Annotated in this window: 58 protein-coding genes and 1 pseudogene (1 of these 59 only partly in view); 39 read left to right on the plus strand and 20 right to left on the minus strand. The window is 53.0% G+C overall.

From position 1 onward, the window contains the following. The 10 genes and pseudogenes from VFA_RS04070 to VFA_RS04115 all read left to right on the plus strand — a co-directional run. A pseudogene (locus tag VFA_RS04070) lies at nt 1-180 on the plus strand (beta-ketoacyl-ACP synthase II); the annotation flags it as partial. Between the two features lie 85 nt (nt 181-265). Then, the gene (pabC, locus tag VFA_RS04075; RefSeq protein ID WP_004725012.1) at nt 266-1,069 is read left to right on the plus strand and encodes an aminodeoxychorismate lyase; all 804 of its coding nucleotides are present in this window, start codon (nt 266-268) and stop codon (nt 1,067-1,069) included. Then, complete coding sequence (mltG, locus tag VFA_RS04080) at nt 1,066-2,079, plus strand: endolytic transglycosylase MltG (protein WP_004725014.1); 1,014 nt, start codon at nt 1,066-1,068, stop codon at nt 2,077-2,079. The genes pabC and mltG overlap by 4 nt, the downstream gene beginning before the upstream one ends. Next, complete coding sequence (gene tmk / locus VFA_RS04085) at nt 2,079-2,708, plus strand: dTMP kinase (protein WP_004725016.1); 630 nt, start codon at nt 2,079-2,081, stop codon at nt 2,706-2,708. The genes mltG and tmk overlap by 1 nt, the downstream gene beginning before the upstream one ends. Before the next feature lie 9 nt (nt 2,709-2,717). After that, nucleotides 2,718-3,683 (plus strand): DNA polymerase III subunit delta', encoded by a 966-nt coding sequence (holB, locus tag VFA_RS04090; RefSeq protein ID WP_004725018.1) that lies wholly within the window; start codon nt 2,718-2,720, stop codon nt 3,681-3,683. Beyond that, complete coding sequence (locus tag VFA_RS04095) at nt 3,674-4,441, plus strand: TatD family hydrolase (protein WP_004725019.1); 768 nt, start codon at nt 3,674-3,676, stop codon at nt 4,439-4,441. The genes holB and VFA_RS04095 overlap by 10 nt, the downstream gene beginning before the upstream one ends. Before the next feature lie 445 nt (nt 4,442-4,886). Then, entirely contained in the window at nt 4,887-6,506 is a 1,620-nt protein-coding gene (locus VFA_RS04100; RefSeq protein ID WP_004725020.1) for a PTS transporter subunit EIIC, read from the plus strand. After that, complete coding sequence (locus VFA_RS04105) at nt 6,506-6,961, plus strand: hypothetical protein (protein ID WP_004725021.1); 456 nt, start codon at nt 6,506-6,508, stop codon at nt 6,959-6,961. The genes VFA_RS04100 and VFA_RS04105 overlap by 1 nt, the downstream gene beginning before the upstream one ends. A 316-nt stretch (nt 6,962-7,277) precedes the next feature. Beyond that, nucleotides 7,278-8,708 carry a PTS glucose transporter subunit IIBC gene (gene ptsG / locus VFA_RS04110; RefSeq protein WP_004725022.1) on the plus strand — a complete coding sequence of 477 codons (1,431 nt, stop codon included), beginning with the start codon at nt 7,278-7,280 and terminating at the stop codon, nt 8,706-8,708. A 290-nt stretch (nt 8,709-8,998) separates the two neighbouring features. Beyond that, nucleotides 8,999-9,403, plus strand: a complete 405-nt coding sequence (locus VFA_RS04115) for a hypothetical protein (protein ID WP_004725024.1) — start codon at nt 8,999-9,001, stop codon at nt 9,401-9,403. A 57-nt stretch (nt 9,404-9,460) separates the two neighbouring features. Here VFA_RS04115 and VFA_RS23640 read toward each other — a convergent pair whose 3' ends face one another. The 3 genes from VFA_RS23640 to VFA_RS04125 all read right to left on the minus strand — a co-directional run bounded on the left by VFA_RS23640 (nt 9,461) and on the right by VFA_RS04125 (nt 12,077). After that, on the minus strand, nt 9,461-9,559 hold the full coding sequence (locus VFA_RS23640; RefSeq protein ID WP_086027259.1) for a MetS family NSS transporter small subunit: 99 nt from the start codon (nt 9,557-9,559) through the stop codon (nt 9,461-9,463). After that, a complete protein-coding gene (locus tag VFA_RS04120; RefSeq protein ID WP_004725026.1) occupies nt 9,559-11,019 on the minus strand; it encodes a sodium-dependent transporter in 1,461 nt (486 codons plus the stop codon). The genes VFA_RS23640 and VFA_RS04120 overlap by 1 nt, the downstream gene beginning before the upstream one ends. Before the next feature lie 497 nt (nt 11,020-11,516). Further along, nucleotides 11,517-12,077 carry an outer membrane protein gene (locus VFA_RS04125; RefSeq protein ID WP_004725031.1) on the minus strand — a complete coding sequence of 187 codons (561 nt, stop codon included), beginning with the start codon at nt 12,075-12,077 and terminating at the stop codon, nt 11,517-11,519. Between the two features lie 152 nt (nt 12,078-12,229). Between VFA_RS04125 and cydH the strand changes: the two genes are divergently transcribed. Both cydH and VFA_RS04135 read left to right on the plus strand, forming a co-directional pair. Continuing rightward, nucleotides 12,230-12,319, plus strand: coding sequence for a cytochrome bd-I oxidase subunit CydH (gene cydH, locus VFA_RS23755; RefSeq protein ID WP_038150903.1), 90 nt, complete (start codon nt 12,230-12,232; stop codon nt 12,317-12,319). A gap of 18 nt (nt 12,320-12,337) precedes the next feature. Then, nucleotides 12,338-13,525, plus strand: a complete 1,188-nt coding sequence (locus VFA_RS04135) for a patatin-like phospholipase family protein (protein ID WP_038150907.1) — start codon at nt 12,338-12,340, stop codon at nt 13,523-13,525. A gap of 81 nt (nt 13,526-13,606) precedes the next feature. On the opposite strand, the gene pyk is transcribed toward VFA_RS04135, so the two are convergent. Further along, nucleotides 13,607-15,052, minus strand: a complete 1,446-nt coding sequence (gene pyk, locus VFA_RS04140) for a pyruvate kinase (protein WP_004725038.1) — start codon at nt 15,050-15,052, stop codon at nt 13,607-13,609. A 291-nt stretch (nt 15,053-15,343) separates the two neighbouring features. Here pyk and mlc point away from each other — a divergent pair, with 291 nt between their 5' ends. Together mlc and VFA_RS04150 are read left to right on the plus strand one after the other, a co-directional pair. Then, nucleotides 15,344-16,567, plus strand: coding sequence for a sugar metabolism global transcriptional regulator Mlc (mlc, locus tag VFA_RS04145; protein ID WP_004725039.1), 1,224 nt, complete (start codon nt 15,344-15,346; stop codon nt 16,565-16,567). 123 nt (nt 16,568-16,690) lie between these two features. Next, nucleotides 16,691-17,632 (plus strand): chemotaxis protein CheV, encoded by a 942-nt coding sequence (locus VFA_RS04150; protein WP_004725040.1) that lies wholly within the window; start codon nt 16,691-16,693, stop codon nt 17,630-17,632. Between the two features lie 81 nt (nt 17,633-17,713). On the opposite strand, the gene VFA_RS04155 is transcribed toward VFA_RS04150, so the two are convergent. The 4 genes from VFA_RS04155 to VFA_RS04170 form a co-directional block, all read right to left on the minus strand. Next, on the minus strand, nt 17,714-20,785 hold the full coding sequence (locus tag VFA_RS04155; RefSeq protein ID WP_004725041.1) for an error-prone DNA polymerase: 3,072 nt from the start codon (nt 20,783-20,785) through the stop codon (nt 17,714-17,716). A 7-nt stretch (nt 20,786-20,792) separates the two neighbouring features. After that, the gene (locus tag VFA_RS04160) at nt 20,793-22,253 is read right to left on the minus strand and encodes a Y-family DNA polymerase (protein WP_004725042.1); all 1,461 of its coding nucleotides are present in this window, start codon (nt 22,251-22,253) and stop codon (nt 20,793-20,795) included. 2 nt (nt 22,254-22,255) lie between these two features. After that, nucleotides 22,256-22,930, minus strand: coding sequence for a translesion DNA synthesis-associated protein ImuA (imuA, locus tag VFA_RS04165; RefSeq protein ID WP_004725043.1), 675 nt, complete (start codon nt 22,928-22,930; stop codon nt 22,256-22,258). A gap of 127 nt (nt 22,931-23,057) precedes the next feature. Continuing rightward, nucleotides 23,058-23,801 carry a YciK family oxidoreductase gene (locus VFA_RS04170; protein ID WP_004725044.1) on the minus strand — a complete coding sequence of 248 codons (744 nt, stop codon included), beginning with the start codon at nt 23,799-23,801 and terminating at the stop codon, nt 23,058-23,060. A gap of 89 nt (nt 23,802-23,890) precedes the next feature. On the opposite strand from VFA_RS04170, the gene sohB reads away from it, so the two are divergent. Continuing rightward, nucleotides 23,891-24,952 carry a protease SohB gene (gene sohB / locus VFA_RS04175; protein ID WP_004725045.1) on the plus strand — a complete coding sequence of 354 codons (1,062 nt, stop codon included), beginning with the start codon at nt 23,891-23,893 and terminating at the stop codon, nt 24,950-24,952. 117 nt (nt 24,953-25,069) lie between these two features. Next, a complete protein-coding gene (locus tag VFA_RS04180) occupies nt 25,070-25,321 on the plus strand; it encodes a DUF2999 family protein (RefSeq protein ID WP_014204693.1) in 252 nt (83 codons plus the stop codon). A gap of 119 nt (nt 25,322-25,440) precedes the next feature. On the opposite strand, the gene rrtA is transcribed toward VFA_RS04180, so the two are convergent. After that, complete coding sequence (gene rrtA, locus VFA_RS04185) at nt 25,441-25,986, minus strand: rhombosortase (protein ID WP_004725047.1); 546 nt, start codon at nt 25,984-25,986, stop codon at nt 25,441-25,443. Nucleotides 25,987-25,989: 3 nt separating this feature from the next. Here rrtA and VFA_RS04190 point away from each other — a divergent pair, with 3 nt between their 5' ends. Beyond that, the gene (locus VFA_RS04190; protein ID WP_038150914.1) at nt 25,990-26,601 is read left to right on the plus strand and encodes a tRNA-uridine aminocarboxypropyltransferase; all 612 of its coding nucleotides are present in this window, start codon (nt 25,990-25,992) and stop codon (nt 26,599-26,601) included. Between the two features lie 20 nt (nt 26,602-26,621). Here VFA_RS04190 and VFA_RS04195 read toward each other — a convergent pair whose 3' ends face one another. From VFA_RS04195 to VFA_RS04205, 3 genes are all read right to left on the minus strand, one after another. Continuing rightward, complete coding sequence (locus tag VFA_RS04195; protein WP_004725049.1) at nt 26,622-27,950, minus strand: anti-phage deoxyguanosine triphosphatase; 1,329 nt, start codon at nt 27,948-27,950, stop codon at nt 26,622-26,624. 103 nt (nt 27,951-28,053) lie between these two features. Next, nucleotides 28,054-28,638 carry a 5'-deoxynucleotidase gene (gene yfbR / locus VFA_RS04200; protein ID WP_004725050.1) on the minus strand — a complete coding sequence of 195 codons (585 nt, stop codon included), beginning with the start codon at nt 28,636-28,638 and terminating at the stop codon, nt 28,054-28,056. 96 nt (nt 28,639-28,734) lie between these two features. Further along, nucleotides 28,735-29,949: a pyridoxal phosphate-dependent aminotransferase gene (locus VFA_RS04205; RefSeq protein ID WP_038150916.1), complete on the minus strand. Its 1,215-nt coding sequence runs from the start codon at nt 29,947-29,949 to the stop codon at nt 28,735-28,737. A 225-nt stretch (nt 29,950-30,174) separates the two neighbouring features. Here VFA_RS04205 and VFA_RS04210 point away from each other — a divergent pair, with 225 nt between their 5' ends. From VFA_RS04210 to VFA_RS04240, 7 genes are all read left to right on the plus strand, one after another. Continuing rightward, entirely contained in the window at nt 30,175-31,482 is a 1,308-nt protein-coding gene (locus tag VFA_RS04210) for an isochorismate synthase (protein WP_004725052.1), read from the plus strand. After that, the gene (gene menD / locus VFA_RS04215) at nt 31,479-33,191 is read left to right on the plus strand and encodes a 2-succinyl-5-enolpyruvyl-6-hydroxy-3-cyclohexene-1-carboxylic-acid synthase (RefSeq protein WP_004725053.1); all 1,713 of its coding nucleotides are present in this window, start codon (nt 31,479-31,481) and stop codon (nt 33,189-33,191) included. Before VFA_RS04210 ends, menD begins: the two co-directional genes overlap by 4 nt. Beyond that, a complete protein-coding gene (menH, locus tag VFA_RS04220) occupies nt 33,181-34,017 on the plus strand; it encodes a 2-succinyl-6-hydroxy-2,4-cyclohexadiene-1-carboxylate synthase (protein WP_004725054.1) in 837 nt (278 codons plus the stop codon). The genes menD and menH overlap by 11 nt, the downstream gene beginning before the upstream one ends. Continuing rightward, entirely contained in the window at nt 34,010-34,876 is an 867-nt protein-coding gene (menB, locus tag VFA_RS04225; protein WP_004725055.1) for a 1,4-dihydroxy-2-naphthoyl-CoA synthase, read from the plus strand. The genes menH and menB overlap by 8 nt, the downstream gene beginning before the upstream one ends. 149 nt (nt 34,877-35,025) lie before the next feature. Continuing rightward, entirely contained in the window at nt 35,026-36,021 is a 996-nt protein-coding gene (gene menC / locus VFA_RS04230; protein ID WP_004725056.1) for an o-succinylbenzoate synthase, read from the plus strand. After that, nucleotides 36,018-37,409 (plus strand): o-succinylbenzoate--CoA ligase, encoded by a 1,392-nt coding sequence (menE, locus tag VFA_RS04235; protein WP_004725057.1) that lies wholly within the window; start codon nt 36,018-36,020, stop codon nt 37,407-37,409. Before menC ends, menE begins: the two co-directional genes overlap by 4 nt. Before the next feature lie 73 nt (nt 37,410-37,482). Beyond that, nucleotides 37,483-37,662 carry a hypothetical protein gene (locus tag VFA_RS04240; RefSeq protein ID WP_004725058.1) on the plus strand — a complete coding sequence of 60 codons (180 nt, stop codon included), beginning with the start codon at nt 37,483-37,485 and terminating at the stop codon, nt 37,660-37,662. On the opposite strand, the gene VFA_RS04245 is transcribed toward VFA_RS04240, so the two are convergent. From VFA_RS04245 to VFA_RS04255, 3 genes are all read right to left on the minus strand, one after another. Further along, complete coding sequence (locus tag VFA_RS04245; RefSeq protein ID WP_004725059.1) at nt 37,622-38,545, minus strand: YeiH family protein; 924 nt, start codon at nt 38,543-38,545, stop codon at nt 37,622-37,624. The two genes, VFA_RS04240 and VFA_RS04245, sit on opposite strands and share 41 nt — an antisense overlap. 134 nt (nt 38,546-38,679) lie before the next feature. Next, nucleotides 38,680-40,551 carry an MFS transporter gene (locus tag VFA_RS04250; protein WP_004725060.1) on the minus strand — a complete coding sequence of 624 codons (1,872 nt, stop codon included), beginning with the start codon at nt 40,549-40,551 and terminating at the stop codon, nt 38,680-38,682. A 16-nt stretch (nt 40,552-40,567) separates the two neighbouring features. Further along, on the minus strand, nt 40,568-41,158 hold the full coding sequence (locus VFA_RS04255) for a TetR/AcrR family transcriptional regulator (protein WP_038151387.1): 591 nt from the start codon (nt 41,156-41,158) through the stop codon (nt 40,568-40,570). 170 nt (nt 41,159-41,328) lie between these two features. Here VFA_RS04255 and VFA_RS04260 point away from each other — a divergent pair, with 170 nt between their 5' ends. Both VFA_RS04260 and VFA_RS04265 read left to right on the plus strand, forming a co-directional pair. Next, nucleotides 41,329-42,204, plus strand: coding sequence for a Tim44 domain-containing protein (locus tag VFA_RS04260; protein ID WP_004725062.1), 876 nt, complete (start codon nt 41,329-41,331; stop codon nt 42,202-42,204). A gap of 143 nt (nt 42,205-42,347) precedes the next feature. Beyond that, nucleotides 42,348-42,665: a DUF1244 domain-containing protein gene (locus VFA_RS04265; RefSeq protein ID WP_004725063.1), complete on the plus strand. Its 318-nt coding sequence runs from the start codon at nt 42,348-42,350 to the stop codon at nt 42,663-42,665. 102 nt (nt 42,666-42,767) lie between these two features. Here VFA_RS04265 and VFA_RS04270 read toward each other — a convergent pair whose 3' ends face one another. From VFA_RS04270 to flgA, 5 genes are all read right to left on the minus strand, one after another. Next, nucleotides 42,768-43,625: an AraC family transcriptional regulator gene (locus VFA_RS04270; protein WP_004725064.1), complete on the minus strand. Its 858-nt coding sequence runs from the start codon at nt 43,623-43,625 to the stop codon at nt 42,768-42,770. 102 nt (nt 43,626-43,727) lie between these two features. Further along, the gene (locus VFA_RS04275) at nt 43,728-44,372 is read right to left on the minus strand and encodes a lytic transglycosylase domain-containing protein (protein WP_004725065.1); all 645 of its coding nucleotides are present in this window, start codon (nt 44,370-44,372) and stop codon (nt 43,728-43,730) included. 68 nt (nt 44,373-44,440) lie between these two features. Then, on the minus strand, nt 44,441-44,884 hold the full coding sequence (gene flgN / locus VFA_RS04280) for a flagellar export chaperone FlgN (RefSeq protein WP_004725066.1): 444 nt from the start codon (nt 44,882-44,884) through the stop codon (nt 44,441-44,443). Nucleotides 44,885-44,906: 22 nt separating this feature from the next. Continuing rightward, nucleotides 44,907-45,188: a flagellar biosynthesis anti-sigma factor FlgM gene (gene flgM / locus VFA_RS04285; RefSeq protein WP_004725067.1), complete on the minus strand. Its 282-nt coding sequence runs from the start codon at nt 45,186-45,188 to the stop codon at nt 44,907-44,909. A 184-nt stretch (nt 45,189-45,372) separates the two neighbouring features. Further along, on the minus strand, nt 45,373-46,074 hold the full coding sequence (gene flgA, locus VFA_RS04290; RefSeq protein ID WP_004725068.1) for a flagellar basal body P-ring formation chaperone FlgA: 702 nt from the start codon (nt 46,072-46,074) through the stop codon (nt 45,373-45,375). 175 nt (nt 46,075-46,249) lie between these two features. Between flgA and flgB the strand changes: the two genes are divergently transcribed. The 13 genes from flgB to VFA_RS04355 form a co-directional block, all read left to right on the plus strand. After that, nucleotides 46,250-46,612: a flagellar basal body rod protein FlgB gene (gene flgB, locus VFA_RS04295; RefSeq protein ID WP_004725069.1), complete on the plus strand. Its 363-nt coding sequence runs from the start codon at nt 46,250-46,252 to the stop codon at nt 46,610-46,612. 2 nt (nt 46,613-46,614) lie between these two features. After that, nucleotides 46,615-47,049, plus strand: coding sequence for a flagellar basal body rod protein FlgC (gene flgC / locus VFA_RS04300; protein WP_004725070.1), 435 nt, complete (start codon nt 46,615-46,617; stop codon nt 47,047-47,049). Further along, nucleotides 47,049-47,729, plus strand: coding sequence for a flagellar hook assembly protein FlgD (gene flgD, locus VFA_RS04305; RefSeq protein ID WP_004725071.1), 681 nt, complete (start codon nt 47,049-47,051; stop codon nt 47,727-47,729). The genes flgC and flgD overlap by 1 nt, the downstream gene beginning before the upstream one ends. Nucleotides 47,730-47,757: 28 nt before the next feature. Beyond that, complete coding sequence (gene flgE, locus VFA_RS04310) at nt 47,758-48,954, plus strand: flagellar hook protein FlgE (RefSeq protein WP_004725072.1); 1,197 nt, start codon at nt 47,758-47,760, stop codon at nt 48,952-48,954. A gap of 11 nt (nt 48,955-48,965) precedes the next feature. Continuing rightward, nucleotides 48,966-49,697: a flagellar basal body rod protein FlgF gene (locus tag VFA_RS04315; RefSeq protein WP_004725073.1), complete on the plus strand. Its 732-nt coding sequence runs from the start codon at nt 48,966-48,968 to the stop codon at nt 49,695-49,697. Between the two features lie 27 nt (nt 49,698-49,724). Beyond that, nucleotides 49,725-50,510 carry a flagellar basal-body rod protein FlgG gene (gene flgG, locus VFA_RS04320; RefSeq protein ID WP_004725074.1) on the plus strand — a complete coding sequence of 262 codons (786 nt, stop codon included), beginning with the start codon at nt 49,725-49,727 and terminating at the stop codon, nt 50,508-50,510. 29 nt (nt 50,511-50,539) lie between these two features. Next, nucleotides 50,540-51,211: a flagellar basal body L-ring protein FlgH gene (gene flgH, locus VFA_RS04325; RefSeq protein ID WP_004725075.1), complete on the plus strand. Its 672-nt coding sequence runs from the start codon at nt 50,540-50,542 to the stop codon at nt 51,209-51,211. Further along, nucleotides 51,211-52,332 (plus strand): flagellar basal body P-ring protein FlgI, encoded by a 1,122-nt coding sequence (locus tag VFA_RS04330; protein ID WP_004725076.1) that lies wholly within the window; start codon nt 51,211-51,213, stop codon nt 52,330-52,332. Before flgH ends, VFA_RS04330 begins: the two co-directional genes overlap by 1 nt. Nucleotides 52,333-52,341: 9 nt before the next feature. Beyond that, nucleotides 52,342-52,866: a rod-binding protein gene (locus tag VFA_RS04335; protein WP_004725077.1), complete on the plus strand. Its 525-nt coding sequence runs from the start codon at nt 52,342-52,344 to the stop codon at nt 52,864-52,866. Between the two features lie 5 nt (nt 52,867-52,871). After that, entirely contained in the window at nt 52,872-54,245 is a 1,374-nt protein-coding gene (gene flgK / locus VFA_RS04340; RefSeq protein ID WP_004725078.1) for a flagellar hook-associated protein FlgK, read from the plus strand. 9 nt (nt 54,246-54,254) lie between these two features. Next, entirely contained in the window at nt 54,255-55,154 is a 900-nt protein-coding gene (flgL, locus tag VFA_RS04345; protein WP_004725079.1) for a flagellar hook-associated protein FlgL, read from the plus strand. 11 nt (nt 55,155-55,165) lie between these two features. Then, the gene (locus VFA_RS04350; RefSeq protein WP_004725080.1) at nt 55,166-56,206 is read left to right on the plus strand and encodes a hypothetical protein; all 1,041 of its coding nucleotides are present in this window, start codon (nt 55,166-55,168) and stop codon (nt 56,204-56,206) included. A gap of 780 nt (nt 56,207-56,986) precedes the next feature. Next, nucleotides 56,987-57,333, plus strand: partial view of a hypothetical protein gene (locus VFA_RS04355; protein WP_004725081.1) — the beginning only. 739 nt of this gene lie beyond the right edge of the window; 347 of the gene's 1,086 nt are visible here — the first part of the coding sequence; the start codon lies at nt 56,987-56,989; its stop codon lies off the right edge, out of view.

The following is a 57,333-nucleotide window of genomic DNA, read 5'->3' on the forward strand; positions in this document are numbered from 1 at the left end:
GTGATGTCTCTGGTTGACCAAATCGTTCCGCCAACCATCAACCTGGATAATCCAGAAGAAGGGTTGGGCGTGGATTTGGTTCCGCACACAGCACGTAAAGTGGAAGGCATGGAATACGCGATGTGTAACTCGTTTGGCTTTGGTGGCACAAACGGTTCACTGATCTTCAAGCGCGTATAATCACCGCACTTTCATTGAACTTTACTTGAGTTGAAACGGCTTGATGCTTAGCATTAAGCCGTTTCTTTTTTCAGGGAGAAGAAAAATGTTCTGGCACAACGGTGAACCCCGTGACACGGTCGCAATCGCAGACCGCTCTTTCCAATATGGTGATGGTTGCTTTACCACCATCCTGACGAAGCAGGGGGAGATTCAGCATTGGCCGTACCACATGGAACGGATGGATGCGTGCCTGAAGCTGTTGGCGATTCCGCTGCCAGACTGGTCTCAGATTCGTCGCTGGTTAGACCAAACCACGCTGGATGAGGCGAAGGCGGGTCTCAAGCTGCACATCAGCCGGGGTGAAGGGGGGCGTGGTTACAGCCCCACACAAGTGACGCAACCCAATGTGACGATAAGTCACTTTGCGTTTCCTGCCCACTACACCCAATGGCAACAGCATGGTCTTCAGTTAGGGGTGTGTCACCTTCGAATGGGGATCAATCCTTTACTGGCGGGACATAAACACAATAATCGTCTGGAACAGGTTTTACTTAAAGGCGAGATGGACCGCGCCGGGTTTGCGGATGGGGTTTGTCTAGATATTCAAGGCCACGTGGTGGAAACCACCATGGCAAACCTGTTCTGGGTGAAAGACAAAACCTTGTATACTCCGACGTTGGCGTCTGCTGGGGTGGCTGGCATTGCGCGGCGACTGATTCTGGAACTGGCACCAACGTTGGGTCTTGAGGTAGTGGTGGGGCGCTTTGCACCTGAGCATCTCGAGCAAGCCGACGAAGTCTTTATTTCAAATGCGATTGTGGAAGTCGCACCGGTCACTGAACTTGCCGGGCAGCACTATTCCATCGGTTTTTACACACGACGATTTCAGGAGAGCTTTAATTCGTGATTAAAAAACTCGTTTCATTGGTCTTTACCTTACTCGCGCTGGCGGCGGTGGGGTATTTCTACGTCACGAAGCAAGTGGACGTTTACCTCTCACAGCCAGTCAAGATTGAAAGCGAACAACTCGTGACGGTGCCCTCCGGTACCAGTCTCAATGGTGCATTAGCCTTGATGACCAAACAGGGCTGGATTGATGCACAATTTGCGGAGAAATTGGTGCGCCGTTTCCATCCAGAACTGACGCAAATTAAAGCGGGAACGTATCAGTTGATGCCGAAGATGACGCTGGTACAAGCGTTACAAGTGCTGGTGGCAGGGAAAGAGCATCAATTTGCGATTACCTTTGTCGAAGGCAGTCGCTTTAGTGAATGGTTGGCCATTTTGCAGCGCAACGAGCACCTCAATCATCAATTAACCGATCGTTCTGAAGCGGAGATTGCCCAACAACTAGGCATTGAACCGCAGAAACTGGAAGGGCTGTTTTTGGCTGAAACGTACCATTTCACCAAAGGCGCCAGCGATCTGGATATTCTCAAACGCGCGCATCGCAAGCTCCAAGTGATTTTGGATAGCGCTTGGGCAACACGCCAGGACAATCTACCGTTGAAAACCCCTTATGACGCACTGATCCTCGCCTCGATCATCGAGAAAGAGACGGCTGTGGAATCGGAGCGTGAACGGATTGCGTCTGTGTTTGTCAATCGTCTGAATAAGCGCATGCGTTTGCAAACTGATCCGACCGTCATTTACGGCATGGGCGACACCTACGATGGCAATATTCGTAAGAAAGATCTGCGCGCTCCGACCCCGTACAACACTTACGTGATCAATGGGCTACCGCCCACACCGATTGCAATGCCGGGGGAGGCGTCAATTCGCGCCGCGTTAAACCCTGAGCAGAGCGCATACCTCTATTTCGTTGCCAGCGGCAACGGCGGGCATGTGTTCTCAAAAAATCTAACCGATCATAACCGCGCGGTACGCGCCTACTTAAAACAGCTTAGACAACAGTAATGAATTCAAAATATATCGTCGTAGAAGGCCTTGAAGGGGCAGGTAAAAGTACAGCTATTCAAGCGGTTGTGGAAACACTGCATGCGCATGGCATCCAAGACATCACACGCACGCGTGAGCCGGGTGGTACGGTGTTGGCAGAAAAAATGCGTGCCTTGGTGAAAGAAGAGCACGAAGGCGAAGTATTGCAAGACATGACCGAGCTGCTGTTGATGTATGCGGCGCGGGTTCAACTGGTTGAAAACGTGATTAAGCCGGCGCTGCAACAAAGGCATTGGGTGGTGGGCGATCGCCATGATATGTCGTCGCAGGCGTATCAAGGCGGGGGGCGTCAGATTGCCCGCGAGACCATGCAGAGCCTCAAGCAAACCACACTCGGCGCATTTAAGCCCGATTTCACACTCTATCTAGACATCGACCCAAAAGTCGGCTTAGAACGCGCGCGTGGCCGCGGCGAGCTGGATCGCATCGAAAAGATGGACATCAGTTTCTTTGAACGCACGCGTGAGCGTTACCTGGAGCTGGCGGCGGGGGATGAATCGGTGGTCACCATCAACGCTGAACAGAGCATTGAACAGGTGACTCACGACATCAAACAGGCGCTGGAAAGCTGGCTGAATCGCGCGTAAGGAATGATCATGCCACAACTTTATCCTTGGCTTGCCGAGGCTTGGCAGAGCTGGAAGCAGCAACTTGATGAACAACGCTTTGCGTCGGCGACGTTGATTTCGGCACCGGCTGGGCTAGGCACCTCTCAAATGGCAGACCAGTTTGCGCGTGCACTGATGTGTCAAACGCACCGCAGTGAGCCCTGCGGCTTCTGCCATGGCTGCGACTTAATGCAGTCAGGCAGTCATCCGGATTACCATGTGATTCGCCCAGAAAAAGAGGGGCGCAACATCAGTGTGGATCAAATTCGCCAATGCAATCGCTTGGCGCAGGAGTCTTCTCAGCTGTCTGGGTATCGCTTGATAGTGATTGAACCGGCGGAAGCGATGAACGAGTCCGCGGCGAATGCCTTGCTGAAAACCTTGGAAGAGCCTGCCGAGAAATGCGTGTTCGTGCTCTTAACGTCGCGTATCAATCACTTATTGCCCACCATTGTGAGCCGCTGTCAGCAAATTACCATTGCAGAACCGGCCGCAACGTTGGTTGCTGAATGGTTGGCGGACGAGTTGCAGCAAGCGGTTCCCCCGTTTGCGGCACACATTCATGGTAATGCGCCGCTACTGACTCGAGAATTCATCACGTCTGATGGTATGAAGCAGTATCAGGCGCTGGAAGCGGTGTTTCTTCAAGCCATTCAAGGCGACATTCTTGCGTTGCTCGAATGTGCGAAATTAGCGGCGAATGAACCGCAAAGCCGCTTGAATTGGTTGTGGTATGTGCTGACGGATGCGCAGAAGGTGCATTTTGGATTGGCGCAGAACTACATGACGCCAGGCGGTCCGGCAGTCGCCAAGGTTTGTGGTTATGCGCTTTTGCAGCAGCAGACCGAAGCATTGGCTAAACTGTCTGAACAACTGCGCGTCTTCAGCGGCTTAAACAGCGAGCTGATGATCACCGATTGGTTACTGAAATTTAATGAGGAAGCATGTTTGTAGATTCCCACTGCCACCTAGATAAGCTTGATTATCAGGAATTGCACACTGGCATCGAAGATGTGATTGAAAAAGCACGTCAAGCCAACGTCAAACAGCTGTTGTCGGTTGGCGTGACGTTGGATTCATTCCCCGACATGCTGGCGATGATCGCGCCGTTTGACAACGTGAAGGCGTCGTGTGGTGTTCATCCGTTGGACGTGGAGAGTGATTTTGAACTCGATCGTTTCCATGAGTATGCCAAGCATCCTCAAGTCGTCGCGATAGGCGAAACTGGGTTGGACTACCATTACCAACCGGAAACCGCAGATCTGCAAAAACTGCGCTTCAACCAACAGATCGAAACCGCGGTGGCATTGAATAAACCACTGATCATTCACACTCGCAATGCGCGTCAAGACACCTTAGACATGTTACGCAACGGTGGCGCTGAACGCTGTGGCGGGGTCATTCACTGCTTTACGGAAGACTTACCGTTTGCACAAGCAGCGATGGATCTCGGCTTCTATATCTCGATCTCTGGGATCGTGACCTTCCGTCAGGCAACAGAGCTAAAAGAAGTGGTGAAGCAGTTGCCACTTGAACGCTTGTTGATCGAAACCGATTCTCCTTACTTGGCACCGGTGCCACATCGTGGAAAACAGAACCAACCGGCTTATGTGGTAGAAGTGGCTGCCTTTATCGCGCAGCTGAAAGGACTTTCATTGACCGAGGTTGCTGAAAAAACCACCCAAAACTATCACGATCTTTTTTTGCGGTAAAAAGTAAATTGTGACCCAAAATAGCGCAATTTTAGTCCCAATCTGTGTGTTGATCGGTAATGAGGTTTTATTTTGGCCTTGTTTACGAATTTTGTTGAAAATGTGGACAAAAAACACGACATTGTAATTTTGTTACGAAAAATAACAATGCAACCGATTTTATTCACTCAGCAAAATTAATTGTTAGTAATTTTTATATCAATAAAAACAAACAGATAGGTTGAATGTAAAGGATTTCAGAGCGGGCAGGGGACTGTGATCTGTCTATTACTTTGAAACTAAATTTCATTCCAAACTAGAAAGCTTGAGGGGCATCAAGATATATTTAGAGCCGAAAAATATAATACATACCGTGTTACATTTTCATTGAACGCTGACACGATGGCTACGGGGGTGTGCCGTCAGGGTTCAATCATTCTAATAACTTTATCAGGAGCATAAATGTATGAAAGCTTTCTTTAGTAAACTTTCACAATCCATTATGTTACCCATCGCACTGCTGCCTGCTGCGGGTATCATGCTGGGTATCGGGGGGAGTTTTACCAACCCTACAATGATCGAGGCATACAACATCGGTGTGCTTCAAGACGGAACTGTACTAAACAGCTTCCTTCAAGTGATGACCGCCGCAGGTGGTATCGTATTCGCTAACCTTCCTGTGATGTTCGCTCTGGCGATCGCGGTTGGTTTTGCGCGCGCTGAGAAAGGTGCTGCGGCACTGGCAGCGCTGATCTCTTACCTGGTTATGAACGTTGCGATTGCGAAGACGCTGGTTGTAGCCAACATGATCAACCTAGATACCAACACCGTGATTCTGATGGGTAGCGAATACCCAGGGGTTGTTGCGGACATGTTGGGTATCTCGAACACACTAAGTATGGGTGTGTTTGGTGGTCTGATTGCAGGTGCAGTGACTGTTGTGCTTCACAACAAATACCACGATGCAAAACTGCCTGATTACCTAGGTTTCTTCGGCGGCGCACGTTTCGTTCCGATCATCAGTGCATTTGCTGCGCTGTTCTACGGTATCGTTCTGACTTTCATCTGGCCTTTCTTCGGTGCTGCATTCGGTGCAATCGGCGCGGCTCTTGGTGAAATGACAGCGTCTGGTCACGGTTACATTGCGTCTCTGATCTTCGGTATCATCGAACGTTCTCTGATCCCTGTTGGTCTGCACCACGTATTCTACCTACCACTATGGCAGACAGAAATCGGCGGTACTGCTGAAATCGCTGGCGAGTTGGTTAAAGGTACTCAGAACATCTTCTTTGCATCGCTTGCAACAGGTGACTTCTCACAATTTACTTCAACAAACTTCATGACAGGTAAATTCCCATTCATGATGTTTGGTTTGCCAGCAGCGGCATACGCAATGTACACACTTGCGGATGATGAAAACAAGAAAGCGGCAGGCGGTCTGTTGTTCTCTATCGCACTGACTGCATTCCTGACCGGTATTACTGAACCAATTGAATTCACATTCCTGTTCTTGGCTCCAGCGCTGTACTACGCAATTCACGTTCCTCTAGCAGGTCTGTCATTCATGTTGATGGATATGCTGAACGTAAAAGTGGGTATGACTTTCAGTGGCGGTTTCATCGACTTTACCTTGTTCGGTATTCTTCCTGGTGTTACTGGTGCGGAAAACAACTGGTACTTCATCCCACTACTTGGTATTGCTTACGCGTTCATCTACTTCTTTGTCTTCCGTTGGTTCATCATCAAGTTTGATGTGAAAACACCAGGTCGCAAAGGTAGCGCAGTTGCTGTGGTATCGAAAAAAGATTACCAAGCAGCGAAAGGTGGTGCAGCTGGCGACAACCAGAAAGCAAAAGACATGATCGAAGCTCTGGGTGGCAAAGACAACATCGTTGATGTAGATGCATGTATCACACGTCTGCGCATCACAGTGAAAGATGGCTCTCAAGTGAAAGACAACGATTACTGGACACAACAACTGGGTGCTCGTGGCCTGGTTAAAGTTGGCGACACTGGTATTCAAGCAATCTACGGCGCAGAAGCTGCAGGTTACAAAGCGCAAATCAACTCTCTGCTTGGTAAGTAATGAGTATTGGTGACAAATTCAGAAGAACCGGCGCCTTTATCATCGATGTCATGGTGGCAAAGATGTTCACGCAAGTGGTGGTGACGGTTCTGCTGGCGATCGTTTCCGGGCTTTTCAGTCACAAAACTGGCGGGCTATCGTTAAACGATACGATGGCTCTGCCTGTGCTGCTGATGCTCGTGATACTGATGCTGTTGGTCTTTATCGGCATATATCTTGGCTTCGGCGCTATCTGTTTTAACTTGATAGGTAAGTCGGTAGGGAAGTATTTGCTGCGCGTTGACAGCGGTCAGTGGATCACGCCCAAGGATTTGTCGACCTACTTGGCTCGCGAAAAAGAGAAGATTGTTTTGTTTTGTGCCACGTTAGGTTTGTATGCGGCCTATTCGGCCATTCAGCTCTACATGTACGATGTTGAGCCGTTGCATGAAACCCGAGCACGAAAAAACGCTTAAACAATTTGCTATCACAAAGCCCGCACATCGTGCGGGCTTTTTCTTTTTGTGGCGTTTGAGTTTCTTGTATTGGGCATCACCCGTGAAGGGTATTGGCCGATAATGTGACTGGAAATAATTTAACAAAGTCATCGAACTACGATTTCTGTAACAAATGTCTAGCATAGTTATCAAAGTTTGCGTGGTATCAATATTTAATTAGAAGTGAAAAATATAATCCACTTGTGGTGACATTTGTAATGGGTGCTAACATTTAGGCTACGGGGGTATGCCGTTAGAACCCAGGAATTCTAATAAGTTAATCAGGAGCATAAACATGTTTAAGAACGCTTTTGCTAACCTGCAAAAAGTGGGTAAGGCGCTGATGCTTCCAGTATCGGTGCTCCCTGTTGCAGGTATTTTGCTTGGAGTGGGTGCGGCGAATTTCAGCTGGTTGCCTGACATTGTGTCAAATTTGATGGAACAAGCCGGTGGCTCGGTCTTTGGACAGATGGCATTGCTGTTCGCGGTTGGCGTGGCATTAGGGTTTACCAATAACGATGGTGTTTCTGGCCTGTCTGCGATTGTTGGCTACGGCATCATGGTTGCGACCTTAAAAGTGATGGCCATGGCGATGGGTGTTGAGAAGATCGATACCGGGGTGCTGGGGGGCATCTTAGCCGGTGGTGTGGCAGCATGGGCATTCAACCGTTTCTATAAAATTCAATTGCCAGAATACCTTGGCTTTTTCGCGGGCAAACGCGCGGTGCCGATCATTACGGGTTTTCTGGCCATCATTTTGGGGGTTGTTCTCTCCTTTATTTGGCCACCAATCGGTTCTGCTATCGCAACGTTTTCGGATTGGGCTGCGCACCAGAATCCTGTATTGGCATTCGGTATTTATGGTGTGGTTGAACGTTCACTCATCCCATTTGGTCTGCATCACATCTGGAACGTGCCATTCTTCTACGAAGCTGGGACGTGTGTGAACGGCTCTGGTGAAACGGTTCACGGGATCATGACGTGTTTCTTGACGGCTGACGACGCCTCTCGCGCAGCAGGCAATGGGTTCGGTCAGTTAGCAGGAGGCTACTTGTTTAAAATGTTTGGTTTGCCTGCGGCGGCATTTGCGATTGCGCATTGTGCCAAACCAGAGAACCGCGCCAAAGTGATGGGGATCATGGCGTCTGCGGCGCTCACGTCATTCCTGACGGGCATTACCGAGCCCATCGAGTTCTCATTCCTGTTCATTGCGCCGGTGTTGTATGCAATTCATGCGGTGCTTGCTGGTTTGGCGTATGTGCTGACAAACTCACTGGGTGTGGTTCACGGTCATACCTTCTCGAACGGATTTATCGACTTTGTCGTGCAGTCACCCCGCGCAGAGAACATGCTGCTGCTGGTGGGTCTAGGCATTGGTTACGCGGTGTTGTACTACGTGGTGTTTACTTTCGTGATTCGTGCATTGGATCTGAAAACGCCAGGTCGTGAAGATGAAAGCGTTGATGAGTCGGCAACCGAAGGCACTGAACTCGCTGGTGAATTGGTCGCGGCATTTGGTGGTAAAGCCAACATTACCAACCTTGATGCGTGTATTACGCGTTTGCGTGTGTCGGTCGCAGATACCGCACACGTGGATCAGGACAAACTGAAAAAACTCGGCGCAGCGGGCGTGGTGGTGGTCTCGGGTGGGGTGCAAGCGATCTTCGGCACCAAGTCCGATAACCTCAAAACCGAAATGGACGAGTGGATTCGTAACCACGGTTAACGAACTCGATGGTTGAAAGTGAAAGGGGGCTGCGGCCTCCTTTTTCGTGGACAGCGTTCTGTTTACCAAAAAGGAAGGCGCACAAAAACGCTCGACTCGCTGTCGGTGGCTCGACATTTGATGCCAGAGTGTGTAGGCCGAGTCATCGGCTCACACAATGTGCGATGTGCTCGACGACGCGTGATATCTCTACAATAGCTTTATTTTCCCTTTACTCGCGGTTGACATACCCCGCCCATCCTCCGGCTAAAGTTTGCATCGACATCAGAATCAATACAGGACATGAATGTATGAACAAATTAGGGATGACGGCACTGCTTTTGGGTTTGCCTCTGACGGCGTTTGCGCAGCAAGATAACAATCTGAAAGTCGGTCTAGCAGTGGACCAACAGTTGAGCGCCGTGCTCGAAGTGAACAACCAATATCGTTTTATTCTGGGGAATGACGGTGCCGCGTTTGATTACATTATTCAGCGCGGTAGCTTTAACAATCCGGATATACCTTTTGATTGGTATGTGGGTGCTGGCGGCTGGGCTGAATGGGATGATGATTTCGGGGTTCGTGTGCCGCTGGGTTTGGATTGGCAAATCAACCAGAACTTCAACCTATACGGTCAGGTTCACCCAGAACTCAACCTGCACTCTGGCCCTGAATTGCAATTGGGTGCGGCCTTAGGCATCACCTACCGCTTCTAAAGCGAGGATAAAAAAGCCGGCGTGATGCCGGCTTTTTTGTGTCTAAATGGTCAGCGTTTATTGCTGTTTATCCATGGCTTTTTTAATGCAGATGGCTGCGCCACCCCAGGTAATGCCTAAACCGATGATCATCATGATGATGGCACTTGTAGTCATTAGTAGCTCTCCTTGCGGTTGGTAAGGTTAACGGCAACACCGACAACCAGTAGCGCTGCAATCATCACCCAACCCAGTGTTAGGTCATAACCGCCGTAGCCTTCAGTCAGTAGCGTTCTTAACTTGGTTGCGACAATGATCGCCAGAATGACCGGTGAGATAAAGCGCAGACAGATATCAAACCAAACACCCACACTGAAATCAGAAATCGAGTTCACGTATTTACGTGCATCAGAGATTTTCACCAACCAAGTCATCAGCACCAACTCAACCAGACAGCTGGCCATGATGCCCACGTTGTTTGCAAAGTGGTCCACCAAATCAAGCAGCAACAGGCCGCCGTTGGTCGCAAACGCCATGGAGACGATGAAACCGACACCAATCACCACGTTAGCTGCTTTCTTACGGCTCCAGCCCAGTTTATCGATGATGGCTGACGTAACCGCTTCCAGAATCGAAATGTGCGAGCTCAAACCAGCAACCACAAGAGCAAGGAAGAACAGTGGGCCAAGGATGTATGGCGCTGGCAGCAAGTTGATGGCTGCTGGCAAAGTGACGAAAGCCAAGCCGACACCTGCGGAAACAACTTCCGTCAGCGGTTTGCCTTGCTCTTGAGCCATGTAGCCCAGCACGGAGAAGATCATGATACCGGCCAGAATCGAGAAGCCGCAGTTGATCAGTACCGTCATAAACGCGTTGTTGGTGATGTCTGATTTCTCAGGCAAGTAGCTTGAGTAAGCCAGCATGATGGCAAAGCCGATACTCAGGGTAAAGAAGATCTGACCGTAAGCTGCTGCCCATACTTTCACATCCCAGATTTTGCTGAAGTCGGGTTCGAACATGTAGTTCACACCATCCAAAGCACCTGGAAGGAAGATCATGCGAGCGATGAGCAAAATCACCATCACGAACAGCACGGGCATCATGATTTTCGATGCACGTTCAATACCGGACTTCACACCGCCAACGATAGCGGCATAAGTGATGGCCCATGCAATCGCCATCGCAATGGCAATTTTCCATTGGATACTACCTAGATTCGTCGGTGAGTTGTCACCAAGGTTGAGGTAGTTACTGAAGAAGAAGGCGTTGGTGTCCGTTCCCCAGCCTTGGCTAAATGACAGGCCAAAGTATGAAATCGCCCAACCGATAACCGCCACGTAGTACACGGCGATGATGGCGGCAATTCCCACTTGGAACCAACCAAGCCACTCAAATTTTGCATTGATGCGTGCTAGGGTTTTCGGGGCCGAACCGCGGTGTTTTTGACCCATAGAGAATTCTAGGATCATGAACGGAATACCCGCAGTGATCATGGCAAACAGATAAGGAATGAAAAAGGCACCGCCGCCGTTTTCGTAGGCCATGTATGGGAAACGCCAGATGTTACCCAAACCGATTGCCGATCCGACAGCTGCCAAGATAAACCCGGCACGGGATCCCCATTGTTCTCGCTTCATAGATTACTCCTTTACAACTCCCTGAGGTATGAAGCTTTTCTGCAGCTTGTGCTGCTTATTTCATCATGATAGTTAATAACCAATCAGAATGTGGTCTGAGTGTTAAAAGTTTGCTCTATCATCCATGAATCAGCAAAAAAGTTAGTTTTAAATATTATTAGCTGGCAGAAAACTCAGAATATTGTTCTTAGTTTTACGATGTGTGTTTGCGAAATCTGAAATAATCAGCTACGCATTGGTTTTGAGACTACAGAGATCTTTCGCACAAGGCAATAGATTGTAAACATGATTTTGTTCTGCGTTGTTGGCCTCTTTGTTGTTTTTTTGCGCTTTAATTAGTTATATGTTTGTTATAAACAGAAATCAATAAATGATTCGACTGGTATGAACTCTGATTGCAATTGATATAACTGTATTTAATGAAAGTGCGTATGACTGAAAAATATACACTCGCCAGTGAATCTCTCCATTTTTTAACCTTGGTCGCAAAATGGATGTTAAAAATGGATCGTCAGACCGAGGTTGGCGGAGAACTGATTCATCCAGTCTGATTGGAAGCGAATCACACAACGGTCTGAATCGCCGAACGTGCACACCGTACTGGTGTCGTTATCGACCACCGTCCCTAACCAACGAAACTGAGTGTTGAGTGCGATGTTCGGTGACAAACGATAGTCGAGCCCGGCAAAGATGCTGGCGGAAAACCCGTATTTGTCGTCGACCCAATCTGCATCGGCATATGAGGCGCCAAGACCGAGCCCAAGGTAGCTGGAGAGTTTGTCATCGGCAGGATAGTAGATGCTGCTTTGAAAGTGGAGGTAGTGCATGGTGATGGTGTCGCTGAGCGTGTCGATGTCACTGCGCTGGGTGGCATAAAACAGCCCCAAACGGCCGGTTTCATAAGGCACTTCTAACGCCAAGGCGTAGCTTTCCGAACCTTGAATGGCGTGGCTTTGACGTTGGCTGTCTTCCACCTTGCCGCCTGCGGTGTAGCCAACAAAAGGCGTCAGATACACTGCGGCCTGAGTGGGCGTGATGGCCAGTGCCGTGATAAGCATAAAATACCGATAACGCATGGCAAACCTCGAAATTTTTCTCGACCTGTTGAGTAATTGTGATAGTAACTTCATAATCGTGCACGAAAAACCAGCAATTCTTGAACATGTCTCGCACCCCTGTTATTAATTCGTTATCACGAAGGAGGTGTTGTATGGAACGCGATTTCAAATTTGCACTTTGTGTCGTAGTGACCGTGTTTGCAGTTTTGATTGGCTTTGGAATTATCGCCATCACAAGTTAAGCAATAAGGGTTCTGCTTATGATGAATAGTGGAACTGTCTCTGAATTGGACACTCGAGTCGACTTAGCTCGACTCTCCAAATTTATTGGCGGAAAAAATGCGTTGGTCGCTCAAGGGGGCGGGCAACGAGGGATTTTTACTGCTGGGGTGTTGGACGCATTTATGCTGTCCAACTTTGACCCATTTGAAGAATTTTTTGGCACGTCAGCCGGCGCGCTCAATCTCAGTGCATTTCTGTGCCGTCAGCCCGAGCTGGGCAAGTCGTTTATTGTCGACCTCACCACCGACCCGCAATTCTTTCACCTATTCAGTTACATTCGGCGTAAGCAGTATTTAAACCTCGATTGGGCGCTGGATAGGATTTGTGACTTTCCTTATCGTCTCGACTTAGACATGGGGCGTCAGGTGCTGGGACAACGAAAAGCGTTTGCCGCGGTCACCTCGACACGCACACTGAGCGATTTCTATTTTCCGATTCTTGGCCCGCAATGGCGCGATGTGCTGATCGCGACTTGCGCGATCCCACGGTTGTACCCGCGGGAAGTGGAGTTAGCGCATCAGCCGTACATCGATGGTGGAGTTTCCGCTTCGATTCCCGTGCAGGAAGCGTGGCGCCGAGAAGCGCGCTTTATCGCGGTCATTCGTACCGAAAGCCTGGATGAAGATCCGGGAGCGCCCGTGCCGTTAGAAACCGACCATGAGCCGGTGCAGTGGTTTCGAGATTCGTTTAACACCATTCAGCACCAGTGGCAAAACAAGCTGGTGCAGTGGAAAGAAGATTGGAACAGCTTTTTCTCGCAACAGATTGAAAAATCGAAGTTGGCGAAAATGGAACACAAACATCTTGGCACACTTAATGGCGGTCGCTGGCTGTTTGGCGCCGATGATATTTATCGGTTAAGTCATCTCATTGGCGACAAATTTGATTCGGGCCTCGCCGATATGTTGATGGTTCACTATCAAACCTATTCGCTGACGTGTGACTTTTTACGAACGCCGCCCGATGACACGTTTATCGTGCAAATTGCGCCCAGTTCGCCGCTCAAATCCAGTTCGCTGCTCAGCAGTGTCGAGGATTTGATGCATGATTATGAATTGGGCCGTGAAGCGGGCATGCGGTTTGTCAGCAGTTATCTGAATGCCAATGAGCTGAAATCACAGCGGCTCAAGCAAGCGGCGGGTCTTCATCCTGATCGCGGGGAATAGCGCACCGTCGTCACCTGTTTCACGTTCATTGCTGTATCACGAAGAAAGGCCCGCCAAGCGGGCCTTTTTGCTGAGTGCGGGTTAAAGGACGGGCAATATACGCATGCAGTTGGTGGAACCTTCCACCTCCATGATGTCCCCTTGTGTGATGATCACCAGATCGCCAAATGACAACAATTTCTTCTCTTTCAGGGCTTCCAATGCCGCTTGTGCGACTTCAAAGCCCGTGCCGCTTTTGCTGTCGAAGTAAAAAGGCATCACACCACGATACAGCGCGCAGCGGTTGAGCGTTGCTTCATTGCGAGACATCGCAAAGATTGGCAGCACGGAATTTAAGCGTGAGGTCATCAGAGCCGTGCGACCGGATTCGGTCAGTGTGACCATCGCTTTGACGCCTTCCAAATGGTTGGCCGCGTAAATGGTCGACATGGCTACCGTTTCTTCTGCAGTCGTGAAGGAGCGGTCAATGCGGTAGTTCTGCTGATTGGACTCAATCATTTTTTCCGCGCCGATGCACACTTCAGCCATCGCTTTCACTGTTTCGACCGGGTATTTCCCTGCAGCCGTTTCACCGGACAGCATGACCGCATCGGTGCCATCGAGTACGGCGTTGGCAACGTCCATCACTTCGGCCCGTGTTGGCATCGGGTTCGTGATCATCGATTCCATCATCTGAGTGGCGGTGATCACCACGCGGTTGAGCGCTTTAGCGCGATGAATCAGCTTTTTCTGCACCCCAATCAATTCGGGGTCACCGATTTCCACCCCAAGGTCACCGCGAGCGACCATGATCACGTCGGATGCGCGCACGATGTCATCAATATTTTCGTCACTGGCGACGGTTTCGGCACGTTCCACTTTCGCGACCAGACGCGCCTCAAGGCCGGCATCACGCGCCAGACGGCGAGCGTAGTCCATGTCCGCGCCATTGCGAGGGAATGACACGGCAAGGTAATCTACTTTGATGTCTGCTGCGAGTTGAATGTCGCGCTTGTCTTTTTCTGTCAGCGCGTCGGCAGATAACCCGCCGCCTTTTTTATTGATGCCTTTGTTGTTCGACAGCGGGCCGCCCACCAGGACGGTGGTGTGCACTTTGCTGCCTTCAACCGCGACCACCAACAACTGCACGCGGCCATCGTCGAGCAGCAGAATATCTTCACGTTGCACATCTTTGGGCAGGTTTTTGTAGTCGATGCCTACCGCATCTTGATCCCCTTCGCCGGGTGCGAGATCCGCATCCAGCACAAAACGTTCACCTTCAACCAGTTCAATTTTGCCTTCTTTAAACGTCGAAACGCGGATTTTCGGCCCTTGCAGGTCGCCCAAAATCGCCACGTGGCGACCCAATTTGGCGGCAATTTCGCGGACTTTTTGCGCGCGAATTTTATGATCTTCGGCCGAACCGTGTGAGAAGTTCATCCGTACGACGTTTGCTCCGGCGCGAATGATCGCTTCCAGATTTTCTCCTTTGTCTGTTGAAGGCCCTAAAGTGGTGACAATTTTCGTTCTTCGTAATGCTGAGGTCATTCTGATCTCCTGAAATGATCGGACAGAGGAAGTAAAACGTTTTAAGTATATGCAAGATATTTGAAGAGTTTGGGAGCTCTGAACGATATTTACGCTTTGCAACAAGATAATTAATGACGAAAAATAACCGCTGAGCTGGCATTCAATCAGGGAATCAATGGATGACTATTTGACTGAAAACACAAAGTTCCGAGTATATGCGTGATGCCTGTCACGGCTATTCACCAAATGACTTCACAATTACTTCGCAAAGTAAAAAAATTGGCAGGTTACTGAATTCTGGAGCGCCCCATGTACATGGCTCAACCAGGCCATATTGATCACATCAAACAGGTCAATGCTGGCCGTGTATATAAACTCATCGACCAAAAAGGTCCTATATCACGCATCGATCTGTCGAAAGAGAGTGAACTTGCGCCAGCAAGTATCACCAAAATCACCCGCGAATTGATTGAAGCGCACCTGATACACGAAACCACTGTTCAAGAAGCCATCAGCCGTGGTCGTCCTGCGGTGGGGCTACAAACCAACAACGAAGGTTGGCAATTTCTTTCCATGCGTCTCGGACGTGGCTACCTGACCATCGCGCTCCATGAGTTAGGCGGCGATGTCCTGATTGACACCAAAATTGATATTCATGAAATCGATCAAGATGACGTGCTGCAACGGCTATTGTTTGAAATTGATGAATTTTTCCAAACCTATGCTGAGCAACTGGGTCGCGTGACCAGCATTGCGATTACGTTGCCGGGCTTGGTCAACTCCGATCAAGGCATCGTGCTGCAAATGCCGCATTACAATGTGGAAAATTTGGCATTGGGGCCAGAGATTTACAAAGCAACCGGTTTGCCAGTGTTTGTGGCCAACGATACGCGCGCTTGGGCATTGGCGGAGAAGCTGTTTGGTCATTCGCAAGATGTTGATAACTCGGTTTTGATTTCAATTCACCACGGTTTGGGTGCGGGGATCATTCTTGATGGTCGCGTGCTGCAAGGGCGTCATGGCAATATCGGTGAGTTGGGCCACATTCAGATTGATCCGCGGGGCAAACGCTGCCATTGCGGCAATATTGGCTGTTTGGAAACCGTGGCCAGTTCACAAGCGATTCGTGAGCAAGTGGCAGAACGTATTGCCGCTGGTGAAGCGTCATCGCTGAGCGAAAAAGCGCACGATGACATCACGATTGAAGACATTTGTGCGGCAGCAGCGGCTGGCGATCCGCTCGCGGTCGATGTGGTGGAAACCTTAGGCCGTTATCTCGGTTCGGCTATCGCGATTGTGATTAACCTGTTCAACCCGGAAAAAGTGCTGATTGGTGGCGTCATCAATCAGGCGAAAAACGTGCTGTATCCTGCGATTCAGCGCTGCATCGAAGAGCAAAGCCTGCCGGTTTATCATCAAGATTTGCAACTGGTGGAATCTCGCTTTTATAAGCAAGCGACCATGCCGGGTGCCGCGTTGATCAAACAAGCCTTGTATGATGGTTTATTATTGATGAAAGTGGTGGAAGGATAAGTTTTTCTTCGTTTTTTCCTTTCCCCGGTTTACATTTGCCGTTCAGGTTACATTTACCAGCCACAAATATAGCTATACTGTGTAGCTATAACAGTGCGTCTCTACTTCTTCTTGGGATTTTGTATGTCGGGTATCTTAAATACGGTCGATCAGCGTACCAATCTGGTGGGGGAAAACCGCCTCGAACTGTTGCTATTTAGCTTAAATAGCCGCCAAATTTTTGCTATCAACGTCTTTAAGGTTCGGGAAGTCATCAAAATGCCGAAAACCACCAAAATGCCGGGGTCGCACCCGAATATTACTGGTGTGGCATCGCTACGTGGTGACCCGGTGCCAATCATCGACTTGCGCCGCGCAATCGGGTTTCCACCGTCGCGTCTGGAAAACCCAGAGCAAAATCTGATCATCACCGAATACAACCGTACTGTGCAGGGCTTTCTGGTTGGGCAGGTGCGCAACATCATCAACACGGCATGGACCGAAATTCAGCCGCCACCCAAATCGGCCGGCCGCGCTAACTACCTGACCGCGATTACGCACATTAAAGAGCAAGATCAGACTCAAATCGTTGAGATCATCGACGTTGAAAAAGTGCTGGCCGAGATCATCGACTACGATGTGTCGATCTCAGAAGAGGTGTTGGATCCAGCGCTGGTGGATGAAATGGTGGGTCGCAACATTTTGATCGTCGATGATTCCTCAACGGCACGTAATCAGGTCAAAGGCACGCTGTCACAACTGGGATTGAACATCATCGAATGTCGCGATGGTCTGGAAGCGTTGAAGCTACTCAAAAGCTGGTGTGATAAAGGCAAAGACATCAACAAAGAGCTGCTGATGATGATCACCGATGCCGAAATGCCGGAAATGGATGGTTATAAACTGACGCATGAAGTACGCAGCGATCCGCGCATGGCAGACCTGTTTATTACTCTCAATACGTCTCTGAGTGGCAGCTTTAACGAAGCCATGGTGCAGAAGGTTGGCTGTAACCGGTTTATCTCCAAGTTCCAGCCGGACCGATTGGTGGAAGCGGTGCAAGATCGCATGCGCGAAATTCTGTAATCGTAGCTCCATACATTTCAATTCGAAAGCGCTGAATGGTCAGCGCTTTTTTTGTCGGTGAAGCCGACACAGCGCGCAACGTTAATGAAAATCCCGCGACTGAGTGTGTAGCTGTTGGAGCTTTGGCGTCAGGTCGATAAGCCGCCCAGCAATGACGTGAATCACACTGCCTTCGCGTTCCAAAATCCCTTTCACCATCAGCATTTTTGCACTGATATAGGCGCTTTTTTGCGCCCGCGCAGTGGCCTGCCATACCACCACATTGATGTTGCCAGTATCATCTTCCAGCGTGAAAAAAGTCACGCCCGCCGCCGTGCCAGGGGACTGGCGTCCGGTGACGATTCCTGCCACGGTGACCAGTGATTTATGCGGCAACTGCGCCAAATCGCGCATACGGCTAAAACGCCCCAGCTCGCCGGCAGTATCGAGCAAGGTCACGGGATGCTGGGTGAGCGACAAACCGAGTGAAGCGTAGTCTTCGATCAAGGTATCCATATCACTCGGTTGTTGATACAGCGCCGGCGCGGCTTCGTCGAGTTGCTCAAATAGCGGCAAATCGGAGAGCGAATCCATCATCGACCAGCGGGTTGCATAGCGATTATGGGCAAAGCTGTGCAGCGCGTTGGCTGATGCAAGCGATTCCATGTCCTTTTGGGTGAGCCCGCAACGTTTCAGCTGCGCTGGGTGATGAAACCCTTGCGCCGGACGCGCGTTCAGCAGCAACCGCGCGCCTTGTTCGCTGAAGCCTTTCACCTGTCGCAGGCCAAGGCGCATTGCCTGTTGCTGTTCATGCTCCACCACCTGATGATCCCACTGCGAGGCGTTCACGCACACCGGCAGCACCTTGATGCCGTGGCGCTGCGCGTCCTGCACCAGTTGCGAAGCGCTGTAAAACCCCATCGGCAGGCTATTGAGCAGCGCGGTATAAAATGCTTCCGGATAGTAGTATTTCAGCCACGCCGAGCAGTACGCCAACACGGCAAATGAGGCGGAATGACTTTCCGGAAAACCGTATTCACCAAAGCCGCAGATTTGATCATAAATCCGCTCGGCAAACGCCAGTTCATAACCCCGCGCCAGCATGCCATTGATCAGCTTGGTGCGAAATTTCGCTAGCTCGCCAGTTTTCTTCCATGACGCCATGGCACGGCGTAATTGGTCAGCTTCACCGCCCGAAAATCCGGCGGCGACCATGGCAATTTTGATCACTTGCTCTTGGAAAATCGGTACGCCCATGGTGCGTTGGAGCACCGCTTCCACCTCTTTTGACGGGTAGGTGACGTCTTCAATGCCATCGCGCCGTTTGAGAAACGGGTGCACCATGTCACCTTGAATCGGCCCGGGGCGCACAATCGCAATCTGAATCACCAAATCGTAATAGCAGCGCGGTTTCAGGCGCGGCAGCATGCTCATCTGAGCGCGCGATTCAATCTGAAACACGCCAATGGTGTCGGCGCGCTGAATCATACCATACACGTTGGCATCATCCTGCAGGCGAGTGATGTCGGCAATGCTGAGTTTGCGCTGATGGTGCTGCTCAATGCAGGTAAAGCACTTGCGAATCGCGGTTAACATGCCAAGCGCCAACACATCGACTTTAAACAGCCCGAGACTCTCCAAATCGTCCTTATCCCACTGAATAATGGTGCGTTCCGGCATGGCGGCGTTTTCAACCGGCACCAGTTCGTACAGCGGGCCGGAGGAAATCACGAAACCACCGACGTGCTGCGATAAATGACGTGGAAAGCCGATCAGCTCGTTGACCAGTTCAATAAACTGCTGTCCTTTGAGCGACTGCGGTTCCAAGCCCAGTTCAGTGAGCTGCGCTTGCCAGCCCAAGCCGCGATCGCGGCGGTTGACGTTTTTGATGAAAAAATCGAGTTGCGCTTCATGAATGCCGAGCGCCTTCCCCACATCGCGCACGGCACTTTTAAAGCGATAGCTGATCACCGTCGCCGCCAAAGCTGCTCGCTCACGGCCATATTTGCGATACAGATATTGAATCACCTCTTCGCGCCGCTCGTGTTCAAAATCGACATCAATATCCGGCGGCTCTTGGCGCTCTTTACTGATGAATCGCTCAAACAGCACGCTGATCTGGCGGGGGTCCACCGAGGTGATTTCAAGGCAATAACACACCACGGAATTAGCCGCCGAACCGCGCCCTTGATAAAGAATGCCGCTGCGTTTGGCGAACATCACAATGTCGTGAATGGTGAGAAAGTAGTAGGGGAGATCAAGCTCATCAATCAGCGTTAGCTCTTTTTCAATTGTGGCGTTGATGTCGGCGGGCACGCCGTGCGGAAAGCGCAGCGCTTTGCCTTGCTCAACGAGCTGGCGCAGATAAGCCATCGGCGTGTGGTCATCGGGCACCAACTCACTGGGGTAGCGGTAGTGAAGCGAACCCAACTGGAATTCGCAGCGCTCAGCAATGCGCACACTCTCTTGGAGCCATTCGGGCGGAAACAGTTTACTCAGCTTGGCCTGACTGCGCAGCGCGCGCTCGGTATTGCTCACCAAATGAGCCTGAATGTGTTCAACCGGCTGGCCGCGTTGAATGGCGGTCAGAATGTGCTGCAGGGGCAGGCGGGTCGCGTTGTGCATCAGCACGCCGCCGCACGCGGTTATGGGGAGATCGAATGCTTGTGCCAGCGTGCGGCAATGGTCGAGGTAAGCGTTGTCTTGCGGCCCAAGGTGGCGTTGTACGCCCAGCCATAATCGGTGGGGATGATGCTGAGTCAGCCATTGTCCCCAGTGTTTGTCACGCTCGGTGTGGCTCGGCAACCAAATCACCAAGCAGTGGCGCGCCGACATCACATCCCATTCCGACAGTTTATATTGGCCTTTCTCACTGCGCCGCCGAGCATTGGTGATGATGCGGCACAGTTCGGCATACGCGTCCTGATTCGGGCACAGCAACACAAAGCGGCACTCGTCATTGAGCTGAAACAGGCTACCGACAATCTGCTTGATGCCCAGTTGTTGCTGCTTTATGGTGGTGTGGGCGCGAACCACGCCAGCCAGTGAGCACTCATCAGTAATCGCAATGGCGTGATAGCGCAGAAAATCAGCCTGAATGACCAACTCTTCGGGATGAGATGCGCCGGTCAGAAACGAGAAATTACTCTGACAGAACAGTTCTGCATAAACCATGATTGCCTCAGCTGAATTGGCCGTGAATAAACCATTGCTGCTCGGGCGTGCGAAACACCCACAGCCAGCGCCCTTGCTCGGTGCGAGCGATAAAATAATCACGAATCATATTGTGACCGTCCCACCAACCGGTCGCGATGCGCTCCGGACCATGAATCAACGAGACCGCTTCGCACAGCGGCTGCGGCTCGGGTAACAGCAGGCTGGGGCGCAATTCGGCGCGCCGTAGTGGCTTGGTTGTTGTCTTGGTTGGATGCCCATTGGGATGGGCATTGGGATGGGCATTGGGATGGACATTGGGATGGACATAGCGACTGCGTTTTTCCGGCCTTGGATCATCACTCAGTTGCAGCTTGTGCACGTGTGATGGGCCGAGTTTGGCTTGCAAAAGCGTGATCAGTTCCAACGGACTTTGCTGGCCTTTGATGCCCGAGAAAAAATCTTCGGCAGTCTGCTCGGCAAGGCCCGCCCGTACCACGTGCAACGTTAGGCTGACGACCGGATGTTCCAGCAGCAGTGATTCCATGCTCAAGCGGCACAACTGCGCCCATTTTTCCGCCTGATAATCGCCGCGTGCGGAGGTGAACGTCACACTGTGCTGAATTTTGTCACGCTGCGTCAGCGTGAGTTTCAGTTCGAATGCGACCTGATTACGCAGCGTCAGAAACAGCTCCAACCGTGTGAGCAGGCGGCGCAACGGTTTTTCCAGCCACTGCACGTTGTCGATTTCATACAGCAATTCCAGATGGCTGTGAAACGCTTCCGGTGGATGATAAAAACTGACCGGGTGTTTGAATTGTCCCAGCAGCCGGCCAACATAGTTGACTAAATCGATGTCAAAGCGACGCGCGATCTCCTGCATCGGCAGCGCGAGCAAGCTATCGATGTCTCGAATGCCGACGCGCGCCAGTTTATCGGTGTGTTTGCTCTCTAGTTCGGTGGCGGTCAGTGGAAAGCAGCCGACCTTTTGGCGCAAGATGGTCGTATCCGCTTCAATCAGATTGGCGCCACTTTGGGCGAGCAACATGGCGCTCAACGGTGAGAAACCACACCCGTAGTGGTAACGCACGCCGCGCTGATCCAGATGATGGTTGAGTGTGCGCCAATAAGCGGTTAGCCCACCATAGAGTGACAGCATATTGGTTGCGCGCAGCAAGAGCCCCTGCGGTGGATACAGGACGATATCGGAAGTGACCAAATAGAGCCACTGCGCAATTTCTTCCACCGCGCGTTGCTCAATCTCGGCATCGTAAGGGTGCACTTGCAGCCCCGCGCACAATGCGGCCGCGCTGCCAAGCCCCATGCCCAGCGTGATGCCTTGGTTGAAAGCCAGTTCGTTGGCTTGCACCACTTGATGGACGCGCCCATCGACAATCACCACCGGAGCTGTAGGCTCCGTTTCTGCCGCCGGTGCAAACACGGTATCGAGTTGCAGCGCAGGAAAATGAAGATAGATCCACAGCGTCATCATCAGCCTTGCTTGCGCAGCGGAAACGGCACCACCACCGACGTGGGTCGGGGCAATGTGAGCGCTTGCCAGCGCTCAGCCATCGAGACCGAGAAAGCGCCCAATGGCCAGCCGCCACGACGTTTGGGAACACGCACTTCCACGCCTTGAGGATGGGCGCTCAGGACGAGTGTCATGGTTACGGGCAAAGAAAACAGGCTGTCTTGGCGCGAGCGGAACAGGAACTGCAAACAGTCACCAGTTTCACACGCCACTTGCAGACGGCGCGCGTGATGCACTTCCAGTTTGTCCTGCCACAACAGCACTTGGCTGCAAGCGCCGCTGCGCGCACATTGTTCGGCTGACCACAACGCTTCCTTGGTAGTTTGCGGGGTGAGAATCAACACGTTATCGAGATGGATTCCGGCGTGTTGCAGGCTTTCGGCGTGCACTTGCCCCGGCGGGTTGATCAGCACCGTCAGGCGCTCATGATGCTGCTGCAGGTAAGGAAACAGCAGGCGCAGTTCACCGATGCCGCAGGCCGACTGAATATCAATCACGCCGTGTGCTGGAAAACCGCCAGCCAACTGGTGGTCGAGTTCGGCAAAGCCTGTGGCATGAGAAGGCGGCTCGCACGGCGTGTCGGAGCCTTGCCATAACCAGTGTTTGTTTTTGAGGTGTTCGATCAGTTCATACATAACAATTTACCTGTATATTTGTACAGTATATTTCGTTATGTTGAACATTCAAGAGAAAAGTCGCGGGGCAGAAAGTATAAAGCCCTGCTGATTGAGCAAGGCTTTGAATTAAGAACGAGTTTTTGGTTTATTTTTTGGGCTGCGCGTCGATGCACTGACCGTTGACCGCTTGCCCTTCTGGCGCCATCAGATAGACGTACAGCGGCATGATATCCAGCGGCGTTTTCAGTAATTCAGCATCTTCTGCCGGGAACGCTTTGGCGCGCATGCCCGTGCGGGTGCCGCCGGGGTTAATGGCGTTGACGCGAATGGTGCTATCGCTCAGCTCGTCGGCCAGCACTTGCATCATGCCTTCGGTCGCAAACTTTGAAATTGAGTAAGTGCCCCAGAACGCGCGACCGACGTGACCCACCGTTGAGCTGGTGAACACAATGCGCGCATCGTCAGATTTGTGCAGCAGGGGCAGCAGGGCTTGTGTCATCAAAAATTGAGACTTCACATTCACTTGCATTACATCATCAAACGTATCTTCGCCGATCTGATCAAAGGGGCTGAGCACCCCCAGAAGGCCAGCGTTGTGCAGTACACCGTCCAGACGACCAAATTGGCCTTCAATGGTGTCTACCATATCAACGTAGTTTTGTTTGGTGGCACCTTTCATATCCAGCGGGACGATTGCTGGCTGCGGGTAGCCTGCGGCTTCGATTTCATCGTAGGTGTGTTCTAGTTTTTTCACTGTGCGGCCAAGCAGGATCACGGTTGCACCATGCGCGGCGTACGAGATCGCGGCCTGTTTACCGATGCCATCTCCTGCACCGGTCACCAGAATAACTTTATCTTTCAAGGCATCTTTAGAAACTGAATAATCCACGTTACGTTTCCTTATTCTTATGATTTGCTTTAAGTCTTCGTGACAAGGTGGTTACAATACACCAATTCGCATTGAAGAGGATGAACACATTGGAATTTTTGTTGGACTATGGCCTGTTTTTGGCCAAGATTGCGACGATCGTCGTCGCTGTCGTGGTGTTATTAGTCATTGTGAAGTCCGTGGGCGGAAGACACAGCGCAGCCAAAGGCGAGCTGGAAGTCACCAACCTGACTGAGCAACACAAGCAGACAGTGGAACAGCTTGAATCTCATCTCCATGATGACGCTTTTTTGAAAGCCCGCGACAAAGCGGAGAAAAAAAGCGAAAAGGAAAAGAACAAATCTCGCGAAAAAGAAGTGAAAAAAGCAGCGAAAGGCGGCGAACTGGACGCGAAACGCGATCCACACCTGTTCGTGCTGGATTTCCACGGCAGCATCGATGCCAAGGAAGTGACCTCGCTGCGTGAAGAAGTTACGGCCATTTTGGCGGTCGCACAACAGGGCGATGAAGTGCTGCTGCGTTTAGAAACAGGCGGTGGCATGGTGCACGGCTACGGCTTGGCATCGTCTCAGTTGGATCGCTTGAAAGCTGCCGGTTTGCCGCTGACGATTGCGGTCGACAAAGTGGCGGCCAGTGGCGGCTACATGATGGCGTGTATCGCCGATAAAATCGTGTCGGCGCCGTTTGCGATTGTCGGTTCGATTGGTGTGGTCGCGCAACTGCCTAACTTCAACAAATTGCTGAAAAAACACGACATTGAATTTGAACAGCTGACCGCGGGTGAATACAAACGCACGCTGACGATGTTCGGTGAAAACAGTGATAAAGCTCGCGAAAAGTTCAAAGAAGAGCTGGAAGAAACGCACGTGCTGTTCAAAGACTTTATTCGTGAACACCGCCCGGATCTGGATTTGGAAAAAGTGGCGACGGGTGAACACTGGTTCGGCACTCAAGCCAAAGCATTGGGGCTGGTGGATGAGATCAAAACCTCAGACGATTTGATTGTCGATGCGTGCAAGAATAAAACTGTACTGGCGCTCCACTACGTGCAGAAGAAAAAACTGACCGCTAAACTGGCGGGTGTGGCCGGGGAAGCCGCCGACAGCGTATTCCTGAAGCTGATCAGCCGCGGCCAGCGTCCGATTGTATAATCCCTATTGAACCATCCAAGCGCCTCAATGCGGGCGCTTTCGTTTGATGACCTCATGCATTAAACACGTGGTTCACTTGATAACATAATGAAAGACATCGTTAAAAAAGGTACTGTGATGAACCCGATTCTCGCACTGTTGAAAGAGAACAATATTAGTGACCAACAAATTGGTGAGCTGTTTCAGGCGCTGACGCAAAACCCGCTGGCGGCGATGATGACCCTCAGCCAATTGGGTCTGCCGCAGGAAAAGCTGCAACTGCTGATGGGCCAAGTGATGCAAAATCCGGCGCTGATTAAAGAAGCCGTAGAAGAGCTGGGCTTGGATTTCTCGAAAGTTGAAGCAGCGAAAGCGAAGTTGCAACAATAAGTTGATTGCGAGTTCGTGATGGATTGAAAAGGGTCGCTGGTGTCATGCTGGCGGCCCTTTTTGTTGGTGTGTTTTTGTTCGTGTGTGTGTTTTTTTGGGGGAGGGGGAGGAGAGATGTGCTAAATGTTCCACCGCCACTGCTTGGCCATATACGCCAATCCCAATCCGCCAATCACGCCTGCCAAATGCGCCTCGGTTGCAACGCGCGCATGGATCAGCTGTTCGGTGCCAATCGAGCTGCCAAACGCTTGTTCCCATACCACTTTCGCGACCACGCCAAGGACCAACAACCAACTGCTGCGACGGCCTTGTAGCACTTCTTGCAGGGCAAAGAACGCAAACAGCGCGTGTAAGGTACCGGAAAGGCCTACGTAGATGCGCATGTCGGTGAGCAGTACGCAGAGTCCAATCCATACACTGAGCGAGAGCAACAGAATCAGCAGTGTGCGCGCCGCCGGTTTAAAGATAAAACTGATGATCCACAACCCGGTGAGGTTCATGCCCAAGTGAGCAAAGTTGGTGTGGGTGAAATTTCCTGTTAGGATCCGCCACCATTGGCCGTGTTGAATGCCGCTGAGCTGCCACGCACTGCCACTGGCGAGTGGCTCGAATTGCAGCCCGAAACACACGATACTGATTAAAATTAGCCACAGGTAAAGATTCACAGTATGTCCCGTTATTGTTCAGAGTGTGGAAAAGCACGTAAAGCCTGCATTTGTGATGCGATTGTGCAGTTAAGTTCGCGAGTGGAGCTTATCATTCTTCAACATCCAACTGAAGAACACCGCCCGATGGGAACGGCGCGTATTTTGAGCCTGTCGCTGCCCAACAGCCGTTTGTTGGTGGGGGAAGATTTCCGTCAGCATGAGGAACTGAACCGCCTGCTGGCCGATGACTGCGCGCAACATTTCGTGTTGTATCCCAGTGAGCAGTCGTCCTCTTCGGCTGAGTTTGAGCCCGAAGCAGGCAAAACGCTGCGCGTGATCTTATTGGATGGCACTTGGAAAAAAGCATTCAAAATGTGGCAGGTGAATCCCCAGTTGCATGCCTTGCCATCGCTGCACTTACCCAAAGATCTCACCGGCAATTACCGCATTCGCAAAGCGCCGAGCGACAATGCGCTCTCGACCGTTGAAGCCGGTTACCATTTGCTGCAAAGTTTGCAGCCTGATTGCGATTTTTCGCCGTTGATGCGCACCTTTGACGCCATGATTGATCATCAAATTCAACACATGCCACCGGGTGTGTTTGAGCGCAATTACCTCAAACAAGACCAATAGTCGCGTGCTTTCGTCCGGTGTTAGTAGTTGACATGTGCGGAGAACAATTGCTGATGCAAACGCTGGGCGTAAGCATCCGTCATCGCCGCAATGTAGTCACAAATCACTCGCATGCCATCGCCGGATGCATGTTCCGCCGTTTGCCATTTCTCACGAGTGGCTTGAGGCAGTAAGCGCTCCGGATCGGCGGCCAAGGCTTCAAACAAATCCATGATGATCTGTTGACCTTTGTATTCAAAACGCTGCACTTGCGGCACCTGAATCACATACTGATTGACGAAACTTTTGAGGATCTCCAGCGCGTGACCCATGTTGGGTTCCAAATAGGCGTTAAATGCCAGCAGTTCGCTGTCAAACGGCGCATCCACCGGTCGCACGCTGATGCTGGTCAGCAGCGCATTGACGATGCCGCCGATGGCGTCTTTACGCACATGATGCTGGCCGGAAAATAGCATCTCGCTTAATGTCTCAATATGCTCGGTAAACCAACATTCGCCGCTGGTGGCCAGCTGGTTCGCAGCCGCGTGTTGCCATTGCGTTTGCGTCACCATGCCAAGCACGATCGCATCTTCCAAATCGTGCACGCCGTAGGCGATGTCATCAGCCAGCTCCATGATGGAACAATCGAGCGATTTAAAGCGCGTTTTCTGGTGTTGATATGGCGTGGTGGCGTCACCGCGCATTTGGCTCAGCAGCGTGCGATCGTTGGCGCTGAGCGGCGAGAGTACCCATTCAAATATCTGACGATCGCCGTCGTACACGCCCTTGGCGGGCGCCCAATCTTTGGCTTTGAGCTGGCGTTGGTGTGGCACCGACTCAGGAATTTTCTCGGCGCGGGTTTGGCTGAGCAGCGCCGGATATTTGAGTAGCCCCAGCAGCGTACGGCGCGACAGGTTCATGCCGTGATGCTCGGTGTAGGGTTCCAAACAGGTCACAATACGAAACGTCTGGGCGTTGCCTTCAAAGCCACCATGTTCCCGCATCATGTAATTCAGCGCGATTTCGCCGCCGTGCCCATAAGGCGGATGACCGATGTCGTGCGCCAGACACAAAGAATCAATCAGGCTGTCGGAGGGCAGTAGATCGCGAAATTCCGGCTGTTTGAGCTTGATCTGCGCGACGATGCCGGTGCCGATTTGTGATGCTTCTAACGAGTGTGTCAACCGAGTGCGGTGGAAGTCGTTGAGGCTGGTGCCGTGCACTTGGGTTTTGGCCTGCAGGCGACGAAACGCCGCAGAGTGCAGAATGCGCGCGCGGTCACGCTGAAACGGACTGCGATGATCGTTGCGACGAATCTTGTGCTCGTCGTCGTTCCGCGCTTGCCAATCTGGGCTGATGGATACCTGCATACACTGCTCCTGCATGGCCCCAGCACCGCCTGCCGAAGCAGGCCGAGCGGGCCGATTCAACGATGTGGATAAGATTTGTATCTTTGATAAAACTTACAGCGACTTAGCTGATTTCGTCCAGTGTTAATTCAAAGCTTGGGGCGAAGGTTTCCAGAAAATAGGCCATTTCTGGGGTGTGGCGTTCTTGCAGCGTGACATCCAAGCGTTTTTTCGCTAGCGCAAATTCGTGGTTGCCAGCACTGAGTTCTTCCAAACATTTGAGGTAAGCACAGATGCAGTCGGCTTGTTTGACGATCGCCGCATCGTCTTCATACGCTGCTTCGTGAACCAGAAAGGGCGCGAAATCTTGCTGAAACTCTTCCGGCAACATCGACAACAAACGGCGCTCAGCGGCGGCTTCAATTTTCTTGTACTCTTTGGCGATGTCGGGGTTGTAGTATTTCACGGGGGTGGGTAAATCGCCGGTCAGCACTTCGCTGGAGTCGTGGTACATGGCCAGAATCGCAATGCGTTCCGGGTTGAGCGTGCCACCAAACTTTTTGTTTTTGATCACCGCCAACGCGTGGGCGACAAACGCCACCTGCAAGCTGTGTTCAGAGATATTTTCTTTGGAGACAGAGCGCATCAGCGGCCAGCGCTGGATCAGCTTCATTCGGGCGAGATGGGCAAAAAAATGGCTTTCTTTCATAACTCTCGGCATTCCTCATCTAAAAATCAGGCTCTCTTCTAGTGTATAAAAGAGAGCCTGAATAGCCTAACTGATCACCGAAGGTCGATGAAAGCGTTATTGACTGTAGGTGCTGAGGAATCGTTCAAAGCGGCCAATCGCAATTTCCAGATCTTCCACGTGAGGCAGTGTCACAATGCGGAAGTGGTCTGGCTTCGGCCAGTTGAAACCACTACCTTGAACCAGCAGCACTTTTTCCTGCACGAGGAAGTCGAAGACCATCTTTTGGTCATCTTTAATGCTGTATTTCTTGGTGTCGATTTTCGGGAACAGGTACATCGCGCCTTTGGGTTTCACGCACGACACGCCCGGAATTTGGTTGATCAGTTCCCAAGCGCGATCACGCTGTTCCAGTAGGCGACCGCCCGGTAGGATCAGCTCGTTAATGCTCTGGTAACCGCCCAGCGCAGTTTGAATGGCGTGTTGCATGGGCACGTTGGCACACAGACGCATTGACGACAAAATTTCCAGCCCTGCGATATAGCCTTGCGCCAGATGTTTTGGACCAGTCAGGAACATCCAACCACCACGGAAACCGCACACACGGTAGGCTTTCGACAAGCCATTAAACGTCATCACCAGCACATCTTCGGTCAGAGTGGCCACCGAGGTATGCGTTGCACCGTCGTATAAGACTTTGTCGTAAATTTCATCGGCGAAAATGATCAGCTTGTGCTGACGCGCCACTTCAATCACTTCCAACAGGAAATCACGGCTGTAGACCGCGCCAGTTGGGTTATTGGGGTTAATCAGGACGATGCCGCGCGTTTTCGGGGTGATTTTCTTCTTGATGTCATCAATGTCCGGATACCAGTCCGCTTGCTCGTCACACAGGTAATGCACCGCTTTACCGCCTGACAGCGCAACCGCCGCGGTCCACAGCGGGTAGTCCGGGGCAGGGACCAGCATTTCATCGCCGTTGTTGAGCAGGGCTTGCATGGCCATCACGATCAGCTCAGATACGCCGTTACCGACATAAACGTCTTCGACGTTCAGCGAGCGAATGCCTTTTTTCTGATAGTGCTGCACCACGGCTTTACGTGCCGAATAGATGCCTTTTGAATCACAATAACCTTGTGAGGTAGGGAGGTTACGAATCACGTCGACCAGAATTTCATCCGGGGCGTCGAAACCAAATGGGGCCGGGTTGCCGATATTGAGCTTTAGTATTTTATGCCCTTCTTCTTCCATGCGCTTAGCATGTTTAAGTACTGGTCCCCTAATGTCGTAGCAGACATTATCGAGTTTTGACGACATCCCGATATTTTGCATTGTATTACCCCAAAAAATAATTGAATTTCTTTATTAAACTACAACAGGTTGCCTTTTTTTAGAATATAAATCTAGTGATGAATCGCTTTCTCCGCAGGAAAAAATCAGTGCTGCATCAGGGAGACAGGAAAAGCACGCAAAAGATGGGGTATAACCTTGATTTACGAGGGCTCTCTCAATAGAGTAGCTACTGTTACATCGAATCTCAGTTTAGTCGAGGTCGCTTTGTCGAACTTTCATCAAGCCATTGCTCGGTTGATAGAGCAAATTAACGACGCGAGGGATAACGACGTTCGTTTCACCCAAGAGTTGGCAGAGAAGCCACCATTCGCGTTCATCGATTGGCTTGAAGCCCAACCGGTTTTCCCGAAATTCTATTGGCAGTCCCGTGACACCCGCGAAGAGGTGGTCGCATTGGGGCAGCTTTACACATTCTCCGACCCTGCACCGGCGTACACCATTTTGGGTGACGATCAACGTGTGTGGGGCGGGCGCTCATTTGATGGTCAGACCGATAAAAACCGCCGCTGCATGTCGTCGTTTTTCTTTCTGCCTCAGGTGGAGCTGATTCGCTTTGATCAGACTTGGACGCTGGCGGCCAACGTCAGTCACGAACGTCATCGCACACTCGCCACGTTACAGAAGCTGCTGACGGACGTCACGCCGCTGCGTGCGCTCAACTGTGAGGTGACCGACGTGCAGCATGCACCCTCCGAATCAGGTTGGGCGACGCTGGTGGATCAGGTGCTGGATGGCATTACGCACAACGCGTTCAAGAAAGTGGTGCTGGCGCGTCAAACGAGCCTCACGCTGGATCGCCCAATCAGTGCGGCGCAACTGCTCAAAGCCAGCTACGACCAGAACCATAACAGCTTTCATTTTCTTTTGGCGCTCGATGCCAAGCACAGTTTTATGGGCTCTACGCCGGAGCGGCTCTATTTCCGTCAAGGGTTGGATCTGCACACCGAAGCGTTGGCGGGCACCATTGGTCGCGGCCAAAACGCAACCCAAGATATGGCACTGTCGAACTGGCTGGCGCAGGACACCAAAAACCTCAATGAAAACCAATATGTGGTGGATGATATTGTCGATCGTTTAACGCCTCATGCCGAGACGGTGACGGTGGAACAGGAAGCTCATTTGGTTCGGCTGCGTAAAGTGCAGCATTTGAAGCGTCGGATTCACGCTCAACTGAACGCGGGCGTTAATGGCGTGCAGCTGCTCAGTGCGCTGCAGCCGACCGCTGCTGTGGCGGGTGTGCCACGCAAAGAAGCGTTTGATTTTATCACTCAGCACGAGCCGTTTGCTCGGGGCTGGTATGCAGGGTCTATGGGTTATTTCAGTCATCAACAAGCCGAGTTTTGCGTCGCGATTCGCAGCGCATTAGTGTTGGAACAAGAAGTGCAGCTGTTTGCGGGCGCGGGCATCGTGCCGGGCTCGGTGGCTGAATATGAATGGCAGGAGCTGGACAAAAAAATGTCGACGCTGCTGAGCCTCATCACTGATCGCCTGCCGTTGGGTGTGGCTTCATGAGTCAGGATCAAGCGGTCTTAAACCGCATCTGGTGCCAGACGCTGCTGGAAGAGATGACCCGATTTGGCGTGAGCGAGGTGTGCGTTGCGCCGGGCTCGCGTTCAACCCCATTGACGCTGGAAGCCGCCGCCAATCCCAACCTGACCTTGCACACCCATTACGACGAACGTGGCTTGGGCTTTATGGCGCTGGGCATGGCGAAAGCGAGCGGCAAACCAGTGGCGGTGATCGTCACGTCCGGAACAGCAGTCGCCAACGTGTTGCCTGCCATTGCAGAGTCGCGTTTGACTGGCGAGAAACTGATTGTTCTGACGGCGGATCGCCCGGTTGAACTGGTCGGTTGCGGTGCCAATCAGGCAATCAACCAACTGGGTATTTATTCGTCTCATGTGACGCAAGCCGTGAATCTGCCGAGTCCAAATGTGCGTTTACCGCTCAACTGGCTGCTGACCACCGTCGATGAGGCGCTGAGTCACCAAGCGCAGCATGGCGGCAGCGTGCATTTTAACTGCCCGTTCCCAGAACCCCTCTATTCCGCCAACGACACACGCGTGTACCAAGAGTACTTGGCGAGCGTGAGTCACTGGCAGCAATCGAATCAACCGTATTGCGAGCGCCGTTTCAGCGATGCACATGCGTTTCCCGAAGAGGGTCAGATGCTGAGCCGCAAAGGCTTGGTGATCGTCGGTTCGGTGCGTTTGGCGGAAGCCAAAGCCGCGCAGCAGTTTGCAGAGAAATTGGGCTGGCCGCTGCTGTGTGACCCGCAATCGGGGATCAGCAGTGAATGGGCACACTTTGATTTGTGGCTACAAAACAGCGCTGCCAAAGCGGTGCTGGATGAGTGCGAGCAGGTGGTGCAGTTTGGTTCACGCATCGTGTCCAAACGTTTAAATCACTGGCTGGAGCAGCATGTTCGCCGCAGTGACGCACAGTATTGTTATGTGTCGCCAGCGCCAGATCGCAACAACCAATCGCATCTGCCCCAGCAACAATGGGTGTGTGATATTCCCGACTGGATTGACACCAAGCTGAGTAAATGGACCGCGCTCAACGCGACGCATGCGGGCTGGGCGGATGCGTTGAAACGTTATGCCTACAGCACGGCAGAACTCGCCAAGTTACATTTAAGCAATGAACCGATGACGGAAATCGCGCTGGCGCTCGATTTGACTGAGCGTGCGCCTCACGCTGCGTTGTTTGTCGGCAACAGTTTGATTGTCCGCTTGGTGGATATGTTTAGCGCCGTCGACGGACGTGACGTGTTTTCCAACCGCGGTGCCTCCGGTATTGATGGCTTGGTTGCCACTGCCGCGGGGGTGCAACGTGCCATCAAGCAGCCAATGTTGATGCTGATGGGCGATACCTCGCTATTGTATGACATGAACTCACTTGCCTTGGTGCGCAATACGCCGCAGCCGCTGGTGATTGTGGTCGCCAATAACGATGGCGGGGCGATTTTCGATCTGTTACCTGTCCCGGCGCAGCAACGGGAAGCGCTGTATCAAATGCCCCATGGCATGCAGTTTGAACACGTTGCCGCGCAGTTTGGGTTGCGTTACGCCAATCCGGAAACGTTAGCCGCGTATCAGGGGCTGGTGGATGAGCATTTGGCGCAGGGCCAAGGCACGTTGTTGATTGAGATCACCACGCCGCCTCAACAAGCCGCGCAGCAAATCAAACAGCTGATGCCGCAGATTCATGCTCTCTAGTCGCACCTCGTTTTCTCACCGGCCATCACGCCAACCGCGCGCTGACACGCCGGTGTTGGTGTTCCTGCATGGTTTGCTTGGAAACACTGACGATTGGCAAGCGGTGCTCGATGCGCTGCCAGACTATGACTGGATTGCGTTGGATCTGCCCGGACATGGCGGCAGCCAGGCGCAAACGTGCGACGACTTTGCCACGTGCTGTCAGCAAATCACCGCTGCGGTACTGGCGCAGGTACCGGCGCAAACGCCCATCTGGCTGGTGGGCTATTCGCTGGGCGGGCGCATTGCTATGACGGGCGCGGCAACCCACGCATTTGCGGCGCTCAACGTACAAGGTTTGATCATCGAAGGCGGAAACTTTGGCCTCCCTTCGGCGGTCGAACGAGAAGCGCGTTGGCAAAACGATCATCGCTGGGCGATGCGTTTTGAGGCCGAGCCGATTGAGCAGGTATTGAGCGATTGGTATCAGCAAGCGGTGTTTAGTTCACTAAACCATGAGCAAAGACAAACCTTAATTGCGAAGCGAAGTGCTAATCTTGGCGCCGCTGTCGCCACGATGCTGTTATCCACATCGCTGGCCACGCAGCCGTATTTGTTGCCGGGGTTGACGCAGTTGCCGATGCCGATTTGGTACATCTGCGGTGCAAAAGATGAAAAATTTCGTCAGCTCGCTGAGCAAAGCGGGCTGAACTATCGTCAGATCGACGACGCGGGGCACAATGTTCATCATGAACAACCGGTCGCTTTCGCGCGCATCATACACGATTTAATACCGCGACCCACTGTGCGGGTGGCGGACAACAACAATGGGAATCACCATGGCTAAAACAGTAGGCATTTCAGAAGAAGAACTTTACGCTCCGGTTGTCTGGCAAGACTGCGGCAGCAGTTACGAAGATATTCACTATCACAAATCGGAAGATGGTATTGCGAAAATCACCATTGCGCGCCCACAGGTTCGCAACGCATTTCGTCCGCAAACCGTTAAAGAGATGATCAACGCATTGGCTGATGCACGTTATGACGAAGGCGTTGGCGTGATCATTTTGACTGGTCTGGGTGAAGATGCATTCTGTTCTGGTGGTGACCAGAAAATCCGTGGCGATTACGGCGGTTACAAAGACGAAACCGGTACGCACCACCTCAACGTACTCGACTTCCAACGTCAAATTCGTACCTGCCCGAAACCTGTGATCGCCTCGGTTGCGGGCTGGGCGGTTGGCGGTGGCCACGTGCTGCACATGATGTGTGACCTGACCATTGCGGCGGAAAACGCGCAGTTTGGTCAAACTGGCCCGAAAGTCGGGTCGTTTGATGGCGGTTGGGGTGCCTCTTACATGGCGCGTATCGTTGGTCAGAAAAAAGCGCGTGAAATCTGGTTCCTGTGCCGTTTCTACGACGCCAAAGAAGCGCTGGACATGGGCTTGGTGAACACCGTTGTGCCTGTCGATGAGCTGGAAAAAGAAACTGTACGCTGGTGCCGCGAAGTGTTGCAACACAGCCCAATGGCGCTGCGCTGCTTGAAAGCGGCCTTGAACGCAGACTGTGACGGTCAAGCGGGCCTGCAAGAACTGGCGGGCAACGCGACCATGCTGTTCTACATGACTGACGAAGGTCAGGAAGGGCGCAACGCGTTCAACGAAAAACGCAGACCGGACTTCAACAAGTTCCCGCGTAACCCTTAATCGACAAGAGCGGCCCAGATGTCTGGTGCCGCTCTTTTTGTTTCCATGTAGTTTCAGTGAATTTGGTGCTCCAAACACCGCCCAACGGCGCGCGATAGGCCCGTTGAGGGGGAATGGACATGTCACTCATCAACAGAGTTAAATTAGATATGCGCAGTGCAAAACTGTATCGCTACCGTTTGCCAATGGATAGCGGCGTGATTCTTCGTGAAGAGAAGTTGACGGAACGTGAAGGCTTCATCGTTGAACTTCAAGAAAATGGCAAGATTGGGCGTGGCGAAGTTGCGCCATTAATTGGGTTTAGTGTGGAATCGCTAGACGAAGCGGGCGCACTGGCGAAAGAGCAGCTCGAGCTATGGGTACAAGGTCAGGCGTTGGATTACGATGCGTTGTTCCCGTCGGTGGCTTTTGGTGTCTCGATGGCTGAGTTGGAATTAGCTGGTGAACTGCCAGCGCAAGGCCAATATCAAGCGGCGCCGCTGTGTACTGGTGATCCTGATGAATTGATCCCGCAGCTCAATGCGATGCCGGGGCAGAAAGTCGCGAAAGTCAAAGTCGGTTTGTATGAGCCGATTCGTGACGGCATGCTGGTGAATCTGTTCTTGGAATCGATGCCGGATTTATACCTGCGTCTCGATGCCAACCGCGCGTGGACCAAAGAGAAAGCCGCCAAATTCGCCCAATATGTCGCGCCATCCTTGCGTGGCCGCATCGCGTTTTTGGAAGAGCCCTGCCAATCCCCGAGCGATAGTTTGTCGTTTGCGATTGATACTGGCATTGCGATTGCGTGGGATGAAACCTTACAACATGCGGTGCGCAGCCAAGAATTCCGCTTAGAAGATCTGGTGGGCGTGAAAACCATCGTCATCAAACCGACTTTGATTGGGTCGGTGCCGCGCTGCTTGAAGCTGATTGAGAAAGCCAAAGCCTTGGGCCTGCAAACCATCATCAGTTCCAGCATTGAATCGAGCTTGGGACTGACGCAATTGGCGCGTTTGGCACACTGGCAACTGCCCAATGAAATTCCGGGTTTGGACACCATCGGCTTGTTTAAAGCGCAGTTGGAAACGCCGTGGCCAGCGTGTGAACTGCCCCTGCAAACGTTGAGCGATCAAAGCCTGCTGTGGCAATCGGAGCCTGTATGACTCCGTGGCAACACTGGCAGCAGCGCCACCCTGAGCGGGTGGCGCTTTGTCTTGAAGAGGGCACGCTCACATGGCATGAGCTCAACCAACGCGTGCAGCAATACGCCAAGGCGATTGCCGAACGTGGCCTTCAGCGCGGCGATGTGCTGACGCTGGTGGGCAAAAACCACCCGCAAACGCTGTTTTGGCTGCTGGGCGCGATGCAACTGGGCGTCGTGTGCGCGCTCACCATGCCACAACCGGCAGCGCAGTTGCGCCGTAAATGGTCGGCGCTATATCGCGATGATCAACGCGCGAACGTATGGCTCGCGCCTAGTGCGGGGCTGACGTTGGATGAGCTGGGAGAAGTGAATGCGCTGTCACAACCTGCCGCTGACATGGCTCAGGCCGAGAACGCGTACCAGCGGAACAATCTCGCAACGTTGATTTTCACCTCCGGTTCCACCGGCACACCCAAAGCGGTGGCCCACACGCACGCGCAGCATTTTGCCTCTGCGCAAGGGTTACTGGCTGAATTTCATTTCGATGTTGATGACACTTGGCTGCTGAGCTTGCCGCTCTATCACGTGTCGGGCTTGGCGATCATTTATCGTTGGCTGGCTACGGGGGCGTGCCTCAAAATTGGCGGCGGTCAATTGGCGCACGACATCGACGGCGTCACGCACGCGTCATTGGTGCCGACGCAACTGAAACGCCTGCTCGACAGCGGCCAACAGCTCACGCTGACCCATGTGTTGCTCGGCGGTAGCCACATTCCACAAACGCTGGCACAGCAAGCGGCGGCCATCGGCATTGAAACCTGGCTCGGTTATGGCATGACGGAAGCGGCGTCGACGGTCACGGCCAAACCGGTCGATGGCCAAGCGGGTGCGGGTCACGTGCTGGCTCATCGCGCCGTACGTGTCGACGGCCAGCGCATCTACATCGGTGGCGACACGTTGGCCAGCGGTTATTACCGTCAAGGCGAGCTACATCGCTTGACGGATGAACAAGGCTGGTATGACAGCAACGACCTTGGCTACTTCGAGCACGACCAACTGGTGATCATCGGCCGCGCCGACAATCTGTTTATCTCCGGTGGTGAAAACATTCACTGTGAAGAAGTTGAAGGTGTCCTCAATCGTCATCCTGACGTGCAATTGGCGATGGTGGTGCCCGTTGAAGACGATGAGTTTGGCGCTCGCCCGGTGGCGGTGGTGCTCAGTCAAACGCCGTTTAGCCTTGAACAAGGCAACGCGTGGTATGAGGGACGTTTGGAGAAATTTAAATGGCCCATCGCGTATTTTGAGATGCCGACTGCGCTGACACAAAGTGGGATCAAAGTGTCGCGTCAAGCACTCAAAGCGTGGCTGGCAACCCATCAATCTCGCTTTCGAGTTATGAGTTAGTCCAAAACTGAATTTTGCTGGTTATAACTGCTTGGCATAATAGTCCTAAGAATTAAACCGCTTAGGACTATCGATGATGAAGAATGGCTTGCTGATTTCCACCATTGTGCTGCAACTGCTGCTGGCGCTGACGCTGACCGGTTGGCCCCGTAACGTTGCCGAACTGAGCGCATTTCTGCTGATTCTGGCGTTTGCTTGGCATCGAAAACCCGTTAACGGGTCAACAACCAGCTCAGAGACGTCGTCGATATAAGCGTCCACAAAATCACCCCAAATAGCAGCGGTTTCGGGCCTGATGCCTTCAAACGTGCCACCGAGATGCTGCAACCAATCAAAAACAGACACACCACCAACGCTTGCTTCGCTACGCTGAAGATCGCCTGATATACCTCCTCAAACTGCGGTAACGCATCGCTCACCCCAATCGCGGCACAATAAAATACAATGAAATACGGAATCGTGATTTTCTTCGAGTGACTGCGAAACATCCACGCACTGATGAGCGCCACCGGCACAATCCACAACGCTCGTGCCAACTTGAGTGTGGTCGCGGTTTTTAACGCTTCTTCGCCATAAGCCGATGCCGCACCGACCACCGATGAGGTGTCGTGAATCGCAATGGCTGCCCACGTGCCGAAGGTGTGTTGATCCAGATGGAGCGCATGGCCAATCAGTGGAAACAGAAACAGTGCGACCGAATTGAGCACAAACACCGTGCCCAGCGCCAGCGCCGTTTGGTCGTCATCGGCATTGATCGCAGGCGCCACCGCCGCAATGGCACTGCCGCCACAAATCGCGGTGCCGGATGCAATCAGATGCCCCGTGGTGCGGTTGAGCCCCATCGCTTTCGCAATCAATGTGCCAAACACGAGGGTGCCGGTGATGCTGGCCAAAATCAGCCCGATGCCTTGGCCGGTGACGGTGAGTGCTTGTTGTAGCGGAATGCCAAAGCCCAAGCCGACAATGGAATATGCCAGCAGCTTTTTGGTCATTTTGCCGATCGGCAACTGCGTCGGCACCCAGCCCAGCGAGGCGAGGAAAAAGCCCAGCAACAGCGCAGTGGGGGATGAGATAAACGGGGTCAGGCAGGCGCCAAGGACAAGGGCAAACGGAATGTGTTTTGCGTGAAGTGTCATGATGTTGGGGGAATCAGGTCGTTATCGGAGTCGAGGACGGCCATTGTAGCGCACGGGGCGAGGTCAGAAAGTCTTAATGTTTTGAACAAGCGTTCAGAAAAACTGAACGCTTGTCTACGATGCGTCAAATTGGCTTATTTCCAATCGCCGCGCAATGCAGCCACTTTTTCGTGCATCAGTTCCGTGGTGGCTTCGCCCGCCATGACAGCGTCTCCGGCTTCAATCTCGACGTGAGACCAGAAGCGGCGTGGCAACCCTTTACAGGCTCGGCCGTGATAGCGGCTGAAGAAACTACCCCACAAGCCTTTAATTGCCATTGGGATCACCGGTACCGGACTGCGGCGCAAAATGATGTCGATGCCGCGCATAAATTCATTCATGTTACCGTCGGCGGTCAGGCGACCTTCGGGGAAAATACACACCAAATGCCCATCCTGCAGCGCCTGTTCCACTTCGGCAAATGCGCGGCGAATCGAGGTGCGGCTGTTGGCTGAAATGGGGATCACGCCCGCACGTTTCAAGAAACGACGCAGCACCGGCAGGTTGGCGTAATCTTCTTCCATCACAAAGCGAATCAAACGCGGGCACGCGCCACTGAGTAACAGCGCGTCCATATAACTGACATGGTTACACACAATCAGGGCGCCGCCGTGTTCGGGCAGTTTGCTGAGGTTTTTGTGTCGCACGCGGTAAAGGGAGTGTGTCAGCGCCCACACCAGAAAACGCACCACGAAAATCGGCACCTGCAAAAACAGGTACGCGGCCAAGAGCAGGTTCATCACCGAGAGCAACACAAACAGGTGAGGAATGGTGAGATCGAGCAGCGTGAGGCAGATGATGCCCAAAATCGCACTGCACACCATAAACAGCGAGTTGTAGATGTTCAGCGCCGCGATCACCTGCGCGCGCTCAGTCTCTTTGGCGCGTTGTTGCATCAAGGCGTACAGCGGCACGATAAACACACCGCCCGAGGCACCGAGTAAAAGCAAGTAAGCAAACAGTGGCCACAATGGCTGATAGGCGGCAAATTCCGAGAACTGACTGAAAATAGGTAAGTCATTCGGAATGCTGGTTGCCATCAAATAACCAAAGATGCTGATGCCAAAGCTGCCCAGCGGCACAATGCCGACATCAATGCGGTGATTGGATAGCTTGTCGCACGCCAGCGAACCCAGAGCAATGCCCACTGAAAACAGCGCCAGCAGGAACGACACCGAACTTTCAGTGCCGTTAAGGAAAACTTTGGTGAAGTTTGGGAATTGTGTCAGGTACGCCGCGCCGAGGAACCAGAACCAACTGATCGCCATCATCGATTGGAAGATGATGCGGTCGCTGCGCGCAATGGCCAGCGTATGGCGAGTTTGGCTGATCGGCCGCCAGCGGAAGGTCAACTCGGGGGCACTGGCTGGCGCTTCAGGAATCGAACGGCTCGCCCAGTAGCCGCATAGGGCAAAAAGAATTACTGCAGCGGCCGCGATGTGGCGGGCGTTGTCGGCTGAAGCAATCATGCCCGCTCCAAGCGTGCCGAGCAAAATCGCTAAAAATGTCCCGGTTTCGACCAAGGCATTGCCCGGCACCAATTCGTTAGATTTGAGCTGTTGTGGTAGCAAGGCGTATTTGACCGGGCCGAAAAATGCCGATTGGGTGCCCATCAAAAACAGGATCAGCAGCAGAACACTGTAGCTTTCGGTGATAAACCCAATCGCGCCAATACACATGATGGCGATTTCAAGCAGTTTCACGCGGCGAATAAACCACGACTTTTCGTATTTATCGGCCAGCACACCGGCAGACGCGGAAAACAGGAAAAATGGCAGAATGAACAGACCCGCGGCCAGATTAATGAACAGGTCGCTGGAGATCGGCAGCGCGCCGCTGCCAGCAAACGCCACGAGCAGCAGCAACACGTTTTTGAAAATATTATCGTTAAAGGCGCCGAAGAACTGCGTGATGAAGTAGGGAAGAAAACGGCGTTGAGTTAACAACGACGTCTGAGACTGCGGCATCGCCTTTCCTTAATAATTACCAGTTGGCCAGATAGTTAGAGAGTAGATCTTCGATGAGTGCTTTGCCATCGATGGGCTCAGATGCAAAGAACTTATCGTCCACACTCAGCAGCGTGATGCCGTGGACGCCTGACCACAATACGCGGCTGGTGCGCAGGATTTCACTGTCGGAACGCTGCGGCGCAATCACTTTCAGCAACCCTTCCAGCATGCTGGTCATCGTGTCGATCCGTTCAGCTTGCCATTCTGGCAGCTCTTCGCCATTCATGTTGTGTTCGAAAATCAGTTGCCAGCGGTGTGGGTTCTTTTGCGCGAAATCGTGGTAGCAGTAGGCGAGTTTGTACAGCGCTTGCTCGGGGTCTTTGCCGTGACAAACGACCGCTTTCGCTTCGCTGGAGAGTTCATCGAGCGTCTGAGCAACCACATGAAGTAGTAACAAATTGTAATTGCCAAAAACGTTCACCAACGTGCTCGGAACATAACCAATCATGGTTGCGATCTTACGCAGGCTCAGTTCGTGGTAGGAATGGCTACCCAGGAATTCCTTCACGGTTTTCAGCGTTAAAGAGACCAATTCTTCACGGGTGTGGTCATTTCGTCTTGCCATGATCATGTGTGCTTAATGAACGATGTTCGATATTCTAATTAGCCTGCTATTGAGCGTCAACTCAGAACCCTGCAATATTCTGATACATGTCGATAAATGCAAAGTGTTTGATTGTCATATTGAAGCCGCTATGATGACCCCGTATTAAAGTAAGGCTTCTAAGGATAACTATGAAACGTCTGTTTTCACTTGTGGCTCTGGTGATGGTTTCTGTTGCGTTTACCCCGATGGCGGACGCTGCCAAAAAATTTGGTGGTGGTAAGTCGTTTGGTAAAAGCTACAAAACTGCACCTGCACAGCAAAAACAAAACACCAATACCCTGAAACAACAAGACACTGCGAAAACAGCGCAAAGCTCGACCAAAAAAGGATTGATGGGCGGCCTGCTTGGCGGTCTGCTGGCGGGTGGCCTGTTGGCAGCCTTCTTCGGCGGCGCCTTTGAAGGGATCCAGTTCATGGATATCCTCATCATCGGTTTGATTGCGTTTGTGATCTTCAAGTTGATGCGTGGTCTGCTTGGCGCCAAGCAGGGCAGTATGAATCAGCACCAACAGCAGCAGCCAGCGTTTGGCGGAATGAACCGCAACACGTTTGAGCAGCCAAATGTTCACAACTTCGAACAGCCTCAAAACAGCGGCGGTTTCGGCAGCCAAATGCAAAGTGATGTACCACATAACTACCCAGACGGCTTTGACCGCGTGGCGTTTGTCAACGGTGCACGTGAACACTACCGCATTCTGCAAGGCGCATGGAACCACAACCAGTTGGAGACCATCGAAGAGTACGTGTCACCGAGCCTGTTTGAAGATTTGAAAGCAGAGCGCGCGAAGATTGACACCGATCCGCAAACGGACGTGATGTACGTCGACGCTGAGATTGTGCGCGCCGACTACGATGCCAACAAAGCGCAGTTGAGCCTGCAATTTAGCGGCCGCTACCGCGACCCAAGCGAAGATCTCGAAGAGAACATCGACGATATCTGGCATCTGGAACGCGACCTGACCACGCCAAATGCGCCGTGGTTGATCGTTGGTATCCAAGGCTAAATCGCCACGCCCTTGAATAAAAACGCCCAAGCCTGTCTTGGGCGTTTTGCTATCTGCGTGATATAACAGAGGCACTCAACGACATTTTAATCCTCCGGCAGCGCTGATTCAGAGCTTCCGGGCAAGAACGAAAGGAAAGTCACGTGGCCGAATTCAAATACAAAAATCTGACTCAGGAAGAACAGGACAAAATCGATGCGGCGGTCTTTCGTCGTCTGCTGGCGCATCTCGATGACAACAAAGATGTGCAGAACATCGACCTGATGATACTGGCGGGCTTCTGCCGTAACTGTTTCTGCAAATGGTATGAGTCGGAAGCGAAAGAGATGGGGCTGGCGCTGAACATCGACGATGCCCGCGAGCGTGTGTACGGCATGACGTACGATGAGTGGAAAACCAACCATCAGCCGAAAGCGACTCCTGAGCAACTGGCAGCGTTTGAAGCGCGTCAGAAGAAGTAATGCGAAAGCCGCCATTTCTGGCGGCTTTTTCTTTTCTATCCAGCAGCAACTGACCATTCGTTTTAATATCAGTCACTTCAATGTCAGTCGCTTCTGCGCAAGCTACTTCAACGGCAGATAGATGTCGGTCTGCAAGTCACACTCATCCACTTCGTGAATCAGATTCAGATAGTGGAAGAAGCATGGGTAATCACGCAGCTCTTCACCGCTTTGCGGTAACCAGTCGCGATACAGCGCGTACACACTCTGACTGATCGCATCATGGCTGCCGTGATGGCGCAGCACTGCGCAGCGTCCGGCCGGAATAGCGCCATTTTTCACGCCGTAGTCATTGTCTTTGACGGGCTGGCTGACGCTGCCAGCGATATCAAAGCGAAACAGCGCAGGCTCGGTTTCGTTGGGATCACTGTAAGGAATGCCGTAGGTGGCGCTGGTGGTCACCGGCGATTCACCACTGGCGCGTCGCCAGGCAATAAACTGCGCGGCGGTATCGAGCACCTGCTCGGGGGCACCACAATGTTCGATGTAGGCGATGCGGGTTTCGGCAAAATGAATAATGTTCACGTCCACAAGGTTGACTCCTTTTGCGGGGATTTCAAATTGAAATTGCGAGTGCCATTGCTGCCACTCAGGCTGATTTCTAAAACCGGACGGAGACTGACCAAACGTGCGTGCAAAGGCTCGGGCGAACGCTTCAGGGCTGTCGAATTGAGCTTCCAGCGCAATATTCAGTACGCTGATGCCAGGTTCAAACGCCAGTCGGTAAGAGGCCCGCTTGAGCCGCGCCAAGGTGAGATATTTGGCGGTGCCTACGCCGATCTGCGCTTTGAACATGCGGTGAAAGTGGTACTTGGAACAGTGCGCCAGCGCGCTCAGTTGTTCAAGCGACAACTCGTCATCCAGATGGCGCTCGATGTAGTCACACACGCCTTGTATCCGCGAATGCAGCGAATGGGTCATCACATTTCTAATCCTGTTTGAGAAAACAAAGCCATGGTCGCATTCAGGGCCGTGAAGATCCTGACCGAAATTGCGCACTTTGCGCCAAGCTCGCTTGAAGTCTTACAACTTAACCAGTGGCGGCAGTGGTTGCAAATTGATCAGTGCCTGACGGGTGATGGCCGGTTGGCTGCTAAACAGCATCAGCGGCTGGAAGGCGGCGTGGTTGAGCGCCGTAACATCAATCAACTGGGTGAGGGCGTAAAAGCGCTGCACATACTGGCGGGTTTCTTGGGGCAGTGACAGGCGATGAAACTCACGACTGCCTGCGCGTTGAATGGCGCGCGCGACCCGTCCTTCACCAGCATTGTAAGCCGCGAGCGTTAACGCTAGGTCGCCGCCGAATTTGCGGTGTAAAAACGCCAGATAGTTCAGCGCCGCATCGGTGCTGGCGAACACATCCAAACGTTGATCGTTCGGGGCGGTTTGCAAACCGTAACGCTGGGCGGTGGCCGGCATCAATTGCCACAATCCGCGCGCGCCGGCGTGAGAAATCGCATTCGGGTCAAACGACGATTCCAGCATCGGCAGCAGCGCCAGTTGCTGTGGCAGCTTTTTATGGTCTAACTGATTGAAAATATGCGCCAGTAGCGGCTGATAGGTCTCCAGACGTGACTCAATCTGACGTTGATAGGGCGACAGCAGGGCGCGCTGCGAGGCAATCGCGTCATCCAACGAGCGTGCGGTGGTGTGAGCACTCAACAGCAATAAAAGGAAGCTCCCTGTCAGCCGGTACAACTTGGAGTGGGATTGATGGCATAACAGGGAGCGTAATTTCATATCGCGTCGGCGATGCGTTCTTCGTAGGTCGGTGACGGCTGGGTCAGTTCGCTCAGCAGTTCATGGAACGTGGCGGAGCTCAGACCGTTATCCTGATTGAGGCGCTGACATTGCTGAATCAATACATTCAGCACCTGCCATTGTTTTTCAATTCGTGTTCGTAAGCTGGCGGGCAGCGCACTGAACAGGCGTAACACGCCTTTGTCGCTGTTGGGCAGCGCTAAGCGTTGTAAGCATTGCGTTCTGTGCGACGCATTGCGGTGCAGTTGGTTCAGCACCGGTACTTGCTGGCGAATGTTTTTGCCCAGCGCGTCGCCGTTAAATTGCAGATACAGCGCTTTTTGCTCGGTCAGCAGCGTATGCAACTGGCGATAAAGCTTCAGATCTTCACTAATGGTGAACATAAAACTTTGCATCAGTTGTCCGCGGTTCGAGGCCATGATCTGCTCCTTGCGTGGCGGTTTATTCGTGTCCGGTGTGGAATTGCATCAGCGCCTGAGACAGCGCTTTACTGTCGAGGCTTAACTCGCCGCGCGCCAGTGCAGCGCGCACTTGTTCCACTTTTGCCATATCGACATCCGGCAGTGCCGCCAGTTCTGCCTGTGCTTTTTCCAGTGCCACGGTATTGGCATTCAGCGCGGGCTCGCTCACAGACGTGGCTTGGCTTGGCGCAACGGTTTTTTTGCTTGCTTGCTGGAATGTGGTGTGTGGGACGTGGCCGCCCGAGACCTTATCAATTTTCATCAGCTTGATGTCCTCAATCTTCGTCGTCACTGGTAACAGGCGACCAAGAGCAGGGCAGAGTTAAATGCACAAAGCGAATTTGTGCAAAAAAATGAATGACTGAAAGTTTGTACTCGAAATCCGGGGCGGATTTCGAGCGCCACAATGAAAAAGTGTTACCTTCAGTCAAAATTTGCAGCCTGAATCAGAACTGAGTGTGCACCTGATTCAGCCCGGTCACCACGGCGTGCACCACGCTTTGCGAGGCGCTGTTTTGCACTTCAATTTGATCCCCGCGCCCGCCATCTTCCAAGGCGACGCCTTTGGTGCTGGCATTCACCCCGTCTTTCGCGGCGATGATCACCACCTGATTGCCCTTGATGACCAACGGTGGCTTGCTGACTAAGGTCGGGTCGAGAATTTGTCCGGCGCGCAGGCGGCGGTTGACTTCCAATCCACTCGCTTCATCGATGCGGGTGAAAAAATCATCCTGACGCGTGAGGGTGCGGTCTTCCAGTGCCAGCATGGAAGGTTCTAAGCGCCCGCCACGTGCCAGCGCCGTTTGCGTGACGACCACCGGCAGGGTGAGCGACGCTTTGATGGTGACGTTCATGCGCCATGCGGTATCGCCTTCCTCGCAACGCACCATGCGTTTGAGATGGCCGACGGGCAGCAGTTGGTTATCACGCCCAGTGACGATCAGCGGCGCCTGACATTCCGGCAGGTGACTGGCTGCGCCCGGAATCCAGAGTTGCCACTGCGCTTGGTACGGCGGCCATTCGCGCTGCGCCGCAAGCTGAGCGATTTCCTCGTCGAGCGAGGCTTGTACCGCGTGGCGAATCTGCATTTCTGAGCGATTTTCCTGCGCCGCGGCTGGCAGTGCCAACAGCAACGCCAGCATCAGCATCACGTTCCTCCGCGCAGAGGAAAAAATCGTTTCCCCTTGGCGTAATCGCGCTTCCGATAGGCGGAAGTTGCGTTTCCTTTCTGATTTATAAGTCATTGTTTTTTAATTGAATAATTTTATGGCATGCATCTTGTTTCGTCTAAACGCACCTTGAGCCGACTTGTAAGGAACAGACATGGCCATTTCATTTGAAACCGCGTTAGGCGTTCACCCGGAGGCACTGAATTTTCGCGTTCAGCGTACCAAAGTCCTCGCGAGCAACCTAGCAAATGTTGACACCCCGGGATACCTGGCCAAAGACCTGACATTTAAAACCGTCATGAGTACGGCCGGTAACCGCGGCGTCAATCCGGGCATTCCGGAATGGCAGGTGGAATCTCAATATTCGATTCCTTACCAGAACAGCAAAAACGGCAACACCGTTGAGCTGGGGGTCGAGCAAGCCAAGTTCACGCAGAACAACATGGATTTTCAAACCAGCCTGACATTTCTCAATATGAAATTCAACGGCTTAGCGAAAGCGATTGAGGGACGTTAATCATGCCTTTTACTGATATTTATTCGATTGCCGGTTCGGCGATGACCGCGCAGACCGTTCGTCTGAACACGGTCGCGAGTAACCTGGCGAACGCCGATGCTGTGTCGGCCAATCCGGACGACGCCTACCGCGCGCTGAAACCGGTCTTCGCCACGGTGTACAACAAAAGCCAACTGGCAACCGGCGATAACGTGTATCCGAGTGCGGAAGTGCGCATTGTCGACGTGGTGCAGAGCGCGGGTCAGGCGGAAAAGCGTTTTGAGCCGCACAACCCGTTGGCCGATGGCGATGGCTACGTGTACTACCCGGATATCGACGTGGTGGCGGAAATGGCCGACATGATGTCCGCGACGCGCAGTTTTGAAACCAACGTCGAAGTGCTAAGCAACGTGAAAAGCATGCAGCAAGGGCTGCTCAAACTGGGGCAGGGTAGCTGATGAGCATCGCACAATACACCGCCTTGTCGGGTGATACGTCCGGCAGTGCAACCACCACCAACACCGGCATCAGCAGCAATGGTTTAGATGCCAACGATTCGACCTCGCTACAAAACGAATTCATCTCGTTGATGGTGGCGCAAATTCAAAACCAGGATCCGCTGAACCCGCTGGATGGCACCGAATACGTGGGCCAGCTCGCGCAATTTTCTCAGGTGCAGAGCATGGAGAACATGTCGAGCCTGATGCAAAACAGCATGGTGCTGCTCGACAACATGCAAGTGCTGTCGACCGCGGGTCTGGTTGGTCAGACGGTTTACGTCTCCGGGAACGAATTTGAACTCACCGACGCACCGCAAAGCGGCAAAGTGGCACTCGATTACGCATCCAGCCAGGTCAATCTGGTCATCGCGGATGAGTTCGGTCAAACCACTAAGCTGCCACTGGGCGCGCATCCGGCGGGCGATGTCGATTTCACCATCGATCCAGAAGCGCTGGGCCTAAAGCCCGGCAACTACACCGTCAGCGTCGAAGTACAGGACGGTCAGTCGTCACCGAATGTATTGCTGGCCGGCACGGTTGAACAAGTGCGCATTCCCAGCACTGGCGGTTCGGCCATGGTGAACATTGCCGGTGTCGGCAGCGTGCCTTTCTATCAAATCACCCAATTTGGCGCCTAAACCCAAACAAGGAAACAGAGGTTAATTTATGAGTTTTAATATTGCTCTCAGCGGCTTGGATGCAACCAACACCGAACTGAACACCATCAGCCATAACATTGCCAACGCATCGACTTACGGTTTTAAAGGCGCGCGTACCGAATTCTCTGCGGTGTACAATGGCATGCAGCCGGGCGGCGTGGAAGTGGCGTCGATTTCGCAGAACTTTGATAAGAATGGCTCCGTGACCGGTACAGGCCGTGCCATGGATTTGGCGATCAACGGCAGCGGCTTTTTCGTCACCAAAGACAGCATGGGCCAAACGCTGTATACCCGTTCGGGCGTGTTTGGCACGGATAAAGACAACTACGTGGTCGGCAACACCGGCGCCAAGCTGCAAGGTTACAGCGTGGATGGCAGCAACAATCTGTTGAGCGGCTCGGTGGGCGACATCAAGATCAGCACTTCGTCGCTGTCGGCCAAAGCGACCGACTCACTGGAATTTGTTGCTAACTTTAACGCCAGTGCGGACGCGATTGACCAGACGGTGTACCCGTTTGATCCGGCCGATCCGAATTCATTCAACTCCTCTTACACCTCCAAAGCGTACGACTCGCTGGGCAACAGCCACACGGTGACGCAGTACTTCACCAAAACCGCGGACAACACCTGGGAAGTGAACGTGCAGGTGGACGGCGCGGCGACAGCAAGCGCCACAGTGCCAGTGACGTTCAATACCGACGGCACACTGAGCTCGCCAACTGGCAGTTTTAACGTCGCGTTTCCAGCCGCAGGCGCCAATGCGATGAGCATTGATGTCAGCCTGACGGGCAGCACTCAGTTTGGCGCCGACTTTGGCGTCAGCACCAACAATCCGAACGGTTACACCTCTGGTGAGTTGGCAGGCGTGCGCGTGGAAGGCAATGGCATGGTTTACGCCACCTACACCAACGGTGAATCACAGCTGCAAGGTCAGGTGGTGTTGGCGAACTTCGCTAACCCACAAGGTCTGGCCAAAGTGAGCGGCACCGCGTGGACGCAAAGCTTCAGCTCTGGTTCGCCAACGGTCGGTGTACCGGGTACCGGCACATTGGGCGATTTAACGCCGGGTGCACTGGAAGGATCGAACGTTGACCTGACCAGCGAACTGGTGAGCCTGATGACCGCGCAGCGTAACTATCAGGCCAACGCCAAAACCATCTCGACCGAAGACAAGCTGACTCAAGCGCTGTTTAACGCGATCTAACGGAGCCGACGATGGATAGTTTGCTGTTTACCGCCACCTCCGGCGCGAGCCGGGTTCTCAAAGCGCAGCACGTGCGTTCGAACAACTTATCGAACGCCGATACCGCGGGTTTTCGTGCGGATATGGAACGCGTGCGCAGCGTGCCGCTGCAAGGTTCGGGTTTCGATGGCCGCACCATGGTGGTCACCAACTCGGCCGCAACCCGTTTTGACACCGGTGATGTGGTGAAAACCGGACGTCCGCTCGATGTGGCCGTGATGGGCGACGGTTACCTGACGGTGCAAACCCCGGAAGGCGGCGAAGCCTACACCCGCGCGGGCAATATCGCGGTGGATGTGAATGGCGCGCTGAGCATCAACGGTTTTGCGGTCATGGGCGAGAACGGCGCGTTAGTTCTGCCGGATTTTCAGAAAGTGGAAGTGAGTGAACGCGGCCGCATTTCGGTGATTCCGCCGGGCGGCGGCGCTGAAATTGAAGTCGGTACGCTCAAGCTGGTGAAAGCCAACGACAACCCCCTGCAAAAAGAGAGCGACAGCCTGCTGCACACGGTGGATGGCGTGCCGCTCGCGGCGGACAACAGCGTGCAACTGGCACCGGAACACATCGAAGGCAGTAACGTTTCCGCGATTGATGAACTGCTGAATGTGATGTCACTGACGCGCAACTTCGAAATGCAGATCCGCATGATGAAAACCGCAGAAACGTTGGCGCAAGCCGGAAACAAATTAATGAGCGCACGTTAAGCGCTCGACCAATAAGGAGAGACTCCGATGCATTCAGCATTATGGGTAAGCAAAACCGGGATGGCGGCACAAGACACCAAAATGACCGCCATTTCCAACAACCTGGCGAACGTCAACACGGTCGGCTTTAAGCGTGACCGCGTGGTGTTTGAAGACCTGTTCTACAGCATTCAGCGTCAGCCGGGCGCACAGGTCGATCAGGTCAACGAGCTGCCAACCGGTGTTCAGTTGGGGAGCGGTGTGCGCGTGGTCGGCACCCAGAAAGTTTTCACTCAGGGCAACACGCAAAATACCGGTCAGGATTTGGATCTGGCGGTGATGGGTCAAGGCTTTTTCCAGATTGAAAACTCAGACGGCCAGATCATGTACAGCCGTAACGGCCAGTTCCACGTCAACTCGGAAGGCTTAATGGTGAACAGTCAGGGCCTGCCGCTGCAACCGCAGATTCAGGTGCCGGACGATGCGATTTCGCTGTCAGTCGGCGTCGATGGCACGGTGACCATCACCACAGCCGCTGACTCCACACCGCAGGAACTCGGTCAGATCACGCTGGCAAAATTCATCAACCCGGCCGGTCTGGAAGCGCTGGGCGGTAACTTGTTCCGTGAAACCGAAGCCAGTGGCGCAGCCGATGAGCTGATTGCCGGTGAAGATGGCGTCGGCAGCATTAAACAAGGTGTGCTGGAAGGCTCCAACGTGCAGGTGGTGGAAGAGATGGTCGACATGATCACCACGCAGCGCGCCTACGAAATGAACGCCAAAGTGGTCTCGGCCGCCGATGACATGCTCAAGTTTGTAGCGCAGTCGGTGTAAGGATGAATCAAGCGATGAAGGAAAGAGTGATGGCAAAGTTGAGCAAAGTCGGGCTGCTGAGCGTGCTGATTCTGGCCGGATGTGCCGGACGGGACGAATTCACACCGCCGTCTCCGGATGAAGAAAAATACGGCCCGCCAACGCTGGATTACTCTCTGCCTGCTGCACAGTCGGGCAGCCTTTATCGCCATCAATACGCGATGACCCTGTTTCAGGATCGCCGCGCTTACCGCGTGGGCGATGTTCTGACGGTGCTGTTGGCGGAAGAAACCCAGTCGAAGAAAAGCGCCGATACCCAGTACGGCAAAACGTCCAGTGTCGGGCTGAGCGCGCCGGTGGTCGGCGGGAAAACGGTCGACAAACTGGCGGCCTCGATTGACGGCGATCGCAGCTTTGACGGCAGCGCGTCCAGCTCACAAGGCAACAAGCTGGAAGGGGCGATCACCGTGACGGTCAGCGAAGTGCTGCCCAACGGCGTGATTCGTATTCGCGGCGAAAAATGGATTCGCCTCAATCAGGGCGATGAGTTCATTCGTCTGACCGGCATTGTGCGGGTGGACGACATCAGCCGCAACAATCAGGTCTCTTCGCAGCGCATCGGCGATGCGCGCATTACCTATTCAGGCCGCGGCGCACTGGCAGACAGCAACGCGTCCGGCTGGCTCACTCAATTCTTCAACAGTCCATGGATGCCATTTTGATGAAACAACGCAACACCTTCTTCACCACGGTTTTGCTGGCGCTGACGCTGGGGCTTGCAACCACCGCCAAGGCGGAAGTGGAAATTCCGATCATGGATTTGGTCGATGTGCAGGGGATTCGTGAAAACCAACTGGTGGGTTACGGTTTGGTGGTGGGCCTTGACGGTCAGGGCGATCGCAATCAGGTCAAATTCACTGCCCAATCCATCACCAACATGCTGCGCCAGTTCGGGGTGCAGATTGATGAATCCACCGACCCGAAACTGCGTAACGTGGCCTCGGTCAGCGTGACCGCGACCGTCGACCCGATGGCAGGTCCCGGTCAGACGCTCAACATCGTGGTCTCCTCAATTGGTGATGCCAAAAGCTTGCGCGGCGGCACACTGCTGCTGACGCCACTGCGCGGTATCGACGGCGAAGTGTACGCCGTGGCGCAGGGCAACGTGGTGGTCGGCGGCGTGTCGGCTGAAGGTCGCAGCGGCTCTAAAATTGCGGTCAACACACCGACGTCCGGCCGCATTCCGAATGGCGCGACGCTGGAGCGCGAAATTCCGACCGACTTTAACGATCGCGACACCGTGACGCTCAACCTGCGCGAGCCAAGCTTTACCACCGCGAAAAACATCGCGCGTGAAATCAACGACACCTTTGGCCCGCAAGTGGCGGTTGCCATCAACAAAGGCCGCGTCGAAATGCGCGCGCCGAAAGATACTCAGCAGCGCGTGACCATGATGTCGATGCTGGAAGAGATGAGCGTGATGGAAGGCCGCAAGCCAGCCCGCATCGTGTTCAACTCGCGCACCGGTACGGTGGTCATCGGGAAGAACGTCAAAGTCGGTCAGGCGGCGGTCAGCCACGGCAACCTGACGGTGAGCATCACCGAATCGCAACAGGTCAGCCAGCCGAACGCGTTTGCCAGCGGCGATACCCAAGTGGTCGATCAATCCCAAATCGACATCAACGAAGACAACGCGCAGATGGTGATCTGGCCGGAAGGCACGGAACTCAACACCATCGTGAATGCGGTCAACAGCCTCGGGGCAACACCGACCGATTTGATGTCGATTTTACAAGCCTTGCATGAAGCAGGGGCGCTCAACGCAGAGTTAGTGGTCATCTAAGGAGCAGAGATGAAGATTGATACGGGAAGCGACAGCAGTTCAGTAAATTCAGTGCTGTATCACGACAACAACGCGCTGGCGAACATCAAGAACGCCGCCGACAAACACGCCGCGCTGGAAACCGTGGCCGGTCAGTTCGAGGCAATGTTTCTCCAACTGGTGCTGCGCCAGATGCGTAGTTCCAGCGATGTGATGGCCGATGAAGACAGCCCGTTTAACAGCAAGCAGCAGGGCGTATTCCGCGACATGTACGACGGCCAGTTAGCGATTGAGATGGCGAAAAAGCAGCACTCCGGCATTGCCGATATGCTGGTCAAACAGCTCAGTCCGGTGGTCGATGGTGCGGGCTCCAATGTGGTCGAACTGGCCGCGGCGGCGGAACGGGTATCACACAATCGCAGCACCGCCCCCAATCCAGTTAACCATGCAGTAAATAATGCCGCCAATGCGGTCGCCTCTCTTTCTCAGGAAACCACCAAAGTGGCGGTGACGAATGCTTTTAGTCAGCCACTGATTAGACCTTTGGAGCGATAACGGACATGAACCTCGTCAACATTGCCTTAAGCGGACTCAACGCCAACCGTGTCGCACTCGATGTGACGGCGCAGAACGTCGCCAACATCAATACGCCGGGATACAGCCGCCAACAGGCGCTGATGGCCTCAGTCGGTGGTGCGAAATACGACAATCTGAGTGCAGGCATGGGGGTAGAAGTGACCAGTATTCGCCGAGTCACCGATCAGTTTCTGGTGAAGCAAACCTGGTCGACTGGCAGCGTGGCGTCTTACGCGTCGCGTTACACCAGCAGCATGAGCTATCTGGAAAACACGCTCGGCGCCGACGGCTTTAGCCTCTCTGCCGGGCTGGATAACCTGTTTGCGGCGCTGCACGATGCAACGTCCAAACCGGAATCGGTGCCGCTGCGCCAACAAATCATCAATGAAGCGGAAGCGCTGTCGCGCCGTTTCAACACGCTGACCGAGTCGATGTACAACCAACACAAAGACATGAATGATCAGCGCACGGCCGCCGTCGCGCAGGCGAACAGCGTGATGGCCAACATCGCCGAAGTGAACAAACAAATCGTCGAGCTAAAAGGCACCGGCGGTAACCCGGCGCAGCTGATGGATACCCGTGACGCGCTGGTGGGCGAACTGGCGAAAATCGTCGAAGTGAAAACCACCGATCAAGCCGACGGCAGCATGCAAGTCACCCTGACATCCGGCCAGCCGCTGGTGATGGGCAGTGAACATGGCACGCTGAAAGCGATTCCCGATCCGAGCGATGCCTATCTCGCGACCATGCAAGTCGAATTTGGCAAGCAGAGCTTCGCCATTCCTGGCGATCTCGGTGGTGAGCTGGGTGCGATTAACGAATATCAAACCGACGTGCTCAAGCCGTACATGACGGCACTCAACGACATGGCGCAATCCATGGCCGATTCGTTCAATACCGAACTGGCGCTGGGTTTGGATCTCAACGGCCTGCCGGGGAAGGCGCTGTTTAGCTACGATCCGGCCAACCCGTCATCGAGCCTTACCATCACCGACATCACGCCGAACGAACTGGCACTGTCGGGCGACGGCAATCCGGGTAACAGCGACAACCTGACGGCGCTGATCGCCATCAGCAATCAGGCGTTCTCGATCAGCGGTTTTGGATCGTTGTCGCTTAACGATGCGTTTACCGGCATGGTCGGTGAAGTGGCCATCAAAGCGCGTCAGGCCGATTCCGATTATCAGGCCAAAAACAGCATGAACGAGCAAGCGGTCGCTGCGCGCGACAACATCAGCGCAGTCAACAGCGATGAAGAAGCGGCCAACCTGATGACGTTTGCCAACGCACATAACGCCAACATGAAAGTGATCAGCACTGCGAATCAGCTGTTCGATTCTGTACTGCAATTATTCTAAGGAAAGGCCATGAGAATCAGCGATACCCAATTTAGCCAGATGATGCTGCAAAGCTTGCAGCTCAACAACGCCGGCCTTGGCAAAGTGATGCAGCAGATGTCGACGGGCGATCGCCTGACCAAGCTTTCGGACGATCCGATGGCGTCGATCAAACTGCTGAACCTTGACCGTGAAGGCAGCGCGATTGAGCAGTATCAGGCCAACATCGCCAACGTAAAAACCACATTGTCGAGTCAGGAAGTGTATTTAGATTCCGTCAACGAAAGCCTGAAAAGCATTCGTGAACGGGTGTTGTGGGGCGCCAACGGCACCATGACCACCGACGATCGCGAAGGCATCGTGACGGAGCTGAAAAGCCTGCGCGATTCGATTGCGTCATCGTTCAATGCGCAGGACGAAGAAGGCCACTTTCTGTTTTCCGGCACCGCAACCAGCACTGCCGCGCTGGATAACTCCGGCGGCAGCTATGTGCTGCAAGGCAACAGCGACAAACGTGTGGTGACGGTGGCCAAAGGCGTGACTATGGAATCGAACATGACCGCGCAGGACATTCTTGACTTGGGCGGCGGCAGCAATGTGCTCAACACGCTGGATGCGTTGATCAGTGAGTTTGAGGCTCCGACCGCCAACTTTCGTACCGAAGTGGACAATACGTTAGCCGCCGTCGACAGCACGCTCAACAACGTGTTGGCGGCGATGACCGAAATCGGTGGCCGTCACAATAACCTTGATCTGCTCGACAGCGCGCACGGTGACAACAAACTGTTTGTCGACAAAGTCACCAGCGATCTGTCGGCGCTGGATTACGGCGAAGCCTCGGTGCGTTTAAGCAATTACATGGCCGCGCTGCAAGCGACGCAGGCGAGCTATGTGAAAATCGACGACCTGTCGCTGTTTGACCGAATCTAGGAATTTTCAGTATGGTAATGAGCACAGTGGAAGTTCGTCCACACGGCATTCGATTGACCGGACAGGAGCAGGCCAGCATTACGCCGTCGCGCTCCTCCGATTCGGCCCGTTTACCGGCCAGACCAACCCGCGCGCTTCAGGCTGACACCACGTCAGCCTATTCTGTTTCTGGCGTCCTGCTGACTCAAGGGCAACAACAAGCCACTTCGGTGCAAATCGCCTCTAAATCGCTGCAATTTGTCGGCAAAGAACTCACCACCATCAAACGGGGTCTGACGCAGGCGATGACGCAAGGCGCCGACAATGTGCCGAACCTGAAAGAGACATTAACCCGTTCCAAAATGACCATTGAAGCGGTGCTCGATCAGGCGCGGTTTGATGGTCAACGCGTGGTGGATAACGAGCTGAATCTGAAACTCGACCGCGCTGATATTCGCCGCTTCTCGATTCCGGGGCTGAACGTCAACCGCCTCAAGGAGAAAGCCGAGCAGATTCGTCTCGATTTCCCGCAAGGCAATTCGGTGATGATTCAGTTTGATGGTCAGTCGGATGGCAGTAAAACGGTCAAAATGTTGGATCGCAGCCTGATCCCGCTTGGGATGCGCGCCAGCGTGACGCAAGATGGCACCATTGTGTTTGAAGCCAAAGAGTCGGCGTACAAACAGATGAAGCAAAAGGTGATGGTGACAGGGCAAGGCCACCGTTTCCCGGCCGGGCAAGCCAACACACTCAACCTCAAATCCGAACCGGACGGCATTGCCGAGCTGCGCTTTGATTTAAGCTCGCGTGATGGTATCAAGCAGGGCATTGCCAAGGTCAACCAGCATTTGGCGCAGGCGCAAACCAGTCTGGAGCAGGCGCGCCAATACCACAGCGAACTCAATACCCAAATGCAGACGCTGCGCAGCCAGACACGTCTGCTGTCGAGTGAGCAAACCACGGAGAAACTGACGCAGTTTCATGCGGCGGCGGAGCAGTTTTCGTCGACTTATCAGGCGTTGAACGCGCAGGCGAATGTGCGTCGTCATACGGTGGTGGCGTTATTGCGGTGAGTTGCTGATTTTTTGTGGGTGCTTAAGGGAGAAGGCCATCGTTTGATGGTCTTTTTTTGTTTTGGGGAATGGGAATTTGTTGGTGATGGTTGGCCGGGGTTTGGAATTTATTGAGTGGTTTGTCGCGTTTTAGCTTAAGGGATATATGAGGCTGCGGTGTGACGCGCCAGTCACTCTTTGCTGGCACAAAGAGTAACCAGAAAGTGCCTTGGGTTTGTTGTCGTAGGCCGGGACGGTTTTAGGCGTTCTCGACGCCGAAAACCTAAAAATTCATCCATGAATTTTTCCCTATGGATGAGGGGGATAGGGCGTTTCGTTGGTGTTGCATGGGAGATCGTTGCGGTATGTGCGGGATGACTGTTTTGTTATTTGAGGTTTGTCGCGTTTTGGTTTTAGGGAAATAGGAGGCTTGCGGTGTGACGCGCCAGTCACTCTTTGCTGGCACAAAGAGTAACCCGAAAGTGCCTTGGGTTTGTGGTTGTAGGCCGGGATGGTTTTAGGCGTTCCCGACGCCGAAAACCTAAAAATTCATCCATGAATTTTTCCCTGTTGATAGGCTAGTCGGTAGTTTGTTTGGTGTTGCATGGCGTTTGATACATTCGGCACGTTTTGTCGGTTGGAGCTTTGACTGGTTGGTATTAGTGACTGATGATGTACGTCGTTTTGTCCGATGTTAAATAGACTGATTCTGTGTTTTGTTTGAGAGCTACTATAGATATGGTCTGTTTAATAACGGCAGTTATGTAATTTTTAGATTCAATTAATCGAAATGGGTAGGAAATGAACGAGCAAGTTTCTGTAAGTGCTGAAGATATCGTACTTGAACGCTTGAAGCAAAATCAGCAAAAAAGCGAATACAACGACGGAGTACAAAGGCTTTTAGCTGTATTGACTGTATTTACTATAATGTTAGGAGTATTTTTTTGGTTTCAAACAGAGATAGTAGCATCGACTTTTAGTTATCAATATTCTAGTGAGTATTCTTCTGATACTGCCAAAAGAGAGGTGATTGATAATATAAAAGTTTTAGCTGGTTTTCTTTTGCTTTTTTCAACAGTGTTTGTTTCTTATCTATTTATGGTTGGATTCAACCCCCGAAACTTGCGCAGAAGAAAGGCAAATAAAGA

The organism is Vibrio furnissii CIP 102972 (assembly GCF_000176175.1).
In the GTDB taxonomy this organism is placed as follows: Bacteria; Pseudomonadota; Gammaproteobacteria; order Enterobacterales; family Vibrionaceae; genus Vibrio; species Vibrio furnissii.

Bases quoted from the DNA above. Each gene is read 5' to 3' on its own strand.
- VFA_RS04240 (WP_004725058.1), top strand. From the start codon at position 37,483: ATGATGAAGAATGGCTTGCTGATTTCCACCATTGTGCTGCAACTGCTG.
- VFA_RS04155 (WP_004725041.1), bottom strand. From the start codon at position 20,785: ATGGTTTATGCAGAACTGTTCTGTCAGAGTAATTTCTCGTTTCTGACC.
- VFA_RS04125 (WP_004725031.1), bottom strand. From the start codon at position 12,077: ATGCTTATCACGGCACTGGCCATCACGCCCACTCAGGCCGCAGTGTAT.
- imuA (WP_004725043.1), bottom strand. From the start codon at position 22,930: ATGTATGAACTGATCGAACACCTCAAAAACAAACACTGGTTATGGCAA.
- VFA_RS23640 (WP_086027259.1), bottom strand. From the start codon at position 9,559: ATGACTACAAGTGCCATCATCATGATGATCATCGGTTTAGGCATTACC.
- menC (WP_004725056.1), top strand. From the start codon at position 35,026: ATGCGCAGTGCAAAACTGTATCGCTACCGTTTGCCAATGGATAGCGGC.
- VFA_RS04180 (WP_014204693.1), top strand. From the start codon at position 25,070: ATGAACCCGATTCTCGCACTGTTGAAAGAGAACAATATTAGTGACCAA.
- flgL (WP_004725079.1), top strand. From the start codon at position 54,255: ATGAGAATCAGCGATACCCAATTTAGCCAGATGATGCTGCAAAGCTTG.
- tmk (WP_004725016.1), top strand. From the start codon at position 2,079: ATGAATTCAAAATATATCGTCGTAGAAGGCCTTGAAGGGGCAGGTAAA.
- VFA_RS04095 (WP_004725019.1), top strand. From the start codon at position 3,674: ATGTTTGTAGATTCCCACTGCCACCTAGATAAGCTTGATTATCAGGAA.
- flgC (WP_004725070.1), top strand. From the start codon at position 46,615: ATGCCTTTTACTGATATTTATTCGATTGCCGGTTCGGCGATGACCGCG.
- VFA_RS04315 (WP_004725073.1), top strand. From the start codon at position 48,966: ATGGATAGTTTGCTGTTTACCGCCACCTCCGGCGCGAGCCGGGTTCTC.
- flgE (WP_004725072.1), top strand. From the start codon at position 47,758: ATGAGTTTTAATATTGCTCTCAGCGGCTTGGATGCAACCAACACCGAA.
- VFA_RS04190 (WP_038150914.1), top strand. From the start codon at position 25,990: ATGTCCCGTTATTGTTCAGAGTGTGGAAAAGCACGTAAAGCCTGCATT.
- VFA_RS04250 (WP_004725060.1), bottom strand. From the start codon at position 40,551: ATGCCGCAGTCTCAGACGTCGTTGTTAACTCAACGCCGTTTTCTTCCC.
- pyk (WP_004725038.1), bottom strand. From the start codon at position 15,052: ATGACCTCAGCATTACGAAGAACGAAAATTGTCACCACTTTAGGGCCT.
- VFA_RS04255 (WP_038151387.1), bottom strand. From the start codon at position 41,158: ATGGCAAGACGAAATGACCACACCCGTGAAGAATTGGTCTCTTTAACG.
- VFA_RS04115 (WP_004725024.1), top strand. From the start codon at position 8,999: ATGAACAAATTAGGGATGACGGCACTGCTTTTGGGTTTGCCTCTGACG.
- VFA_RS04100 (WP_004725020.1), top strand. From the start codon at position 4,887: ATGAAAGCTTTCTTTAGTAAACTTTCACAATCCATTATGTTACCCATC.
- menD (WP_004725053.1), top strand. From the start codon at position 31,479: ATGAGTCAGGATCAAGCGGTCTTAAACCGCATCTGGTGCCAGACGCTG.
- menE (WP_004725057.1), top strand. From the start codon at position 36,018: ATGACTCCGTGGCAACACTGGCAGCAGCGCCACCCTGAGCGGGTGGCG.
- cydH (WP_038150903.1), top strand. From the start codon at position 12,230: ATGGAACGCGATTTCAAATTTGCACTTTGTGTCGTAGTGACCGTGTTT.
- menH (WP_004725054.1), top strand. From the start codon at position 33,181: ATGCTCTCTAGTCGCACCTCGTTTTCTCACCGGCCATCACGCCAACCG.
- VFA_RS04105 (WP_004725021.1), top strand. From the start codon at position 6,506: ATGAGTATTGGTGACAAATTCAGAAGAACCGGCGCCTTTATCATCGAT.
- pabC (WP_004725012.1), top strand. From the start codon at position 266: ATGTTCTGGCACAACGGTGAACCCCGTGACACGGTCGCAATCGCAGAC.
- flgD (WP_004725071.1), top strand. From the start codon at position 47,049: ATGAGCATCGCACAATACACCGCCTTGTCGGGTGATACGTCCGGCAGT.
- VFA_RS04270 (WP_004725064.1), bottom strand. From the start codon at position 43,625: ATGACCCATTCGCTGCATTCGCGGATACAAGGCGTGTGTGACTACATC.
- VFA_RS04335 (WP_004725077.1), top strand. From the start codon at position 52,342: ATGAAGATTGATACGGGAAGCGACAGCAGTTCAGTAAATTCAGTGCTG.
- flgM (WP_004725067.1), bottom strand. From the start codon at position 45,188: ATGAAAATTGATAAGGTCTCGGGCGGCCACGTCCCACACACCACATTC.
- VFA_RS04350 (WP_004725080.1), top strand. From the start codon at position 55,166: ATGGTAATGAGCACAGTGGAAGTTCGTCCACACGGCATTCGATTGACC.
- ptsG (WP_004725022.1), top strand. From the start codon at position 7,278: ATGTTTAAGAACGCTTTTGCTAACCTGCAAAAAGTGGGTAAGGCGCTG.
- VFA_RS04195 (WP_004725049.1), bottom strand. From the start codon at position 27,950: ATGCAGGTATCCATCAGCCCAGATTGGCAAGCGCGGAACGACGACGAG.
- VFA_RS04205 (WP_038150916.1), bottom strand. From the start codon at position 29,949: ATGCAAAATATCGGGATGTCGTCAAAACTCGATAATGTCTGCTACGAC.
- flgG (WP_004725074.1), top strand. From the start codon at position 49,725: ATGCATTCAGCATTATGGGTAAGCAAAACCGGGATGGCGGCACAAGAC.
- flgB (WP_004725069.1), top strand. From the start codon at position 46,250: ATGGCCATTTCATTTGAAACCGCGTTAGGCGTTCACCCGGAGGCACTG.
- yfbR (WP_004725050.1), bottom strand. From the start codon at position 28,638: ATGAAAGAAAGCCATTTTTTTGCCCATCTCGCCCGAATGAAGCTGATC.
- VFA_RS04150 (WP_004725040.1), top strand. From the start codon at position 16,691: ATGTCGGGTATCTTAAATACGGTCGATCAGCGTACCAATCTGGTGGGG.
- VFA_RS04160 (WP_004725042.1), bottom strand. From the start codon at position 22,253: ATGACGCTGTGGATCTATCTTCATTTTCCTGCGCTGCAACTCGATACC.
- VFA_RS04260 (WP_004725062.1), top strand. From the start codon at position 41,329: ATGAAACGTCTGTTTTCACTTGTGGCTCTGGTGATGGTTTCTGTTGCG.
- holB (WP_004725018.1), top strand. From the start codon at position 2,718: ATGCCACAACTTTATCCTTGGCTTGCCGAGGCTTGGCAGAGCTGGAAG.
- VFA_RS04135 (WP_038150907.1), top strand. From the start codon at position 12,338: ATGATGAATAGTGGAACTGTCTCTGAATTGGACACTCGAGTCGACTTA.
- flgN (WP_004725066.1), bottom strand. From the start codon at position 44,884: ATGGCCTCGAACCGCGGACAACTGATGCAAAGTTTTATGTTCACCATT.
- VFA_RS04120 (WP_004725026.1), bottom strand. From the start codon at position 11,019: ATGAAGCGAGAACAATGGGGATCCCGTGCCGGGTTTATCTTGGCAGCT.
- mlc (WP_004725039.1), top strand. From the start codon at position 15,344: ATGTACATGGCTCAACCAGGCCATATTGATCACATCAAACAGGTCAAT.
- flgA (WP_004725068.1), bottom strand. From the start codon at position 46,074: ATGCTGATGCTGGCGTTGCTGTTGGCACTGCCAGCCGCGGCGCAGGAA.
- flgK (WP_004725078.1), top strand. From the start codon at position 52,872: ATGAACCTCGTCAACATTGCCTTAAGCGGACTCAACGCCAACCGTGTC.
- flgH (WP_004725075.1), top strand. From the start codon at position 50,540: ATGGCAAAGTTGAGCAAAGTCGGGCTGCTGAGCGTGCTGATTCTGGCC.
- VFA_RS04330 (WP_004725076.1), top strand. From the start codon at position 51,211: ATGAAACAACGCAACACCTTCTTCACCACGGTTTTGCTGGCGCTGACG.
- VFA_RS04245 (WP_004725059.1), bottom strand. From the start codon at position 38,545: ATGACACTTCACGCAAAACACATTCCGTTTGCCCTTGTCCTTGGCGCC.
- menB (WP_004725055.1), top strand. From the start codon at position 34,010: ATGGCTAAAACAGTAGGCATTTCAGAAGAAGAACTTTACGCTCCGGTT.